The organism is Flavivirga algicola, from assembly GCF_012910715.1.
GTDB classification, from domain to species: Bacteria; Bacteroidota; Bacteroidia; order Flavobacteriales; family Flavobacteriaceae; genus Flavivirga; species Flavivirga algicola.
On record NZ_JABBHF010000015.1, the window covers coordinates 57,672 to 100,000 of the forward strand.

The 42,329-nt window shown below is 32.9% G+C and carries 33 protein-coding genes (1 of these 33 only partly in view); 19 read left to right on the plus strand and 14 right to left on the minus strand.

The window, feature by feature from the left end; genetic code table 11:
• Positions 1-1,276: the 5' portion of a hypothetical protein gene (locus HHX25_RS19700; protein ID WP_169676998.1), read on the minus strand. Its footprint begins 176 nt before the window's first position; the window shows 1,276 of its 1,452 coding nt (coding positions 1-1,276); the start codon lies at positions 1,274-1,276; the stop codon falls past the left edge of the window.
• A gap of 225 nt (positions 1,277-1,501) precedes the next feature.
• Here HHX25_RS19700 and HHX25_RS19705 point away from each other — a divergent pair, with 225 nt between their 5' ends.
• Genes HHX25_RS19705 through hemL form a run of 3 tightly spaced genes read left to right on the plus strand, consistent with a single transcriptional unit; the run spans position 1,502 to position 4,523 of the window.
• Positions 1,502-2,413 (plus strand): 1-aminocyclopropane-1-carboxylate deaminase/D-cysteine desulfhydrase, encoded by a 912-nt coding sequence (locus tag HHX25_RS19705; protein WP_169677000.1) that lies wholly within the window; start codon positions 1,502-1,504, stop codon positions 2,411-2,413.
• Positions 2,406-3,212, plus strand: a complete 807-nt coding sequence (locus HHX25_RS19710; protein ID WP_205958076.1) for a glucosaminidase domain-containing protein — start codon at positions 2,406-2,408, stop codon at positions 3,210-3,212. Before HHX25_RS19705 ends, HHX25_RS19710 begins: the two co-directional genes overlap by 8 nt.
• A gap of 18 nt (positions 3,213-3,230) precedes the next feature.
• Positions 3,231-4,523 carry a glutamate-1-semialdehyde 2,1-aminomutase gene (gene hemL, locus HHX25_RS19715; protein ID WP_169677002.1) on the plus strand — a complete coding sequence of 431 codons (1,293 nt, stop codon included), beginning with the start codon at positions 3,231-3,233 and terminating at the stop codon, positions 4,521-4,523.
• Between the two features lie 55 nt (positions 4,524-4,578).
• On the opposite strand, the gene HHX25_RS19720 is transcribed toward hemL, so the two are convergent.
• Entirely contained in the window at positions 4,579-5,511 is a 933-nt protein-coding gene (locus tag HHX25_RS19720) for a ThuA domain-containing protein (protein ID WP_169677004.1), read from the minus strand.
• A gap of 3 nt (positions 5,512-5,514) precedes the next feature.
• A complete protein-coding gene (locus tag HHX25_RS19725) occupies positions 5,515-6,531 on the minus strand; it encodes a LacI family DNA-binding transcriptional regulator (RefSeq protein ID WP_169677006.1) in 1,017 nt (338 codons plus the stop codon).
• Positions 6,532-6,851: 320 nt separating this feature from the next.
• On the opposite strand from HHX25_RS19725, the gene HHX25_RS19730 reads away from it, so the two are divergent.
• On the plus strand, positions 6,852-8,228 hold the full coding sequence (locus HHX25_RS19730) for a Gfo/Idh/MocA family protein (protein WP_169677008.1): 1,377 nt from the start codon (positions 6,852-6,854) through the stop codon (positions 8,226-8,228).
• Between the two features lie 8 nt (positions 8,229-8,236).
• On the plus strand, positions 8,237-9,643 hold the full coding sequence (locus tag HHX25_RS19735; RefSeq protein ID WP_240964586.1) for a putative oxidoreductase C-terminal domain-containing protein: 1,407 nt from the start codon (positions 8,237-8,239) through the stop codon (positions 9,641-9,643).
• Between the two features lie 129 nt (positions 9,644-9,772).
• On the opposite strand, the gene HHX25_RS19740 is transcribed toward HHX25_RS19735, so the two are convergent.
• From HHX25_RS19740 to HHX25_RS19750, 3 genes are all read right to left on the minus strand, one after another.
• The gene (locus HHX25_RS19740; RefSeq protein ID WP_169677010.1) at positions 9,773-10,222 is read right to left on the minus strand and encodes a hypothetical protein; all 450 of its coding nucleotides are present in this window, start codon (positions 10,220-10,222) and stop codon (positions 9,773-9,775) included.
• Positions 10,223-10,398: 176 nt separating this feature from the next.
• Positions 10,399-11,616, minus strand: coding sequence for a DUF1471 domain-containing protein (locus HHX25_RS19745; RefSeq protein WP_169677012.1), 1,218 nt, complete (start codon positions 11,614-11,616; stop codon positions 10,399-10,401).
• A gap of 35 nt (positions 11,617-11,651) precedes the next feature.
• Entirely contained in the window at positions 11,652-13,172 is a 1,521-nt protein-coding gene (locus HHX25_RS19750) for a hypothetical protein (RefSeq protein ID WP_169677014.1), read from the minus strand.
• 155 nt (positions 13,173-13,327) lie between these two features.
• Here HHX25_RS19750 and yiaA point away from each other — a divergent pair, with 155 nt between their 5' ends.
• Both yiaA and HHX25_RS19760 read left to right on the plus strand, forming a co-directional pair.
• Positions 13,328-13,810: an inner membrane protein YiaA gene (gene yiaA, locus HHX25_RS19755; protein WP_169677016.1), complete on the plus strand. Its 483-nt coding sequence runs from the start codon at positions 13,328-13,330 to the stop codon at positions 13,808-13,810.
• A gap of 154 nt (positions 13,811-13,964) precedes the next feature.
• Complete coding sequence (locus HHX25_RS19760) at positions 13,965-14,651, plus strand: CPBP family intramembrane glutamic endopeptidase (protein ID WP_169677018.1); 687 nt, start codon at positions 13,965-13,967, stop codon at positions 14,649-14,651.
• A gap of 102 nt (positions 14,652-14,753) precedes the next feature.
• On the opposite strand, the gene HHX25_RS19765 is transcribed toward HHX25_RS19760, so the two are convergent.
• Positions 14,754-17,219, minus strand: coding sequence for a TonB-dependent receptor plug domain-containing protein (locus tag HHX25_RS19765; RefSeq protein ID WP_169677020.1), 2,466 nt, complete (start codon positions 17,217-17,219; stop codon positions 14,754-14,756).
• A gap of 156 nt (positions 17,220-17,375) precedes the next feature.
• Between HHX25_RS19765 and HHX25_RS19770 the strand changes: the two genes are divergently transcribed.
• Together HHX25_RS19770 and HHX25_RS19775 are read left to right on the plus strand one after the other, a co-directional pair.
• Positions 17,376-18,254 (plus strand): alpha/beta hydrolase, encoded by an 879-nt coding sequence (locus tag HHX25_RS19770; RefSeq protein WP_169677023.1) that lies wholly within the window; start codon positions 17,376-17,378, stop codon positions 18,252-18,254.
• Positions 18,214-19,035, plus strand: a complete 822-nt coding sequence (locus HHX25_RS19775) for an alpha/beta hydrolase (RefSeq protein ID WP_169677025.1) — start codon at positions 18,214-18,216, stop codon at positions 19,033-19,035. Before HHX25_RS19770 ends, HHX25_RS19775 begins: the two co-directional genes overlap by 41 nt.
• A 468-nt stretch (positions 19,036-19,503) precedes the next feature.
• Here the strand turns inward: HHX25_RS19775 and lysS are convergent, their stop codons facing one another.
• Positions 19,504-21,195: a lysine--tRNA ligase gene (gene lysS, locus HHX25_RS19780; protein ID WP_169677064.1), complete on the minus strand. Its 1,692-nt coding sequence runs from the start codon at positions 21,193-21,195 to the stop codon at positions 19,504-19,506.
• 276 nt (positions 21,196-21,471) lie between these two features.
• Here lysS and HHX25_RS19785 point away from each other — a divergent pair, with 276 nt between their 5' ends.
• Genes HHX25_RS19785 through lipB form a run of 3 tightly spaced genes read left to right on the plus strand, consistent with a single transcriptional unit; the run spans position 21,472 to position 23,141 of the window.
• Complete coding sequence (locus tag HHX25_RS19785; protein ID WP_135878136.1) at positions 21,472-21,630, plus strand: YqaE/Pmp3 family membrane protein; 159 nt, start codon at positions 21,472-21,474, stop codon at positions 21,628-21,630.
• 43 nt (positions 21,631-21,673) lie between these two features.
• Positions 21,674-22,435: a hypothetical protein gene (locus tag HHX25_RS19790; RefSeq protein WP_169677027.1), complete on the plus strand. Its 762-nt coding sequence runs from the start codon at positions 21,674-21,676 to the stop codon at positions 22,433-22,435.
• A 4-nt stretch (positions 22,436-22,439) separates the two neighbouring features.
• On the plus strand, positions 22,440-23,141 hold the full coding sequence (gene lipB / locus HHX25_RS19795; protein WP_169677029.1) for a lipoyl(octanoyl) transferase LipB: 702 nt from the start codon (positions 22,440-22,442) through the stop codon (positions 23,139-23,141).
• A gap of 9 nt (positions 23,142-23,150) precedes the next feature.
• Here the strand turns inward: lipB and HHX25_RS19800 are convergent, their stop codons facing one another.
• The 6 genes from HHX25_RS19800 to HHX25_RS19825 all read right to left on the minus strand — a co-directional run bounded on the left by HHX25_RS19800 (position 23,151) and on the right by HHX25_RS19825 (position 29,959).
• A complete protein-coding gene (locus tag HHX25_RS19800) occupies positions 23,151-23,534 on the minus strand; it encodes a hypothetical protein (RefSeq protein ID WP_169677031.1) in 384 nt (127 codons plus the stop codon).
• A 94-nt stretch (positions 23,535-23,628) separates the two neighbouring features.
• Positions 23,629-24,558 (minus strand): M43 family zinc metalloprotease, encoded by a 930-nt coding sequence (locus tag HHX25_RS19805; protein ID WP_169677033.1) that lies wholly within the window; start codon positions 24,556-24,558, stop codon positions 23,629-23,631.
• A gap of 159 nt (positions 24,559-24,717) precedes the next feature.
• The gene (locus HHX25_RS19810) at positions 24,718-25,185 is read right to left on the minus strand and encodes a hypothetical protein (protein ID WP_169677035.1); all 468 of its coding nucleotides are present in this window, start codon (positions 25,183-25,185) and stop codon (positions 24,718-24,720) included.
• Between the two features lie 135 nt (positions 25,186-25,320).
• Positions 25,321-26,370 carry a nucleoid-associated protein gene (locus HHX25_RS19815; protein ID WP_169677037.1) on the minus strand — a complete coding sequence of 350 codons (1,050 nt, stop codon included), beginning with the start codon at positions 26,368-26,370 and terminating at the stop codon, positions 25,321-25,323.
• Between the two features lie 396 nt (positions 26,371-26,766).
• Entirely contained in the window at positions 26,767-29,094 is a 2,328-nt protein-coding gene (locus HHX25_RS19820) for a ribonuclease HII (RefSeq protein WP_240964587.1), read from the minus strand.
• Between the two features lie 265 nt (positions 29,095-29,359).
• Positions 29,360-29,959: a ribonuclease HII gene (locus HHX25_RS19825; protein ID WP_169677042.1), complete on the minus strand. Its 600-nt coding sequence runs from the start codon at positions 29,957-29,959 to the stop codon at positions 29,360-29,362.
• 590 nt (positions 29,960-30,549) lie between these two features.
• Here HHX25_RS19825 and HHX25_RS19830 point away from each other — a divergent pair.
• The 7 genes from HHX25_RS19830 (at position 30,550) to HHX25_RS19860 (ending at position 42,306) form a co-directional block, all read left to right on the plus strand.
• Positions 30,550-31,158 carry an RNA polymerase sigma factor gene (locus HHX25_RS19830; RefSeq protein WP_169677044.1) on the plus strand — a complete coding sequence of 203 codons (609 nt, stop codon included), beginning with the start codon at positions 30,550-30,552 and terminating at the stop codon, positions 31,156-31,158.
• Between the two features lie 259 nt (positions 31,159-31,417).
• Positions 31,418-32,626 (plus strand): FecR family protein, encoded by a 1,209-nt coding sequence (locus tag HHX25_RS19835; RefSeq protein ID WP_169677046.1) that lies wholly within the window; start codon positions 31,418-31,420, stop codon positions 32,624-32,626.
• A 151-nt stretch (positions 32,627-32,777) separates the two neighbouring features.
• Positions 32,778-36,407, plus strand: a complete 3,630-nt coding sequence (locus HHX25_RS19840) for a SusC/RagA family TonB-linked outer membrane protein (RefSeq protein WP_169677048.1) — start codon at positions 32,778-32,780, stop codon at positions 36,405-36,407.
• Between the two features lie 10 nt (positions 36,408-36,417).
• The gene (locus HHX25_RS19845) at positions 36,418-37,917 is read left to right on the plus strand and encodes a RagB/SusD family nutrient uptake outer membrane protein (protein WP_169677050.1); all 1,500 of its coding nucleotides are present in this window, start codon (positions 36,418-36,420) and stop codon (positions 37,915-37,917) included.
• A gap of 18 nt (positions 37,918-37,935) precedes the next feature.
• On the plus strand, positions 37,936-38,790 hold the full coding sequence (locus tag HHX25_RS19850; RefSeq protein WP_169677052.1) for a zinc-binding metallopeptidase: 855 nt from the start codon (positions 37,936-37,938) through the stop codon (positions 38,788-38,790).
• Between the two features lie 5 nt (positions 38,791-38,795).
• The gene (locus HHX25_RS19855; protein ID WP_169677054.1) at positions 38,796-40,136 is read left to right on the plus strand and encodes a DUF4302 domain-containing protein; all 1,341 of its coding nucleotides are present in this window, start codon (positions 38,796-38,798) and stop codon (positions 40,134-40,136) included.
• 166 nt (positions 40,137-40,302) lie between these two features.
• Complete coding sequence (locus HHX25_RS19860) at positions 40,303-42,306, plus strand: putative porin (RefSeq protein WP_169677056.1); 2,004 nt, start codon at positions 40,303-40,305, stop codon at positions 42,304-42,306.
• The last annotated feature ends 23 nt before the right edge of the window (positions 42,307-42,329 follow it).

The window sequence follows — 42,329 nt, forward strand, 5'->3', positions numbered from 1 at the left end:
TTTGGAGATTTGTTACATTGATATCCGAAATGTTTTTTTGAGAGGTTTGTGTGAACGTTTCCATGGTGACATTTGCACAATTTAAAGATCCACGAGCACTAGACCCTGGCGTTGCTGCACCTATTTTTCCTCCTAAACTCACAATTTTTTGAGCTTGTTGCTCTTGCGTTAAGCCGTCGGTATCAATCCATATAGAACCGTTATAAAAATAGTTCTTCCAAACATCTTTGAGGTTTTTTGCTACACTGGCATTTATTTCTTCTATATTATTAAAATTTTCGGGTTCTTTTTGGCTTGTTTGCATGTAGCCTGATGTGGTAACTGGAACACCGTATTGAAATAAGTCAAAAGCCTTACTTGCCAACACGGGCTTGTCGTCTTTAATAAATGTAATGCCATCTAAACCTGTTGTACTGCCTTCTGCAAATAATAATTTTTCGCTAGTTGAACTTGCTGAGTTTACTTTCCAATCGTAGTTTGGAGCCATATCGTTATGTTCAAAAGTAGCCCAGATAAATTCGGGGTGGTTTTCCACGACGCCCACTACATGCATGCCTAACAAGGCAACCTCGGTATTTGTATATGTTTTGCCATCTTTATTAATGATAGCAGCAGTGGTTGTGTAGTAATTTTCTGTCTTGTCACTTGGTGTCGCTTTAGCATCTACCCAAGCCACTTTTAATTCTAAAGACCCTACTGGGAAAGCTTGTAAATTGTCTGCGGGTAATTCCCCTGATGCTAAAGCGGCTTTAAACGCTTCGGCCGATTTCTGCATAATCAAACTTGTGTGTATCGAATAGTGAACCGTAAAAGCTTTGTTTACAGTGCTATTATAGGTTGGATTTACTTTTAGTACGCCGTGTTCAAAGCCTGCCTGTATTGTGTCTGTTAATACGACACTGGTACCTTGTTGCTGTGTAACAGGTTGCATGGCATCGGTAACCTGAATGATTTCTTTTTGGTTAAGAAATAATGGTAAGCTTCCTTCAGGTTTTGTTACCCATAAAAACTTTTGCCATGACCACTGATGAAAAATACAGTTCGTTGTTGAACTTACATCAAACGGACTGCCTTTTCCTTCTGCAGGAGGTGGTGTTTGGCTGTGGGGAAACCAACTTGCTTCCGATAAACATAGGGAGTCATCATTTTTTTCGGTGTATGTTGCTCGAACTTCTGTTTTAACTTCTTCTTTCTTTTCTTTTTTACAAGACAAAAAGCATAAGGCTAAGATAGTAGCCAGTACTGTAGTGTTTAGTGCGGTAATTGGTTTTTTCATTTTGAAAGTAGTTTATAGTTTGGTTAATGTAAGTAAGTATGATTTTCTCTATTTATTTAGACACTAATTTAAACAAATATCTTAAATGTAGGTTATTTTTTACTTTAATATTGTTTTTTCTTTCATTTAATTAATAATAGTTTAGATGTAAAGGCAATTTTTTTTGCTCAATAAGGAGCTGTGATAATATTCATTTTAGGAATTTTTTAAAGTATCTTCGTGCTAATGGATTTTAAATTAAAACACAGTATTAATCAGCAGGTTTCTTTGGTAAAAGAAATGGATGTAGAATTGTTTATAAAACGCGAAGATAAAATCCACCCATTTGTTTCTGGGAATAAATATAGAAAGCTCAAATATAACTTGATTGAAGCTAGAGAAAAAGGTTTTGAAACCTTGCTTACTTTTGGAGGTGCATTTTCTAACCATATAGCAGCTGTAGCTTCAGCAGGAAACCTATTAGGCTTTAAAACAATTGGTGTTATTAGGGGGGAGGAACTGGAAGATAAGATTTTAGAGAACGAAACCTTAAATTTTGCAAAACAGAATGGCATGCAATTTAAATTTGTTTCTAGAGAAGATTATAGAAATAAAACGTCGGAGGCTTTTTTTAGTGCATTAAAAAAAGAATTTGGTGGTTTTTACCTAATTCCTGAAGGAGGCACCAATGCCCTAGCAATTAAAGGTTGTGAAGAAATATTAACAGTAACAGATAGAGCATTCGATTACATATGTTGTGCTGTTGGAACGGGTGGCACAATTTCTGGATTGATAAATTGTTCAAAACTTAGTCAACAAGTTTTAGGTTTTCCTGCTTTAAAAGGTGATTTTTTACAACAAGATATTAGTAAATTTGTAACCAGTGCTAATTGGGATTTAATAAACAATTATCATTTTGGCGGGTATGCAAAAATAAATGAAGAGCTGGTGACGTTTATCAATCAGTTTAAAAAATCGAATAATATTCCTTTGGATCCTGTATACACAGGTAAAATGATGTTTGGCATTTTTGATTTGATTCATAAGGGTTATTTTAAAAAAGGCTCAAGAATTTTAGCAATTCATACGGGAGGTTTGCAGGGTATTAAAGGGATGAATTCAGTGTTAAAAAATAAAAATTTATCAATAATTGAATAGAATAATAGGAAAAATAACGTTAGTATTATGTTTAGGGTGTTTTCTTTTTAGTTGCCGTTCTAAAAAAGGAATCGTTACAAAAAGACCTAATAATACGCCCACAGTAGTTATAGGTGGGGAAAGCAAAGAAGAAACAAAGCATGCACCTAAGACTTCATCTAAAGTCTATGCGAATGCCACAGAGAAATATATTGATGTTTACAAAGAAATTGCTCAGCAGGAAATGGACTTGTATGGCATCCCTGCTAGTATCACCTTGGCTCAAGGGATTCTTGAGTCGGGGTCTGGCAAAGGACGTCTTTCTGTAAAGGCTAATAATCATTTTGGTATTAAATGCCATGGTTGGAAAGGAGGAAAGATTTATCATGATGATGACAAGGCGCAAGAATGTTTTAGAAAATATAAAGATGCCAAATATTCATTTAGAGATCATTCACTTTTCTTAAAAGATAGAAAGCGTTATGCGAAACTTTTCAAACTAAAAAAGAGTGATTATAAAGGCTGGGCCAGAGAATTAAGGTTAGCAGGATATGCTACCGATAAAAAATATCCTCAAAAATTAATTAGTATCATTGAACGTTACGAATTGTATAAGCTGGATAAAGGGGATGTAGGCAATTCAAGTGCAGAATTTAAGATGCCCGTAGTAGAGGAACAAATTACCTATACAGTCGCAAAAGGGGATACGTTATATTCTATTTCAAGAAAACATGGTATCACAGTTGAAGAACTTCAAAAATTAAATGGATTGAACAGCACAGCCCTAAATATAGGGCAAGTATTAGTTGTAAAACCGTAAGTAACCAATTATAAGTTTATGAATTATAAAAGAAGCAGCGCACTATTTGTAGAAGCAGAAAAGGTTATTCCTGGAGGTGTGAATTCGCCAGTAAGAGCGTTTAAAGGAGTAGGGGGGACGCCTATTTTTGTTAAAGAAGCAAAAGGAGCTTATTTATATGATGAAGATGATAATCGATTAATAGATTATATCAATTCTTGGGGTCCCATGATCTTAGGGCATGCCTATAAACCTGTTGTTGATGCTGTAGTAGAAAAAGCAAAAAAAGGAACTTCGTTTGGAATGCCAACCGAGATTGAAACTAAAATTGCCGAGTTGGCAGTCTCTATGGTGCCAAATATTGATAAAATACGATTTGTAAACTCAGGAACCGAAGCATGTATGAGTGCAGTGCGTCTGGCGCGTGGTTTTTCTGGAAAAGATAAAATTATAAAATTTGCTGGCTGCTATCATGGGCACAGTGATTCGTTTTTAATCCAAGCAGGTAGTGGGGCTAGTACTTTTGGAACACCTAATAGTCCAGGGGTTACAAAAGGAACAGCTAAAGATACTTTATTGGCTCGCTATAATGATATTGAAAATGTAACACAATTAATTGAGGCAAATAAGGGTGAAGTGGCCTGTATTATAATAGAGCCTGTTGCTGGAAATATGGGCTGTATTCCTCCTAAAGAAGGTTTTTTGGAAGCCTTAAGGGCTTTGTGCGATACTCATAACATCTTATTGATTTTTGATGAGGTTATGACAGGGTTTCGTTTGGCTAAAGGCGGGGCTCAAGAGCTATTGGGTATTGACGCAGATATAGTTTGCTTCGGAAAAGTTATAGGTGGTGGTTTACCTGTTGGGGCATTTGCTGCTAGGGATGAAATTATGAATCATTTGGCGCCTTTAGGACCTGTGTATCAAGCAGGAACTTTAAGCGGAAACCCATTAGCTATGGCAGCTGGCTTGGCGATGTTAAATGAGCTGAATAAAGACACTGAGGTTTTTAGTCGTTTGGCTCAAAAAACCGAGTACTTGCACAAGGGTATTGCTAAAGTTTTAAATGATAATAATATTGTTCATACTATCAATCGAGTTGGTTCTATGATTTCGGTTCATTTTGATAGCTCTGAAGTCGTAGATTTTGAAACCTCTGCGAAAGGAAATAACGATACGTTTAAAAAGTTCTTCCATGGGATGTTGGATGAAGGTGTTTATATAGCGCCAAGTGCTTTTGAAACCTGGTTTATTACTGATGCTTTGACGTATGAAGATTTAGATTTTACTATTACTGCTGTTGATAAGGTTACTAACAAAGAAACCTTTTGAAAAATCAAAAGGTTTCTTTGTTAGTATATATAAGGATTTGATGGGGTAGTAAGTCCTAAGGATATCTTTCCATATTTGGAGAATCATCACATAAAAGATCTCCAGTAATATACTGCATGCCATCCAGAAGATATTGTAATAGCTTAGGGTTTTCATAACTCTGGGCATTATGTGAAGGCGAGCAATAGAAAACGTTTCCTTTACCGTGTTTTTTTATCCAAGAAATGTATTTGATATGATCTTTGGGCTTGCTCCTAAGACCATCCAGCTTTTCCGTATTCATGTAAAGTAATGGGTGAAAATTATAATTAAAATAGGCATTTTTAAAGAAATAAGGCTCGTCTATATGTGTAAATCCTTGGCCATTAAAAGCTTGAACCAAAGGATGTTTAGGATCAACCAGATTAACTTCTATTTCCTGTTGTTTTGGATGGTAATCAAAACTGCCACCTACCATGTTTCCAAAACTTTCCGATTTATTTTGCATGACAATGGCGCCATGCAAAACCATTAAACCGTGGCCTTTTTTTACATATTGCAAGAGGTTATTTTCTAATTCTTCTGCTTTTTTTAGCCTTTTTTTGTCAGATAAAGAAGCATTAGCAAGTGCATCCCAAAATAGATTGCGCTTAGCTCTGTCAGAACAGTTATTATTTAATACAATAGCGTCATATTTTTTTAGATTTTTTTTCTCGAAAGATGAAATAGAATACGATATGGTAACCTCAAAGGCGTTCGATTTGTCTCCTAAAAGTTTAATGATGGCTTCCGTATGTGGTATGGTCCAGTGCTCGAAACCAGTATGCAATGAAAATACTAAAATCTGTTTTTTGAAGTTCGTTTGGATCCTAGGTTTAGAAGGAGCTAGCTTTTCTATTTTAGCTAGCCAATCTTCTGTGAGATCTAATTCACTAAGATTTTGTGCTTTAATAAAGTTATTGCTTAGAGTAAATATTGCTAAGCATACAAGTACGATGTTTTTTTTCATAATTTATTTAGATGTTGATTCTCTTTTAATTAATTTGTGTCTTAGCGTAATAGCATTTATAGATTCTAGATTTATGTTTCCGTTCAAATGTGCAATTATGCTTTCTCCAGCTAACATGCCCATTTTAAAACCAGGGTAGTCTATCGTGCTTAAGTTGGGACTCACGATTTCGGAAACAAAGTCATTATTAAAGCCAATAACTTTTATGTCTTCAGGAATACGATACCCTTCCTTTGTCAATTCTTTAATGCAACTAGCAGCAAAGTTATCGCTAGAAACAAATATGCCGTCAATTTTATTTGTGCTATTTTTAATGTGTTTCATTACTCTATCAATTTTTTTAGGATTCAAATCTGTTTCCAAAAAATTGGCTTCTTGAAAACTAATATTATTTGCTTGAAGCGCATTCTTATACCCTTCAAACCTTTCAGAGTATACATTTCTTTTTAAATGACCACTTATATGCAATATGTTCGTGCATCCTTGATGAATAAGATGTTCGGTAGCTTCGTATCCCGCAGCTTTGTTGTCTATAAGAACGGTATAGCATTCAGGTAAGTTCAGTACCCTATCGAAAAACAGCAAAGGAATATTTCGGCTGGTGTAGTCTATAAAATGGTCGTAATTTGAAGTCTCATAAGATAAGGAAACCAATAGAGCATCTACGCCACTATTGAGCAGCGTCTTGGCATTTATTTTCTCTTTTTCTTCAGATTCTAGTGATTGACTGATAATAAGGTTGTAACCGACCTTATTGATTACTTGTTCCATGCCCGCAAGCACTGTAGACATAAAATATGAATTTAATCTGGGTACGATAACGCCTATAGTGTTAGACTTTTGTTTGGTAAGGTTTACGGCAAATTTGTTGGTTATATAGCCATGCTTTTTAGCTGCTAATGCTATACGTTTCTTGGTTTTTGCGCTTATCGAAGGGTGGTCGTTGAGTCCTCTGCTCACTGTAGCAGGAGACACATTCAGTATTTTTGATAAATCGTAAATGGTAACTTTTTTTTGCATAAAAAATTAAAAATTACGCAATAATATTACGTAACTAATTTGATTTATTACTCAATAATTAAGTTTTTTTTTATGTTTTTTTTATTTTTAGCTCTTTTTGTAGATATTAATAAAGGTTTTGTTTGTTTGTCAATTTAAGTTTAATGCAATCGGTTGCGTAATTAATTTAATTCGTATATATTTGTCAATATGGCAACTAAAATATTTTTTGACACTTTCCTTAATATTGTTTGTGTTTGGTATTTCAGAAAACTTTTAGCATCATGCCTGATATTAGAAAATTATTAATAGAGAAGCATAAAATCAATTTTATTCAAATTATGAAAAGAAGACATTTTATTAATAAAACAGCTATGGGAACTGCAGCAATAGTAGGCTTTCCTTCAATTGTTCCTGCTCATGTATTGGGAAAAGATGCGCCTAGTAATAAAATTAATATTGGTCAAATTGGCTGTGGAAGAATCGCATTAAGTCATGATATTAATGATACCATGCGTTTTAACGAGGCTCGAATTATAGCAGTATGTGATGTCGACTCTAAGCGAGTTGCTAAAGCCAAGGCGTTTGTGGATGAAACTTACCAGAAAAAAACAGGTAAGGCTAAATATATGGATACAAAAATCTATGAGAACTACCAAGAAATGCTTTTAAATAAGGATATTGATGCGGTCATGATAAGTACTCCAGATCATTGGCATTCGCAACCCGCTATAGAAGCCGCTATGGCTGGTAAGGATATTTACCTTCAAAAACCGACTTCACTTACGGTAAAAGAAGGTCAGCAATTAAGAGAAGCAGTGAAAAAGAATAATGTCATACTTCAAATAGGTACGCAACAACGGGCCATGCCGCAGTTTAGAATTGCAGCAGAATTGGTTAGAAATGGGCGTATTGGTAAAATCCATACAGTAAAAATTGGCTTGCCAGGAGATCCTTCTGGACCAGAAGCTCCAGAAATGCCTATTCCTAGTAACCTTAATTTTGATATGTGGTTGGGGTCGACTCCAGCTGTGCCATATACAGAAATAGGCGTGCATCCTCAGAATGATTACAGTAGACCAGGCTGGTTAAGACAAAGAGCCTACGGGGCAGGCATGATTACGGGTTGGGGACAACATCATTACGACTCTGCTGCTTGGGGGCTGAATACAGAATTATCAGGTCCGATTTCTGTGGAAGCACTTGCGGAATTCCCTAAATCTGGTTTATGGAATGTGCACGGTGATTTTTTTGTAAAGCACCAATATGAGAATGATATAACAGTATATACTAGTGGAGGGTATAAAAATGGTATAAGGTATATTGGTGATGATGGTTGGATTTTCGTATCCCGTGGTTCCTATACGGCATCAGCTTCAGATCCTGTAGATCAGAAAAAAAGCAATGCGGCTTTAAACGCTTCAGATCCAAAAATACTCAAATCTATTATTGCGGATAATGAAATTCACCTTGAAAGGATAAATGATCAACACGGTAATTGGTTAGACTGTATAAAGAGTAGAAAAAAACCAATTTCAGATATTGAAAAGGGGCATAAGGCATGTGTGGTTTGCTTAATTAGTGACATTGCTATGCAATTGGATAGAAAATTGGAATGGGATCCGGAAAAGGAGGTATTTGTTAATGATGTTGAGGCAAACGCAATGTTGACTCGTGAACAACGTAAGCCTTACGGAACTAATTATATAAAGTCTTAAATTCCTATATGAAAAAAAATAATCAGATGAAGTTAGGGCTGTTCCTATTTATTGTAAGTCTTTGTATGTCTTGCGGACAAAAAAAGCAAGAAGAAAAACAGCAAAAAAGAAAACATGAGCAAGCCAAAGTAAAGTTAATGACATTAGATCCTGGCCACTTTCATGCAGCTTTGGTGCATAAAGTGATGTATCCTCAGGTAGATTCTACTATTTATTTGTTTGCGCCCAAAGGTGCAGAGGTAAAGGATTTTTTGAGCAAAATAGAATCTTACAATAGCAGAGAACAGAATCCATCCCAGTGGAAAATTGAGTCTAAATTAGGAGAAAACTATTTGGGGGAAATGATTTCTCAGAAGCCTGGTAATGTTATGATTGTTGCTGGGAAAAACTCGAAGAAGATCGATTATATTTTGGAAGCTGTAAAGGCAGGTTTAAATGTTTATGCCGATAAGCCTTTGGTGATAACACCCAAAGGTTTTAAGAAATTAAAGTTGGCATTTGAGATAGCTGAGAAAAATGACGTGTTGATTTATGATATTATGACGGAGCGTTTTGAATCAACGACTAAAATTCAAAAAATGTTATCGAGAATCCCTGAAGTTTTTGGGGAAATTGTTAATGGTACAGAGGAAAACCCTGCTATTAGTAAAGAAAGTGTCCATCACTTTTTTAAATATGTAAGTGGTCAGCCTCTAGTACGTCCTGCTTGGTTTTTTGATGTTGACGAAGAGGGAGAGGGCATAGTTGATGTGACCACACATTTAGTTGATTTAGTGCAATGGGAAGTTTTTCCCGATCAAGTTATAAATACAGGTGATATTGAAATCCTTTCAGCTAAAAGATGGCCCACTATTATGACTTTGACCGAGTTTCAAAAAGTGACTGGCCTTGCGGCATTTCCCGATTATTTGCATAAAGATATTAAAGATGGTAAATTATACGTGTATTCAAATGGCGAAATAAATTATACAATTCGTGGAAAACATGCCAAAGTTTCTGTAGTCTGGAATTATCAAGCTCCAGAAGCTACAGGGGATACGCATTATAGCATTATGCGAGGTACGAGAAGCAATTTAATCATAAGACAAGGCAGTGATGAAAACTATAAGGCAACTTTATATGTAGAATCAAATTTAGGGTCTAGCTATGGGGAAATGTTAAAAGAGGCTGTAATAAATAAGATTGGGAGCCAATTTAGAGGGGTTTCAGCAGAAAAAGTTAACGACACCTTGTGGAAAATTAATATTCCTGATAAGTTTAAAATAGGACATGAAGCTCATTTTGCCCAGGTAACGGAAAACTATTTGAAATACCTTTTAGAAGGGGCGTTACCAGAATGGGAGAAGCCAAATATGATTTCAAAATATTACACAACTATCAAGGCATACGAAATGTCTAAGAATATCCAGGAATAGTCAAATATTGTATATGGCTTATTTAGCATCAAAAGAAGATTGAATAAATAAAAAAGAGCATTTTCAAATTTTTGAAATGCTCTTTTAATCATTAAACTGACTAGTCCTAAATCAATCAACAAACTAAATTTATTTCTTTTTATTCATGCCTTTCTTTTTGCCATTTTTCTTGGATACCTTTCTAAGCTGTGCTTTTTCCCATCTAGCATACTGATCTTTATCCAGTATCTTTTTCATTTTAGCTTTCATAGCTATTTTATGATCTAATCTGGCATTTTCCATTTTAAGACGTTCCTCTTTAGTTGGTCTTTGGGAAGTCCCATTGGCTCTTCTGGCTTTACGTTCTTCCATCATTTTTTTACGTAAAGTAGCATTTTCTAGATTTATTTTTTGAACCTCAATTTGTTGTGATTCATTCAAATCTAAAAACAAAGTCATTTTTTTTGTTTTTAAAGTAGCCATTTCTTCGGCAGAAAGATTATTCATTTTTTGAGCTCTTTCTGGTCGGTCTCTTCTTTCTGTTTGGGCTATAGCTTGAATGGATATTAATGCTATAACAATTACTGTTAGTTTTCTCATTTTGATGCCTTTTAAATTATTTGTCAGTAGGACTCGGTTATTTTTAAAAGGTTTAAATTACTTTTTGATTTTAACCAAATATTAACAGTGTTGTTGTATTTGGGTAAATAGGAACTTAATATAAGTTAAAGCGGATTTTTTTACTTTGTTTACGCCCAGTAGTGGTCGTACCAGGATTATTTTAATATAGGAATTTTTAAGGAGATGCCCGTTTGGAAATCGGGCGCGTTGTTAACTAAAAAATCTTCCTTGAAATATAAAGAAAACTTGTATTTAGGACGTCCATAAGTGTAGGTAAAAGACCAATTGGATTGTGCTTTATATAGCGTGGTAACACCGTGTTGCCAACCGCCGTTTATTTCTTCCCAGTTACCCAATAACCTAAAATAATCGGCTTCTTTTCTTTTGTTATAACGGGATTGAATCTGATAGTTTATACTTAGTGAATTATAATTTCCTCTTTTGGTGTGTCTGGCTATTTCGAGATTGCCTTCAATGGTTGCTAAAAATGGATTATTACCTAAATCGATAACTTCTTTAAAATCGATAAGATTTTTGTGTAGAATATTCATTCCAGTTCCAAAGTTAAATTCGTAGTTGTTTTTTAACGGTATTTTTTTAATAGCATTTACGGAAAGGCCAAAGTCTAGAGAGGAATTAAATCTGGAAGTGTTAATGCCTAAATGGCCTCCAAAATTGATAAATATTTTTTGGGTTTTATTTATTGAAAACGTTGGGTAGTAAAAATAATTGAATTCGATACCTCCTATAAAAAAATCATTGTTATTTAATTCAAGTGTGTTGCCGTTTCTATCCAGATATTTAAAATTAACTTGATTTAACCCATAGTAGCGCCTTCCAAAAGGGTCTTCTCCGCCAGATATATTACTGTGAAACCATTCAATACTTTCGTCGCTAGTAAAAAAAGAAAAAGGATGCTTCCCTTTGCCTATTAAATAAGAGCGTAGTGTGATCCCTAGCTCATTTTTTTTATTTAGTGGAATGTTGATGCCTAGTCTGAATTCTTTTATAACTGCATCAATAACAATGTTTAAATAATCGGCAGGAGTTATTAGTTGATCTATAAAAGTAAAATCTCTCTCATACCAAATAAGTTTACTTTGCGCTTCTCTTGCCACTGGGTCTTTCGGAAAGTAAGCCTCGACGAAAGGGTGAAAGTTGTTGCCGCTAGTAGAGTTTATAGAAAGTGTTGGTTTTTTCGGAGGTCTGAGCTTGAAGTTCGAGTTGATTCTAGAGCTAAAAATCCCAAAATGGTGTGTGGTTAAAAGACTGGGGTTTTCAATGCCGTTTTTTATTGATAGGCTATCTTTTTGTTGAGAAAAAACAAAAAGATTGCAGATAGCAAAAACAATAAAAAGCCTTTTTTTTAGCATCAAATAAAAATAATTAAAGTTTAAATAATGAATTGTTATGTATTTGTTAATTCTTGTTGTGCCTGTGCTATTAAATTTAAAGTGGTTGTGTATAAGTCTTGATTATTCATCTTACCTTTCAGCCAACTGTAGAAACTGATTACGAAAATGTCTTTTTTATGGATGTCAACCCAATTGAAAGATTGCTCCACGGTATTTTTAAATTCGTTTGAAGTTATTGCTTCTGGAGTTTTGTAATAAGATTCGATAAAGTTTAAATAGGTGATAACACGTTGTTGGTCAATGCTTTTTAGATAATCGTAATAATTTCTTTTAAAACTAAGCAGTCGAGACTCTACCAAATCAATATTATTAAGCTCAATATGAAGAAGGATTTCTATTAAACTCTTTTTTATGACCCATTCTTTTCCAGCTTTTTCAGTATACCATTGGTCTGTGTGATAAAATTTAGAAAAAAGTGTATGTGCTTTTTTTAAATCACCTTTTTGAAAATAAAACATAATAAGGCTTAAGTGGATGTCTAATAACGATTCAGTGTCAGGGTGTTTATTGGTTATGAGGGGCTCTAGTATTTCTATAGCTGTTTTTTGTCTGTTGGAATAGTTATGATTGAGAGCAGTTAGTAAGTGGTATTTTAGCTTATAAGTGTTGTAGTGTTTCTTTTGCTTTAAAAGCATGTGCTTGTGCATAAGTTTCAAATAACGGAAAGACTCATTAAATTTTTTATTCCTGAATAACGTATTAGCTATTAAGTATATGATTTGTATGTGGTAAAAGAGTTGTTTTTCCTTGTTTTTATGTGTGTTTATAACATGGTAAGTGTTTATTAAAAAAGGTTCTATTTTTAAATAATCTTTAGTTACAAAAGCTGAAATACTAACAATGGTTGCTAATTGGTATAAGGATTTAAAAGACATAGAGTCGTTAAAACTAATATTATGCTCTTGCAAGGTTTGGTTTAGTACCGTTTGAAAATCGACAATATCGCCTTTATAACTGATATTGTTTAAGATGTGTTTGATTTTTGCATAAACAATATTGAGTTGGTCTTCTAGTTGATGATTCTTTTGGTTCTCCTTAAATTTTATGGTAAGCTCATCAATTGAAATGGAAGGGGCTGTATGCGCATATTGAATTTTAGTATGATAAATTTCATTGAGAAGAGGAAACAGGTAGTGTTCAGAAGCTAATAACTCGGCTTTGTCCAAAATTTTATAGGCAACTTGGTATTGTTTGTGTTGGAGGAACGATCTTGATGCTAGTATGTACTTAATAATTTGCATGTCTATCGAATTTTCTTCCTGGATGCTGTTATTTGCAATGAAGTCAATGATAGATTGGTACAAGCGTTTTCTTAAGGCGTGGTATGCATCTTTTTTTAGACTTCCATAGAGTTTGAGGCAGATCTCGTTAGAATTTAACTTGTTATTTAATAGGTAGTTGAATAACTGAATATTCTTAGTGTCGTTGCGTTTGTTTTTTTTGTCTAAATATGAGATAAATCGCTGTCGGTCTTCAGAAGAAAAAGTAGAAATTATATCATTTAAATTAGTCATTAAATCGTCAGTTTATTTTTATTTAATACTGTTAAATATATATGTTTTCATATGATTGATCATATTATATCGTCAGTTTTATTGAAATATTGTGTTTCGTATACTAGTTAAGTATTGCAATTTTGCCTTGTAATCAAATCATTAAAACAATAATTATGAATTATCAAACATCTGTTTCAGTAGAAGAAAAATCGAAAGAAACAAAAATTAAAAAGGAAAAGAAAGTTTACAATCAAAAACCAACAGCAGCTTTTATTGGTGCTTCTTGGTCTGCACTACTCGTAGGAATTACATCTTACTGTATTGGTTTATGGAATGCCGAAATGTTATTAAATGAGAAAGGGTACTATTTTACAATTCTTCTTTTTGGGTTATTCTCTGTAATATCTGTTCAAAAAGCAGTACGAGATAAATTGGAAGATATTCCTGTTACCGATATTTATTATAGCATTAGTTGGTTCACTACAATAACTTCTATTGTGCTGCTAATAATCGGTCTTTGGAATGCCGATTTACTTTTAAGTGAAAAAGGATTCTATAGTATGTCATTTCTATTAAGCCTGTTTGCAGCCATAGCAGTGCAGAAGAATACCAGGGATGTACAGTATATAGATAGGACTATAGGTGACGAAAAATAAGAAATAATAAATAAATTTAGATATGTTAGTCAAAACAAAAATCAAAGGGTTGTTTTGATGGTTGGTTAATTTAGATAACCCCAAGCCCCGTAGTTAAATGCTACGGGGTTTTAACATAATGATAGGGTTAGACTCATATAAATTAATTTTAAAAATGAAACAGAATCTTACTAAGGATTTAATAGAGTTTTCTGAAACTAAATTAAAAAGACCCATTTCAAATAAAACAAGACTCATAGAAATATTGGGCGTTGTTTTAACAGCTATTGGGAAGTTTATTTTTATGGACTACCTTGATTGGAGATTACTCTATGTTACTTTTGCAATCTTATTATGGGGTTTGTATGTATATGTTAGATATAAAAGAGAAAAAGATGTTATTAAGTATTGGGGGTTTAGAACCGATAATTTTAAAAGAGCTTTAAAATTAATGTTGCCTTTTGGGATTATTTCAATCTTGTTGTTTCTTGGAATAGGTTATTATCAAAATACTATAAATCTAACATGGCATATTTTACCACTTTTAATTACATACCCTATTTGGGGCAGTGTACAACAATTTTTGATTATTGGTTTAATTGCTGGAAATTTAAATGATAAAAAACTAGGAAAAGGCTTTATAATCTTTATAACGGCTATCTTATTTTCGATAGTTCATTTTCCGTCTATATGGTTAATGATCGGGACTTTTATCCTAGCATTATTTTATGGGTATATATATTTAAAAGTGAAAAACATATATGCGATGGGATTATTTCATGGGTGGTTAGGTGCTTTGTTTTATTACACTGTGGTTAATAGAGATCCTTTTCAAGAAATTTTTTTAACGCTCATAAATTAAAAGAAAATCAATTCAAAAAACGCAAAAAGCCTATTTAATAACGCAGGTTATATTATTGTACTCAGCAAACAAAGGACTGTATTTGTCAATTAGAGTCATTTATCAGTCTACTTGAAATGTAGATAAATGATATACCGGATCACCAGTATTTGTTATACCTTCTATCTTGATAGCATAGTTGCTTTTGGAATCACTTGTAAAAAATGAGATTTCAGCTTTATTGGCATCGTCTGTAAGCATTATTTTGGGTTCCCAATGTAAAGTTGTTCTAATATCTTGTTTTAAGGCTTCCCCAGAACTATTTATATGATCGGGGGCATAAAATTCTCTGGCAGTATAAAAACCAATAGCTGTAAAATCTATAATTCCTGGTTTGCGTTTTATATTTCTTGATCTAAAGTTGGCACCAGTTCGAGAATAAATAGCTATAACACCATTGGCACTATTGCTATAAAATGCCGCGTTGGCACCTTTTAATACATCTATAAACTCAACATCAATACCTCTTAAATAGAGAATGTCTTCTAGCTGTACTCTAAAACCATCTAAAAAAATGCTTGGGGTGCCTTGGTTTCTTATTGAGATAGAATTATTAAAGGCATTGACACCTGGAAGAGTATTAAGCAAATCTAAAACAGTTAAAAATTCAACATTTTCAAAATCTTTCATATCTATTCTGTTAGAAGGAAAACCATAATCGGTCCTTGCATTCAAAGTCTCTCTTCTTTTTTCTGCTTCAGATTTTTTTTGAGCAGTAATAACGACCTCATCAAGAATTCGTCTTGATTCTATAAACTCTGTATTAATCTCGGAAATACGTTGTGCTTGCTCAATAAAGCTTGCTATTTTTATGGTATCAATTGAGGTAGGCTTAAAAAAAGTATTTCTGGTAACTTTTGGACTTTCATAAAAATTATCATCTAAATGAATGGAAACAAATCTATTTTTTCTTTCATCATCAGATTTAAAGTCTTTCACCCGAGCTTCAATAATGGTACTTAATGTGTCATTAAAAACATAAGGTCCGTATTTAAATATGCCATTTTTGTTTGTTTGCTTTTTTTCCTGATAAGTAGTGCTCATAAATGTAAGTCGCGTCGCAGTAGGTATCTGTTGTTTGTCTCCTTTTAAGGCAGTTGTATGTCCAGTAATAAAAATTCCTTTTTCAGGGGAAAATGTTTTTGTTTTTTTTGTACCATATAAAATACCATTCCAGGTAAAACGTCTCCAACCATGAGTCATCATAAGCAAATCCAGTAAATAACGTCTTTTGATATCGTTTTCTTTTTCGAAGAAATAATTAGGGTTATCAATATGCCCTCTTAAATCTGAGTTCAATAAAAAATAAGTTTTTATATTTTTATTTTCAGTATTTTGACCAATAGCACCAATATCTGTTATAGACATAGATAAGTTGCCTGAGACATTGTTTCCTGATTTATCCCTTAAATCTAATAGTATCGAAATTTTATCTCTGGTTTTAGGAGTTTTGTTATCTATACTAACATTGGCCACAACACCATTATCTGGATTATCTATATAGACTAAGCGTTCGCAAACAGGTTTGCCATTACTGTCAAATAATGTAAAATTAGCGACACCGTCAGTTAAAGTAGTGGTTTTTAATCTAATTAAAGATGAATTGGTGTTTTTTGTTTCCAGTCTTTCAAAAATTAAACGCCCTCTTTGGTGTGCAATTAAAAAAGAGTTTTTTAAACCAATAGTATTGTTTGACGATACTTTTAAAACAATTTCATTGCCATGATTTGCGACGTTTAAATTATAGCCGTTAGGCAAGGCTTTTGGTAAAGGGTATTTAACTTCTTCGTTGTTAATAATGATACTTGCATGGTACGTTTTATTAGCTTCTGGTAGCAGTGTTATAACGCCCAAACCAAATTTTAAGGTTTTAAATTTACTAACTATATGATTGTTGGAATCTTTAATGTACCCTTGAACAAGGATATTTTTTTTGTGTTTATCTATAACTTTTATACCTACTTTAGAAGCTATTCCGTTAATTAAATAACCACCTTCAGGGTAAAAATTAATTTCAGGAAGCGAAGTTGTTTTAATTTTTTTTGCGGGCGTTATACTTGAATTTTTTTGTGAAATACCTAAGCTATCATTTTTATTTATATTCCAAATAGGAATTTGCTTCTGAAAAAAGTAATCTGGATTTTCATTTCTCATATAGTTGGTATAGGCTCTAAGCATATAGTTTCCCGGAACCATCCCTTTCTTTAATTTAAAATCTCCAGCAACACTTACATCGTTGGTGTAAAGTTGTTTTTTTATTAGTATACTGTCTTTATCATTAATTAGTTCGACATAAATAACTCGACTTTTATCAGATCTTTTATGTGTAATTCCATTGACCAAATAAGCTGTATACCAAATATCATCATCTGTAGCATAAAAAGGTTTATCTGTTTGAACATATACTTTTTCGGGATAATCATTCGTTCTAGCTTCAAGTTTTTCCAGTACCAATTTTCTGAAGTTGTTAAAACCAGTAAAAGAGAGAAGCGCAATGAGTACAATGGATAGGGCAAGTTTTTTAATCATTGATGTGTGTTAATGAGGGTTTCGGGTTATTAAATATAACGACAAATTAAATAATATAGTGTTAAAATTATTTTAAGATTAGACTTGTAAAGGGGTGAACGGTTTAATTAGAATGTATTTCATTTATTGTATCTTAGTATTCTAACGCTTTTTAAAATGCCTAATTGGTTAAATATTGCGATACTTGTTTTGGTTGCTTATGTTACCATTAGCATTGTTTTGTATTACCTACAGGATTATATGCTGTTTAAACCAGAAAGGCTTCCTGAGGATTTTCAATTTAATTATGAAAACCAAGAATTTAAAGAATATAATTTAGAAACAAGAGATGGTGCGATTATTAATGGTGTTCGGTTTTTTCCTAAAGGGGAAAGTAAAGGAGTGGTCTTGTACCTAAAAGGAAACTCTAAAAGTATCAAAGGTTGGGGCAAATTTGCAGTCGATTTTACCCGACATGGTTATAATGTCTTAATGGTAGACTACCGTGGTTTTGGAAAAAGTACGGGAAGGCGTTCGCAAAAAGCTATTAAACGGGATTTGCAGGTAGTTTATAATAAGATAAAAGAACTTACAACCGAGAATAGAATCATTCTTTATGGGAGATCCTTAGGGTCTGGCTTTGCTGCCAAACTAGCCTCGATGAATCACCCTAAAATGCTTATTCTGGATGCTCCTTATTATAGTTTGACTAGAGTAACAGCGCGTTATGCGCCATTTATGCCCTTATCGGTTTTGTTAAAATATCCATTGCCAACTTATAAATGGCTAAAATATGTGCAATGCCCAATACATATTATACATGGTACAAACGATAAGCTTATTCCTTATAAAACAAGTGTTAGATTATCCAGGGTAAACCCTAAGCTTACTAGGCTGCATACTGTAATTGGTGGCGGACATAAGAACTTAAATAATTTCGAATCATACCATGAAATGATTCATGAAATTTTAAACAAAGCTCCAGAGAACATAGATTTATCAACTACCAGTATCCATGTTAAACACACATCGAAAAAAAGTAAGACTAAGGCTTAGAAAAGCTGGTGTTGTTTTAATAAGCTTATATGTTATGATTGGTGCATTACTGTATTTTTTGCAAGAAAAAATGTTATTCCACCCTACGGTTTTACCTCAGGATTTCAAGTTCGAGTTTTCATACCCTTTTGAAGAGTTGTATTTAGAGACAGAAGAGAATACCATTGTCAATGCCATTCATTTTAAAGCCGAAAACCCTAAAGGAGTTATATTATATTTTCATGGAAATGCTGGCGACCTTTCACGCTGGGGGCTTATTACGGAGTTTTTTGTTAAGAAGCAATATGATGTTTTGGTGATGGATTATAGAACGTTTGGAAAAAGTACTGGTAAGTTAAGTGAGAAGGCTTTGTATAAAGATGCTGAATATTGTTATAATTATTTAAAACAGTACTATTCAGAAAATGATATAATAATTTACGGAAGATCTCTAGGCACTGGAATAGCAACTTATGTTGCTTCAAGAAATAGACCGAAACAACTAATATTGGAAACACCGTATCATAGTATGACCGATATAGCAAAATCCAGATTTCCTGTCTTTCCCGTAAAATATATTTTAAAATATAAATTGCCTAGTTATCAATTTATAACTAAGGTAGGTTGTCCAATATCAATATTACATGGAACAAACGATCAAGTAGTGCCTTATAAATCTGGAAGAAGCTTATACGAAGCAGCCCCCGCGTCTCTAACCACTTTTATAACTGTAGAAGGCGGAACTCATAACGATTTAATACACCACGAAGCTTTTTTAAAAAGCATGAACCAGATTTTATAAAATTTAAGGCGTTTAAATCGCTTCGAATTTCATTTTTTATTGATTCTCAAATAGGGATATCCTGCTTTTATTGAGCGTAAAGAATCTTAAAAAATTAACATTTCTATCTTGGTTTCTTAAATAAAACATAAAAGATGAATTTACTGTGTTAAAAGTTTCTAAACCCGTATAAATACTTCGAAAAAACGTGCCAGTTTTGCAGGGTCAATTTAATTATTGTAATAAAATTAGTTTTTATTCTGAGTCTGTTTTAGTGTAAAATTCAATGAATATTCTCAATAGAGGAGCTAATTAGTAATAAAGAAGTTTGTGGAATTGAAGAAACCGCGGCACATTTTGATACAAAAAAATCTTACCCAGTAAGTCAATGGGTTGAATCATATTTAGTTAATTGTTTAAGTTAGTTTAGTTAGTAAAAAAGCCAGTAATATAAAATTACTGGCCTTTTTTATACATTTAATTTATCTGTTAACTTGTCTCAACAAATAAGCCTTCATCGGTCTTCTCAACTTTAGCTAAACTGTTTTTTGTCAGTTCTTTAATGGTTTTGTCCCATTTTTTATTTGATAAGCCGGATTGTGACTTAAGGTCGTTAAGAAGGATGCGTTCAGCTTTTTTCAATAAATCTAAAAGCGCTTTGCCTTCTTCGCTTATGGCTGGTGCTTTCTTCTCAGGTCGCATTTGTGGGAAGAATAAAACCTCTTGTATTGATTGGTTGTTGGTTAAAAACATAATCAGTCGATCCATACCAATACCCATTCCAGAAGTTGGAGGCATACCATATTCTAAAGCACGTAAAAAATCATGGTCAATAAATTCGGTAGCTTCATCATCTCCTTTGGCAGCCAATTTAAGTTGATGTTCAAAACGTTCACGTTGATCAATAGGATCATTGAGTTCAGAATAAGCATTAGCAATTTCTTTACCGCAAACCATTAACTCAAAGCGTTCTGTTAAATCAGGATTTTCTCGATGCTCTTTACATAACGGACTCATTTCTTTTGGATAGTCTGTTATATAGGTAGGCTGTATATAGTTGCCCTCACATTTCTCTCCAAAAATTTCATCTATCAATTTCCCTTTGCCCATAGTGTCGTCTACTTCAACGCCTAAGTCTTTTGCAGCTTGCCTAATGGCATCTTCTGTTTTTCCGGTAATATCGAATCCTGTGAAGTGTTTGATGGAATCGGCCATAGTAACACGTGCATAAGGTGCTTTGAAATCTATTTCATGTTCGCCAAAAGTCACTTTAGTCGTTCCGTTTACGGCAATAGCACAATGTTCCAATAAACGCTCGCAAAAGTCCATCATCCAATTATAATCCTTGTAAGCCACATAAATTTCCATGGCAGTGAACTCAGGATTATGTGTTCTGTCCATACCTTCGTTTCTAAAGTTTTTAGAAAACTCGTATACGCCATCAAAACCACCAACAATCAATCGCTTTAAATATAGCTCATTAGCAATTCGCATATACAACGGAATATCTAAAGCATTGTGGTGTGTTATAAAAGGACGCGCAGCTGCACCACCAGGAATTGGTTGCAATACAGGTGTTTCAACTTCAAAATAACCAGAGTCATTAAAAAACTGACGCATGGCATTAAACAATTTGGTACGCTTCACAAATACATCTTTTACTTGTGGGTTCACGACCAAATCCGCATAACGTTGTCTGTAACGTTGCTCGGGGTCTGTAAAAGCATCATACACCACACCATCTTTTTCTTTAGGTAATGGTAGTGGTTTTAAGGCTTTGCTTAGCAAAGTGAAATCTTTGACTTTCACCGTTTTTTCACCTACTTGTGTTGTGAATAGTTCACCTTCTATACCAACAAAATCACCAAAATCGATAAGTTTCTTAAAAACCTCATTGTATTTTTCTTTGTCATCTCCAGGACAAATCTCATCACGGTTAAAATAGACTTGTATTTTGCCTTCCGCATCTTGTAATTGTGCAAAACTAGCTTTTCCTTGTACCTTTATCATCATTAACCTGCCAGCAATAATAACCTGCTTGCCAGTTTCAAATTTATCTTTAACCTGTTTTGAGGTATGGTTTACTGGGTATAAATCTGCTGGATACGGATTAATACCTAATGCACGTAATTTTGTTAGTTTTTCTCTTCTTACAAGCTCTTGCTCTGATAATTGCGACATGTCTAAATACTGTGTGAATTTTAAAGGCACAAAGATAATCATTTGATTTACGATTTACGATTATTGATTTATGATTTTTTTACCGTAATTACTAGAGAAAGACTATCTGAAGCAATTTGTGTTTGTGATGTAAAGGCAAACGGATTTCTTTGCTATAGAGAAAATAAACTGTAACAAAATAAAAACTATGACGTCAAATAATTAATCATCAATCTTTGCTGTATTTTTATATGGCGAACTTGTTTCAGTATATCAGCATTAAAATTAAATCAACTTATGAGTTTTTGGAGAGTTTTACTGTCTATTATTTGTCCGCCTTTAGCAGTTATCGATAAAGGTTGTGGCTCTATTTTTATTGTCTTTTTGTTATGGCTTTGTGGTTGGGTGCCAGGTGTTATCGCTGCACTTGTTATCATTAATAACCCTAACAGATAAAAACGTATCTTTGCTTTTTAAATAAAACCCAAAATTTAATTACATGAACAGATTTTACACCCTAATCGTATTAGTTATTTCTATAAGTTTTACTAGTTGTCAGTTTTCTGAAAATATCTATATAAATGACGATGGTTCTGGTAGGATGGAATTTTCTTTTGATGGGACACAACTTATGCAAATGGCTGGGGATAAAATGACAGAAACAAAAGAGGAAGCCATCGATTCAACTTTTAGTTTTAAAGAAATATTTGATGCAAAACGCGATAGTATTTCTCAATTGTCTGAAGAAGAACAATTGAAATTAAAGAATTTAGAGCCATTTAGTATGCATATGGTAATGAATCCGAAAACTTCTGAAATGAAGTTTGATATGTTTACAGATTTTAAAGAAGTGAGCGAACTCCAAGATATGTTTAAAGCCATGAACAGTTTTGGGGATATGGAAAAAGGAAAGAGTGGAGCCCAGTCTACGAATAGCCCTGCAAATCCATTTTCTGCTTTAGGACAACAAGGAACTACTGAGCTCGATTATAATTATGATGGAAAAATATTTAAACGTGTTGCTAAAGTAATTGATAAAGAGGCTTATAAAAAAGTGACAGATAGTTTAGGAGAGATGGCAGTAATGTTTGGGTCTTCAATGTATAAGTTAAACTACCATTTTCCTAAACCAATTAAATCAGTATCAAACGAAAAGGCCATGTTTAGTAGTGATAGAAAAAGCTTTACAGTGGAATTCGGTTTTATGGAATATATATCGAATCCTGAAGCTTTAAATGTAGAGGTTGTATTAGAGGATTAGTATTTTGAATAAACAAATTGCGCTGCAAGATTTAGGTTTTAAGGATTACAAAGAAACCTGGGATTATCAGGAAACTTTGTTTAAAGCCATTGTAGATACCAAGATTAAGAATAGGCGAGAGGAAGCTGGTTTACAAACCAAGAATCATTTTTTGTTTGTAGAGCATCCACATGTGTATACTTTGGGGAAAAGTGGCGATTTGTCTAATCTGCTTTTAAATGAAGAACAGCTTACCAAAAAAGGCGCAACTTTTTATAAAATTAACCGTGGCGGTGATATTACATATCACGGGCCAGGGCAAGTAGTGGGCTATCCTATTTTAGACTTGGAAAACTTTTTTACAGACATTCATAAATACCTTCGGTTTTTGGAGGAAATGATTATTTTAACCTTGGCAGAATATGGCTTAAAAGCCGAACGCAGCAAAGGAGAAACAGGTGTTTGGTTAGATGTGGATACGCCTTTTGCCCGCAAGATTTGTGCCATGGGTGTTCGGGCAAGCCGTTGGGTAACCATGCATGGTTTTGCGTTAAATGTCAATGCCGATTTGGGGTATTTTGATAATATTATTCCTTGTGGTATTCGTGGAAAAGCGGTAACCTCTTTAAACGTAGAGCTTGGTAAAAAAGAAGTGTCTGCGGAAGAAGTAAAAGAAAAATTACTAAAACATTTTGAAATTCTCTTTGAAGCTGAATTCTTTTCTTAACCAAAGGTATCAATTATTGCAGACAAAATTAGGAGAAGACCATATTAAATGACCTTCATAAGATGCTAGGAAGTTATTATAGGCATCCTTATCGTTTTTGTTATCTAAATTAAATACAAAATCTCCATTGCAATAAGCTACGAGCGTTAAGCTGTTACATGTTGCACAGCAGTTACCTATTATGAATACAGTTTTTCCCTCATATGTAGCTTTGTAAACGTAAGATTCATCGACTAGGGTTGATTGTTTAAAATCTTCAATAATTTCCTTTAACCAAGTCAAATCTTCAACAGGGTTAGAAACGTTGCATGTGGTGTTGGAATTATCATCGTCATTTTTGCATGATGAAATTATAAGTAACAAAAGAAGTACTGGTAAAAATATCTTTTTCATGGGAGCTTTTGTTTGAGTGTAAACTATTTTATAGATACAAAATTATCCAATAAGTTGCGTTCAGTATTAGGTGTTTTGAGTTAAAGCATTCAAGCTAGTCCTTGCTATTGAGATATAATTTTCTTCTTAAACCCCCAGGATTAAAAAGGTCGCGCATTCTTCTTTTTTGGCCTATTGTGAATATATGCATAGATTCATCATTGACCCTGTCCATAAAGTTCATAAACATATCGTTACTATTACAAGAATTTTGAGGATAGGTTGGATTTCCTAGATATTGAGATTTTTGATCAGGGGTATCATCGATCAAATCGCCATTTTCACAATGTCCGTTTTCGCCATAAATATGCAATAAGTTTAACCAATGTCCAATTTCATGGGTAGCTGTTCTGCCTAATTGGTGTTTAGGTATTAATGGGGGTAAGGTTCCAAATACTCTCGGGTCAATTATTACGCCATCCATTCTTGGGTCAACATCTGGGAATTGAGCATAACCGCCCAATGTTACATTGCCATTACGATCGCTCAAATCGGCAATCCAGATATTTAAATATTTATCTCTGGGCCATGCATCTTGTCCGCCTTTATCGGTAAAAAATAATTTAAGGTCTTCTATTGGTGTGTTTTCTATTTGATTAATACCATCGAAACCTGTTACATGACTCTTTGTTCTTATTATTCCTGTTGTTGGGTTGCCTTCTGGATCGATAGTTGCCAAAGAAAACTCAATACCTACATCGGCTACAAGATTAATAAACTCATCGGGCGTTTTTACATAATCGGGATTCTTCTTTCTAAAATCTTGATTTAGTACATCAATTTGCGATTGGATTTTTTCATCACTAATAGTGAACGGGTCTGGTATATAATTAACAACATGTACAACTACTGGTATGGTAATTATTTCATTAAAAGGAATTGAAGTCTCTGGATTTTCTTTATTAGAATTTTCATCTTTGCTACAGGCAGAAGTTAATAAGGTTAAAATGATTGTACTTAAAAAAGGCAAGTGTTTAAGTGTCATATATATTGTGTGTTCTTTTGAGATTTGATTTACTTTGAATTAAAGGAATTATGCATTTTTTACCTTCTTTATAAACCAGTATACAATGATTTATCATCGATATATGTTGACTTTCTTTATTCGGTTAGTAAATGGCCTTTTTTCAAAATAGCTGCTTAACTATGGCATGGCAACAAGTGGCTCTTCTTCACCTTCACTAAGTGAATTTGTTTGTACAGTATGATTAGATTTGTTTAATATCTTAGCTGGTATACTATTTACATTAGCAAAGCACCTTAAGGATACAGGAAAAGTATGTAGGTTATGTTCATCGCTCATATATTTTACATGAAAGGAGAAAGTGTCACTATCTTCTAATTTCAGTTTCTTATAAGTTGTCAACAGATCAATGGTTCCTGTTTGGGGATCTATTGATATTTTCTCTGATGAAGAAATAAATTTTCCCTCTATCGTTCCTTCTAAAATTGGTGTAATAGGGTACTTGTCAAGATCACTTAATTTAATTACGTGTGTTTGGTATTCAAATGACGTGGTAGGATTCGCAGTAATGTCTTCATGTGTGCATGAAGCAAAAATGCCAAAAACAGTAATAATTATAAATTGGGTAAGTAATGATTTTGGGGGCATGATTTTGTTTTTTAGGCGCATCTGAATTAACAGACAAACATTTAAAATTTCATATCATACTTAAGATGGGAAAATATATAAAGGGTTGCGTTAAGTCTTACTAAATAATTGTAAAAGAATAAGTAAACTTAAAGTTTAATCCTCAGCATTAAAAAACACCTTGTAATAGTGCATTTTTTTCTCATCATCATAACCGCGTTCTAAATATTCTGCCGAGGCATCGGGAGCATCAATATCCAGTTTTATCTGTATGTTGGTATCCAGTTTAATATCAGTTTTGATTTTTTTCTTTTCTTTGTTTACAACACGTTCCGCAACATCAAATTGGTTTCTGATAACGAGATTTTGTTCACCCTCATATTCTTTTTTATAATCTTCAAATTGCCTTATTAGTTTCTCTTCTTCAAAAATATCCTCTTTAAAATGTTCTACATTTACGACCTCGTTTTCTTTAAAAAAATCGATGGTTTTAGCTAAAAAAGTATTTTGTTCTTGTGCACCATAATTGGTTTTTAAAATTTCGGTTGAGAATTCTTTGCAAAGCTCAATATATTGTTGTGTGTGGTTGTTGGCATCATCAGCATATTTGATGTTTAAAAACTGGTTTGTCCAGTAAAGCGCATCATAGCTGTTGTTATCTACACTTAAAATAATATGGCCCTCGGTATCACTTTGATTCAAAATTAAACAGCCCTTGTCTACTTTTTTAGAACTAATTCCGTTTTGCACCAGCACATCATAACTTTTATTCTCTAAATAAGTTTGAAAGAAATTAACCTTGCTTTCTATTTTGAAAATACCAATAGCATTGGTGGTCATGTCTCGATATTCAATACCTTCGAACATAACCACTAGAACATCCCCCGTTTTTATATTGGATGAAGTAGATTGCTCGAATAAATGGGTTACAATATGTTTAGAAACATCTATGAAAGCATCTTCATCATTAAATAATTGTGTGCAATAACTATTAATCTCGTTTAAAGAAATATTGGCATGGTGGTTAAAACGATAACTTTGCACCACACTACCAAAGGGGCGAAGTAAAAAAGGAAGCATTAAGTCGTAACTGGCTTCGTCAAAATCGACCGTATTCTCAGAAAAAGCATTTTTAGTATCGTTAAACTTATTTCCAACTTTATGGATAATGAATTTTGAAATTGAGGCGTTTTTTCTTGAGATCATGCATTGCGTATTAAGTATGCAATACTATTAAAATAATTAGAATTATACCATGCTTTGTTTTTAAAATTATTAGTAAAATAAAACGCTTTTTGCTGTATATTAAATGGTATGATGTATAAAAAAGAACGCCAAAGCAAAGCTTTGACGTTCAAGACCTGGGGACTTCAGATTTGGTTATCATTATATTTTAAATATATCAAATAGGATGTAACCTATTGATTAAATTTTCATCATCAATAAATTATTATTTTAAGAAAAATCATAAAATAGATTGAATTTTTTATTGTAAATAATTGATTAATAGCAGCCTTAAAGATAGAAATTAGTTTTTCATATACAAAAAAATTATGAGATTTATATGTATATATTTAAATGGTTTAGGAATTTGGCTACGGATTAATTAATTTGATATAAAATGATAGAATTATTTTCTCCTTTGCTCACAAATTCAAGGTTCTTATCTTTGTCAATATTGTCTAATATTATGGGTGAATTTCCATACACTGGAAAGTTAGGCAACAATTTTGTCTGACTATCGTAAAGGTAAATTTTCTGGGACTGCATATCTGTGATTGCGACATAAATTTTATCATTAATATAGAATAGATGTGGCATAGAGTAATCGCCATAATCAATTTCTACAGTCTTGTTTTTGATAGACAATTTATTTTCATCCAATACCACAAGTGTTTTACTTGAAGTTTCTAAATAATGCTTTTCCGATAGGTTTAAATTTTTAATAGATGTATGCCCTTTGGAATCAATAGTTATTAAATTTCCATCAGAAGTTGTAGTGGTAAAAAGATTATTATATAGAAAGATAGGCTGATTGGAGTATGAGCTTGAAGTCTTTGGTTTGACTCTGGTTTTGCCAGTTCTATCTAAAATATAAAGCTTGTTTTGCGTTTTAAATACAATATAATCTTTACTGCCAATTCTAAAGTGCCTTGGCTGGCATATAATTGTGTTATTTGCAGATTTGAAGGTAAATCCGCTTACAGTTTGTGCTTTTACATTGTACATCGAAACATTTTTGCTCTGTGTAATTAATAATCTGTAATTTTTGTTTTTATCATAATCATAAACAGCTAAAGGTTGGGTGATTGCAGAGTTGAATTTAATAGGAAAAGGCCCGACATTATTTCCATTTCTGTCAATAACATAGACTCTGTTAGGCGTAGCGAAAGTTAATTGTAATCGTCCGTTTTTATAAATGTCAATTTGCTCAATAGTACCGATTATAGGGCCTTGTACTTGTTTTTTCCAAAGAATTTTTCCTTTATTGGAAATTAAATATAAATGGTTGTTTATGTCTTGAACAACAATTTCTTTTTGTTTGGTAATATGGTTTTTTACAAATTGAGGATTGGTTAATAAGTCGGTATCCAATTTAATATTTAGTTCTTCGGACACCGAATTTTGTAAGGCTCTCGATTTGCTCTTTTTTATAATACCATTTACATGTGCAAAATTAGTCTCATAAATAAATTGTAATGCAGATGCGTTGTAGCCTTTTATATTATAGTCAGAGTTGTCTTTAAGATTTTTGTTTATAACAGCTTTTAAAGATACCGGATCGATCACATGCATTAACGATGAAGCATCGCTTAGATGTTTTTTTATATCTTGAAAATAGGTTTTTTCGTTTAGTGTCGTTTTATTTTGGTAGTTGGCAATAATATTTTGAAGTATTTCAGTATTACCAGCAAATACGAAAAAATCATCTAAAATACAGTATCTATTGGCATTGTTAAACGATATAAGTGGTGCAAATGTTTTAGTGAATAGTTGAGGGCGACTAAAACTAAAAATATCAATACCTCTATATAACCCCAATTTGTTTTGTTCGCTTAAAAGAGCATCTTTGGTAGCAATAATATCGGTAGAATTTAATGCAATAGCATGATCTTTTCCTTGATAAATAACCCCAATCTCAACAATATCATTAAAAAGTATAGTTGAGTGGGCTATGGAATCTTTACTATTGAATTTGGCCAAATTGATTTCGAATGTTTTATAGTCATTGAAAGTAAAGCTCATATAGCCGTCACTATTAGAAGGTGTGATATGGTGCGTTTGATTTTCTTGAGGGGTGGTATTTTTAAAGATATTAATGAAGCTTTCCGAAGAATCTACTGCTTTAGTGATGCCATTAAAAAGAATTTCATCTTGATTGATGCTTATATCGGTACCTATATAATTAGTAAATGTTTTGAAAGAAATGGAATCTTCAATAAAAAATGACTTTAAAAATGTATTATCAGGTGCTATAATAGCCGAGAAAGTTTTATCGTCACCAGTTATATTATAGATTTTTTCTAGTTCTGGATCTTTAGTTTTGCTAGTAAAGAAGTCATCAACAGCGCTTTTTGACGAAGAGGCGAAAAAGATACTATCTGCAATGGCACTATAAAATGTATTGTTGTTTAATGTAGATCTTGTGATTTTTTTGTTTTTATAAGAAAGGGTTTCTTCTACATAGTTTGGTAGAGAATCGGTTTCAAATAATTGTTGATGATATTTTGTTATGATCGAATATTGTAAACTGTCTTTCGAATTTTTCGAAAAACAAATTAATATATCATTAACAGGTTTTAAATATGCTAAGTGGTCTAAAGTGTTTTCTAAGTTTTTGTACGAATGGGTTTTAGAAAATTTCTGTAAAAAATCGCTATTGTTGATGCTACTTTTTAAACTCTCAAGATTTGAGGTCTTCAAAACCATAGACGTGTTATTTGGTACAAAATCGATAAGTTTTGAGGGGCTTTTTTGGGTGTTTGAGCAGTTAAATAACAGTATAAGAAGTAGGGAAGAACAAATGACTCTCATAAAACGAATTAATTTTTACAAACCTACATATTTTTAATAGAAATCATCTCGACTTTTTTTTATTTAAGTGAAAAGTTATGCCTATGTTTCCAGATAAAGTTTTTGCTTATCATAACACTATAAGAAGCAATAAAATTGTATAGTATATAGTAAAATGTTACTAAATATCTAGTACTAATTGTTCTGGTAGTAACCTAAAAGACTTTCTGTGATACTTAGTTATGCCGTATTTTTTAATGGCGGCTCGATGTTCTTTAGTAGGGTAGCCTTTATTTTGTTTCCAATTATACATAGGGTATTCCTCATGAATGGTATTCATGTAAATATCGCGATGCGTTTTTGCTAAAATGGATGCTGCAGCAATACTTAAATATTTCCCGTCACCTTTAACAATGGTTTCAAAAGGGACATTGTTATAAGGTTTAAATTTATTACCATCAACTATTATGAATTGTGGCTTTTTTTTCAATAGGTCTATAGATTTGTGCATCGCCAAAATCGAAGCATTCAAAATATTAATACGATCAATTTCTTCTTGAAATATGTGAGCGACGCCAAAAGTTAGAGCTTCTGCCTCAATAATTGACTTTAAAATATCTCTTTTTTTTTCACTAAGTTGTTTGGAATCGGTGAGTATCGAATTTTCAAATTTCTTAGGAAGGATAACTGCCGCAGCAGTAACCGGACCCGCCAAACAACCGCGTCCAGCTTCATCTGTGCCGCATTCTAAAGAATAATTGGAATGATTTATTAATAGCATTTAAATAAGAATATTGCCAAATTTATAATTTTGTATACAAATTATTATGCATGCTTAGTAAATTTATTCGTTTTTATATGAATTTAATAGTTGACATTGTTGAATGATCTTTTTTAGTATTTGATTTGTGATAATAATTTAAAAAAATGGACGCTATTATGAGTATTTAATAATTTTAAAAAGATGAATTAATGGTGAATAGGTGCTTTTTTTGTGTGTTTTTTTGTTTTTTTAAGATAATATTAAGATGTTTGCAGCCGACTAACTCAAAATAAATATTCAAAGTTCATCTTTGTAAATAGATGACTAAATATTTAAAAGAAAGCCAGCAGTTGTTGCTGGCTTTCTTTATTTAAATATTTTTCACTAAATTGTTTAAAGTTGGGTGTTAGAATCTTTAGATAAAAAAGCTTAGGTAAATTAATTAAACTTGTAAATGTTTTTTAAGAAAAATGTTTAAACAATGATGATTAATTAACAATATCTGAACTTAAATATTCGTACCCACTTAATTAAATGAAAAGGAAAAGATTTTGCTAACAAATATGTGGATTTGACTAACATATTATGTGTCCACATTATTATAATTAATGAGTATTATAAAGGAAGCAATACAAGAAGAACCTGAAACAGTTTGGATTAAATTTGTAGATGGAGACAAAGGGGCCTTTACATCCATTTATAATTCAAATGTAGATTCGTTGTTTTCATATGGTATGAAATTGAATTCTAATAAGAATTTTGTAAAAGACTGTATTCAAGATGTTTTTTTAGATATATACGAGCACAGAAAACGTATTTCCGCACCCAGAAATATTAAGTTTTATTTATTTAAAGCACTTAAACGTACAATGTTTCGGGAATTAAAGAAGGAGAGAAAGAAAAGTAGCTTACCAGAACAAGGAAACTTGTCTTTTTTTACAGAATATAACATAGAAACAAAAACCATCGATAGAGAAGTTGAGAAGTACCAAAAAAAACTTGTTGCAAAAATAGTTAAAGAACTTACCCCCAAGCAGCAAGAAATACTTTATTTAAGGTTTACCAAAGGCTTTAATTATGCTGAAATTTCAGAAATCATCGACATTAATCATAATTCTGTACGCAAACAGGTCTATAGGGCTATAAAAAAACTGCGTAAAGATCTAGCTTTGAATGATATTAATTCAGGTGTTTATTTGCTTCTATTTGCAGTTTAATTATTTCTATTTCTATCAATACTCGTTTAGGAATTAAGTCCAAAGCAAAGGGTGCTTTAGAGAGGTTTTAATATCATTTTATAAATTACCAGGCCTCATTAATATAGACTTTTTTTAGCATTGTCGTGTAAACCTTATTTTGAATGAAACCCATATGATAGCTATGTTGTTAAGTATTTTTTAAATTTTTTTTAAAAAAACTTAAAAAAAGTGTCCACAAAAATAGAATGAGTTACCCTATAAGAAATAAAAGTAAGATATGGAGCTTTATTCTAAATATATAGAAAATGATTCTTTCCTAAGTTGGATTTATAATCCTACTGCAGAAACAACCAAATTTTGGGAAGATTATATCCTTAAACATCCACAAGAAAAAGAATTGATTGAAGTCTTAAAAGAGATTTTAAGAAACCTAAAGCCTGAAGATGTTAAGCTTTCAGATAAAGAAAAGGAAGCAATATTTACAAAGCTTTTAACTAAAATAGATAGTGAAAAGAAGCCAAACAAAGTATTCTTTTTGGTGAAAAAAACCTATAAATATGCAGCTATATTGCTATTGGCGTTAATAATTGGATCTGTCTTTGTCAATAACAATTTTCAAAAGAACGACAGTTTCATTATAAATGAAATAAGTAAAACACCTTTGGATTCTTTAGAAAAACCCAATACCCAATTAATTCTTGGATCAAGAAAACCTTTATTGATAGATGAAAGAAAATCACTTATTGAATATACCGAACAAGGCAATCTTGTTTTGAATGAAAAAGATACTATAAATGGCAATATAAAAAATGAAGGAAAAGCATTACTTTTTAATAAATTAATCGTACCTTTTGGGAAACGAAGTAAGATTATATTGTCAGATGGTTCGGTAGTGTATCTTAATGCTGGAACAAAATTTATGTTTCCTGAAAAGTTTGATTCAGACGAACGAAAAGTTTTTCTTTCTGGAGAAGCATTTTTTGAAGTAGCTAGAGATGAGGAAAAACCATTTATTGTAAAAACTATTGAAGAGAAAGTGTCAATAGAAGTATTAGGAACAAAGTTTAATGTGTCTGCTTATCCTATAGATTCAGATATTTTAACGGTTCTAACAGAAGGTAAAGTTGTAGTTGTTGAGAAAAATATATTTAAAACACAAAGAGCAATTTTAAAGCCAGGACAATTAGCATCATGGCATAAAGACACTGAAAAAGTTAATATTAAAAAGGTAAACACAGACAATTATACACTGTGGACCCAAGGGCTTTTGTATTTTGAGAGTGAGTCAATAATAAATATTGTAAGGAAAATAGAACGTTTTTATAATGTAAAAATAATTTTCGAAAACCCGCATAATGCAAAAAGTATAAACGTAAGTGGAAAGCTGGATTTAAATGATAAAATAGAACAGACGCTTGAAAATTTAACGATTACAACAGAATTTAAATTCGAAATAATAAACGATAAGAAGTATGTATTGAAATAAAAAAATCAGAGAATGCGCCAACATTCCCTGAATAAAATAAACTGCTATAGGGGCAGCTTAATGTTTAATTAAAAACTAATTCAAATTTATGAAAAATAACCACATTTTCTATGATTCCCTCTTGGATTTTAGAAACAAAACTCTATTTGTAATGAAGAGTCTTACAGTCTTTTTAGTCTTATTCTCATTGTATTCTTTTTCAAATTCGTATTCTCAAAACAAAAAATTGAGAATAGAGATAAAGGAGGCTACTTTAATGAATATGATAGAATCCATAGAAAACCAAAGTGAATTCGTATTCATTTATAACGATGAGGTACTACCCGAATTGAAGAAAGTTCTTGGTAACATTCAAATTAAAAACAAATCCATTTATAAAATTTTGGATAGAGTTATCAATAAAGAAAAGCTTATCTACTCTGTAAATGAGCGTCAAGTCATTTTAAATAAAAAAGAAGAGGTTCTCAAACCTAATTTCCAACAGCAAATTTCAGGGAAAATTACTGATGAGACAGATGGCTTGCCTTTGCCAGGAGTTAACATTGTAATTGAAGGGACATCAAGAGGTGCCCAGACAGACTTCAATGGAATTTATTCCATCAATGCAAGTCCAGGGGAGGTTCTAAAAATTAGCTTTGTTGGTATGCAGACACAATTTGTAACAGTCGGTGATTCGACTACGATCAATATTGTTATGAAGGAAGGTCTAGAAGATTTGGATGCGGTTGTAATAACGGGTTACCAAAATGTAAGTAGAGAATTGTTTACAGGAGCATCACAAACTATTAAAGCTAAAGATATTAAGCTGGATGGTGTGGCAGATATATCGAGAGCCCTAGAAGGGAGAGCTGCTGGTGTGAGTGTTCAAAATGTAACAGGAACCTTTGGTGCTGCCCCTAGAATTACTATTAGAGGGTCTTCATCTATTTTAGGGGACACAAAACCAATATGGATCATAGATGGCGTTATTCAGGAAGAAATTGTAAACCTATCGGTATCAGATTTAGTTTCTGGTGACCCGAATACCTTATTGAGTTCGGCGGTAGCTGGTTTAAATGCTTCCGATATCCAGAGTTTTGAAATTTTGAGAGATGCATCAGCTTCAGCCCTATACGGAGCACGTGCACTTAACGGTGTTATCGTTATTACAACAAAATCTGGTAGAAAAAATCAAAAACCAACATTTAATTATCAATCAGAGTATGCAGTAAGAGATATTCCTAGATATACCAATTACGATCTATTAAACTCGCAAGAAACGGTTTCAGTATATAGAGAAATGGAATCCAAAGGGTTTTTAGATTTGCCTAGCTCGTTTCAAGGAAGATATGGAGGGATATACAATATTATGTATAGAGCTATCGACAATTTTGACGAAACCACGGGGCAATATGAGTTAGCAAATACGCCTGAAGCCAGAGCTAATTTTTTAAGACAATTTGAATTGGCAAATACAGATTGGTTCAAAACTCTATTTAGAGCAACGCCTACGCAAACACATACTATAAGTTTTTCAAGTGGTTCCGAAACCTCGACAACTTATGCTTCTTTAGGGTATTATACCGATTCTGGTTGGACCGTAGCCGATAGAGTAAGAAGAATTACTGGTAACTTGAGAAATACGTTCTTTTTAAATGATAATAAGTTAAAAATAACCACGCAACTTCAAGCTTCCATTAGAAATCAACTGGCGCCTGGTACTTTTGCGAGACAGGAGGATGTTGTTAGTGGATCATTTACTAGAGATTTTGATATTAACCCATTTAGTTACTCGCTTAATACAAGTAGAGCTTTAAGACCAAGAGATAATAATGGTAACCTGGAGTTTTCTAGATACAACTGGGCACCATTCAATATTCTGAACGAACTTGATAATAATAATATAGAGTTGAATGTGTCGGATATAAAATTTCAGGGTCAAGCGGAATACCAACTTAATGATAATTTAACTTATAACTTCTTAGGTTCTGCACGTTATGTTACGTCTAACAGTGAGCATGCTATTACCGAAGACTCGAATGTTGCTGCTGCTTACCGTTCGGATGAAACTTCAATTGTTAGGAATGAGAATACATTTTTATTTTCAGACCCAGACAATCCAAATGCATTGCCAAGAGTTGTATTACCAGTTGGAGGTATTTTAATAACAGGAAAAAATACGCTAACAACGTATACATTTAGAAATACATTAGATTGGACCAAACGCTTTAAAGATGACTTACACGGATTAAGGGTTTATGGAGGGCAGGAATATAGATATACAGATCGTTCTTCAAGTTCGAATACTGGTTATGGTTATCAATTTAGTCGTGGAGGTACAGTATTTACCGATCCTGATATTTTAAGAAAGGTTATTTTAGAGGGTAATCCGTATTTCTCTTCTCAAGAAACACGGCAACGTGAAGTGTCTTTCTTTGCTAACGTTACATACGATTTTGATAAAAAATATGTGTTAAACGTTACAGGTAATTACGAAGGTTCTAACAGAGCTGGTAAATCTTCTGAGTCGAGATGGTTACCAACATACACTATTGGAGGAAAATGGAATATAGATAAAGAAGATTTTATTCAAGACTCCGATGTTATTTCAAGTATGGCATTTCGCCCAAGCTATGGATTAGTAGCTTTATTGGCAGATAATGCAACTAATAACCTGGCCGTATTTAGAAACCAAATAACAGATAGGTTTAACAATAATGATAGAGAAAACTTCATCGATATTGAAGATTTACAAAATAGTGAATTAACATGGGAAAAGACTTTAGAATTAAATTTAGGTCTTGACGTTGGGTTTCTTAATAATCGTATCATGTTAAATTTTGATGCTTATTTCAGAAAAGGTAAAGATTTAATTGATTTAATTAGAACCACAGGAATAGGAGGGGAGTCCCTTAAATTAGGTAATAATTCGGAGATGGAAACGAATGGTATCGAGTTTCAGTTAAATACGGTTAATATTGATAAAGATGACTTTCAATGGCGAACAGGATTTAATATTTCTCATTTTAATCAAGAAGTTACCTCGCTTAAGCAGGAATCTAATGTATTTGATTTAGTAACTGGAACAGGTAGAGGTAATGCTATTGGTTTTCCAAAAGGCTCTTTATTTTCTTTTAATTTTGAAGGGCTCAATGAATTTGGATTACCAGCATTCTTGACTCAAGACCCAGATTTTGATCCCAGTAAACCGTTTGACTTAATTGATTTTCAAGATACTGATAACGTATTAGATTATTTGGTGTACGAAGGACCAACAGAACCAAATTTATCTGGTGGTTTAGCAAATAATTTTAAATATAAGAATTGGGATCTTAGCTTTTTTATATCATTTTCAGCAGGTAATAAAATAAGGCTGGCGCCTACTTACGATTCGGAGTATGATGATTTAGATGTATTTCCTAGAGAATTTGTAAACCGTTGGTTATTTCCAGGAGATGAAAATATTACAGATGTGCCAACAATTCCATCGCAAAGTGTTTTGCAGTCTTATGGAGAAAATGAAGTAGAACGGGTTTATAATGCATATAATTATTCTACAGCAAGAGTTGCAGATGGCGATTTTATAAGAATGAAGAATATAACATTAGGATATACCTTTGATAAACAAACCACAGATAAATTAGGTATTTCAAATTTTAGATTGAGCTTACAAACGACCAATCCATTTTTGATTTACTCTGACTCTGATTTAGGTGGACAAGATCCTGAGTTTTTTAGATCAGGAGGTGTAGCATACCCTATATCAAGATTATTTACATTCTCTCTTAATGTTGGTTTTTAAAAAATATACTATGAAAAATATAAAGTTTAATTTAATAAAAGGTTTGGTATTTGTTTTCTTAGTATCTTCTTGTAACGATATTTTAGATGAAACACCAGATAATAGAACGACAATAGATTCACCCGAAAAAATTGCAGAACTACTAGTAGGTGCCTATCCAGATGCAGCATACGTCTCCTTTTTAGAGCCTATGTCTGATAATGCTGGTGATAAAAGTCCGAGTGCAGATACTGGGATTGATTTCGCAACCACGCTTAACCAAAGAATGTTTTTTTGGGAAGATATTAATGATACAGATGAAGATTCTCCAACAAATTACTGGAATAGAGCCTATAAAGCCATCGCGCAAGCCAATCAGGCATTAGCATCCATTGAAGAACTGGGTATGGAGTTAGATCACCTAAAAGGAGAAGCACTCATGTGTCGTGCTTATGCTCATTTTATGTTAGTTAGCATATTCTCAAAGGCATATAACCCTTCTACAGCGGCTTCAGATATGGGAATACCATACGTTCTAGAGCCAGAAACAGTTTTGCTTGGAGATTACGAAAGAGGCACGGTACAAAATGTATATGATAATATCAGGGCAGATATAGAAGCTGGGCTGCCTTTAGTAAGTGATGATTATAATGTGCCAGCATTTCACTTTACAAGAAGTGCTGCAAATGCATTTGCGTCTCGGTTTTATTTAAACACTGGCGAATGGCAAAAAGTGATTGATCACAGTACAGCTGCATTAGGAGTTGGAGGCCCAGGAGTTTTAAGAGATTGGGAGGGTAGTTATAGGCCAGCAACGTATTCAGAGCAAGCAACGCGATTTACTTCTTCTACTACCGAACCAGCAAATTTATTGCTTGTATCTGGAGAATCTATTTATAACCGATACCATTTTGCAGCTAGATACCAATTAAATAATGATAAAAATGATGAGATTTTTCCAGCAGCAAATGGTACGGGGCAACCCTGGTCTTATACTGTTTTTGGTAGTAGTGATTTGTTTTTTAACGTACCAAAATTTCGAGAGTTCTTTAAAGTAACCAATCAAGCAGCTGGAACAGGAAATCCTTTCGTTGCTTTTGTGCTTTTAAGTACCGATGAAGCCCTGTTAAACAGAGCAGAAGCATACGCTATGCTAGGGCAGTACGATAGTGCCGTTGCCGATATTAATTTATCATATTCTGTAAAAACAATGAATTATGATCCTGCTTTTGATACCCTAGAGGTAAGCGATGTTCAAACGCGTTTTGCAGTTGCCGATAATACATTGTATACGCCGTTCTATACAATTCCGCAAGATGCTCTGGCATTTGTTAATGCGGTATTGACAATCAAAAGAACTATTTTTTACAATGAGGGATTGAGATGGTTTGATAATAAAAGGCATAATATGGAAATTATACATCGTGATATTTTTGGCAATGTCTTCACCTTAGCAAAGGATGATAACAGACGTCAAGTGCAAATTCCAGAGGCAGCTCAATCATTTGGAATACAAGAAAATCCAAGGTAATATTAAAAAACAAGTAAGATGAAAAAATATACATACATAGTTTTTGCATTCATGATTTTAGCATTTGCAATGGCATGCGATGATGGATCTGATGCAGTAGGTGAAAGCCAAATAGACACAACACCACCAATCTTAAACGATTTAGATGTTTGGTTAAGAGGCAATTTTGTATCGCCATATAATATTGAAATACTTTATAAGTGGGACATCAATGATACCGATATTGATAGGTTTTTACATCCGCCCTTCGAGTCAAGTGTGAGGCCTGTCGCAGAAGCCTTGCAGAAAGCATGGATTGAACCTTATACTCAGGTTGGAGGAGAGAATTTTATTAAAAAAATTGCTCCAAGACAATTTACGCTAGTGGGGAGTTTTAATTTTAATCCAAATAGTCCGACCATTACTTTGGGCTTAGCAGAAGCAGGAACAAAAATTACATTGTTTAATATTGATTTTCTGGACTTCACTAATATCAATGACATTAAAAGACCTCTTAAAACAGTTCATCATGAATATGGACATATTTTGAATCAAAATATTCCATTTGATGTGACTTATGGAGAAATCAATCCAGCAGATTATACAGCACAATGGTTTAATAGATCAGATGCCGAAGCTAGAGAGTTGGGCTATATAACAGCTTATGGTTCTAGTCAGGCTGGTGAAGATTTCGTAGAAATGGTTTCTGAAATGCTAACAAATTCTAAAGAAGATTTTGATGCTATTGTAGAAAGTATTTCAGATGAAGAATCTAAGGGAATAATAAGACAAAAAGAAGCCATGGTTGTGGATTATTATAAGACTAACTTTGGTATAGACTTATATGAGCTTCAGGCTTTAACAGAAGCAGCAACACAAGAATTAGTAAATTAAAAGATATGAAAAAGATAAATATAAAATTTTGGTTTGTCGGTTTAATATTAGTTTCGTTTTTATCATGTAGTGATAATGAAACAGAAACTCTATTTCCCGATGCTCCAGCCAATAGAGCAGCCCAAAGAAACGCAGAGCTTTTAGATTTGTTACTTTCACAACCCAATGGTTTTAAAGGTGTTTACTTTACCAAGAATGATGAGTTTGGAGGTTTTACTTATTACCTAAGGTTTAATGCTGATGGCACAGTAGATATGACTTCCGATTTCGATACTGAAACGGCTGTAGAATCATCGTCTTATGAAGTAAGACTTGGAACAACTACAGAATTAGTATTTACAACACGTAACCACATTCAAAAAGTGAGCGACCCTAGTTACCAGCCCTTAATAGGTACAGGTTTTAAAGGAACATCCGTATTTCAGTATTTTACAAATGATAATGGCACGATTACCTTAAGAGATATTAGAAATAGAGATTCTGGTACTTTAGTACTCACACCGGCAAATTTTTCAAACTTTGAGACAGAGAGTGTGGCTAGCGTAGAAACATCTTTGGCAAATAGAGATGCTTTCATTAATTCTACCGCAGTCACAGCATTTCCTTTTTTAAGTGTTGAAGCAGGAGGAAATTTAACAGAGTTTGCATTGAATTATGATGGTGTAAGACTGTTTGCAAACCCTACAAAGTTTAATGATGATGGATCGATAGCCGATGAAGAATTTGGTATTGCTTTTACTGAAGATGGATTGATTATTAGCCCTGCTTTAGATGTAGATGGTGTATTAATAAACGAGTTCACATTTGATGGATCCTCAGGTTTTGAGTATGTAGCAACAAAAGAAGGTGTTACTGCTAAAATAGGTTACGGGAATGCCCCAGTAACACCATTAGATGCTTATGCATTTGGGGTTAGGGCAACAGCAGGTGTATTTAATATGGATGAAAGATTCAAGAGCAGTACAGCATTTAATAATTTTTATGATGCCTTTGCAGAGTTTTTGCTAAATACTTATAGCGTTGTAGTCGGTAATGTGGTTTTTTGGGATTTAAATAACGGCGGTCAACCATATATTGAATTTATTACCAATGCAGGTCGTTTTTGGTGGGATCTGGATTTTGAAGTTACCAACGGTATTGTTGTTTTTACGCCTACAGGTAATACCAATGCTAGTGCAGGGGTAACAGCAATTTTTCAACCGCTTTTAGATGCTTTTATAGGAGCGCCATCAGGTTATTATTTGTTAAATACAGGTACTTATTTAAATTTCTCGAATAGAACATATTCGATGATTAATGTAGATGACCCAACTATGACTATCAATTACTGGGACTTCTCCTATTAGGAATATTTAAAAAACGTAAAAGGTCTTGTTGTAAATCTTAAAAATTTATAGCAAGACCTTTTTAGTTATATTTTATTATAAAATTAACAGTTACGTTTAAATAATTTTTTGATATCCTAGCGTTATCATATTTTGTATTTACATTTGCACTGTTTATATATAATCTATGAAGAAAATATTTTCGGCTCTATTTTTAATGTGTTTTTTTAGTCAGTTAAACGCTCAAACCATACCAGATAAGAAGGCGCGAGCAACCGAAAAGGAAACTTTAGAGCCACAAGATACCATTGGTGCCGTTCAACAACAAGATACCATTGAAGTCATTCAAAAAAACAATAAAAGTTTAAAAAGCACAAAAGATTCTAAAGATAAAAAAGCAAATATTAAAGACTACTTAATAATCTCTCATGCTAACGATACGACGTATGTAGACACAACATTAACCATTCAAAAAGAATATAAGTTTAATTACTTAAGAAGAGATAACTTTGGTTTAATACCATTTTCAAATTTAGGGCAGACCTATAATAGTTTAACCTATAGCTTTCAAAGTACTAGTTTGATGCCAAGTTTTGGTGCTCGGGCAAGACACTTCAACTATATGGAGATTGAAGATATTAACTATTACCATGTGCCAACTCCATTAACAGAGCTGTTTTTTAAAACGGCTTTTGAGCAAGGGCAGTTGGCAGATTCGTTCTTTACAGTAAATACATCGCCACAGTTTAATTTTTCAATAGCTTATAAAGGATTGCGGTCATTGGGTAAATATCAGAATATATTAACAAGTACAGGTAATTTTAGGTTTACCACAAATTACAGAACCAAGAATAATCGTTACAATATTAGGATGCATGTAGTAACGCAAGATTTGCTCAACAATGAAAATGGCGGGTTAAAAGATGACCCAAGTGTGGAAAATTTTGAAACCGGGGCAGAAGAGTTTCTAGATCGCTCCATTCTAGAAGTGAATTTTGAAAATGCCGAAAATATATTAAAAGGCAAACGTTTTCATTTAGAGCATACCTATAAAATCATTAAGAAAAAAGATTCCTTGTCAAAAAACAAGCTTAGTTTAGGTCATGTCTTATCCTTTGAAGATAAATATTATGAGTACACGCAATCTGGAGCCACTTTTTTTGGGGAAGCCTTTAAAAATTCGATTAAAGATCGCGCAACATTAGAAAACTTTTATAATCAAGTACAATTAAATTATAGCAATAATATAATTGGTGATTTGCAATTCAATATTACCAATAATAATTACAACTATGGTTACGATAAGTTGGTGGTGCTAAACGGAAGCACAATAGTCAATAGATTAAAAGGCGATATATTTTCGGCTGGGGGCAAATACCATAAACAATATAAAGGTTTCGATTTAGAGGGCGAATTGGGGCTAAATGTATCGGGCGATTTCGATGGGAACTTCATCAAAGGAAAAGCTTCCTTCAAACTCAATGATGACATATCTGCCATAGCGTCTGTCAATCATAGTTCGAAAGCACCAAACTATAATACTTTATTGTATCAAAGTGATTACATCAACTACAATTGGCAAAATAATTTTAATAATACAAAAACAGAGCAAATAGCATTTCAATTAAAATATAAGAAACTAGCAAATATTTCAGCCGATTATTCTACAATTAGTGATTACGTTTACTTCAAAAAAGACGAAACAAGCAATCAGGTACAAGCGTTTCAGAATAATAACACGATAAATTATTTAAGGGTTAAGTTAAACAATGAAATTAAAGTAGGTAAGTTTGCCTTAAATAATACCATATTATATCAAAATGTAAAAGACAAGGATAGTACATTAAATGTGCCTGAGTTTACAGTTCGTAATACCCTTTATTTTTCCAGTCATTTATTTAAAAAGGCTATGTTTTTACAAACGGGAGTTACCTTCAATTACTTTACAAAGTATTATATGAATGCTTACAATCCTTTGTTAGCAGAATTTTATGTCCAGACAGAAAGAGAATATGGAGAGTTTCCTCGTTTAGATTTCTTTATAAACGCAAAAGTTCGTCAAACGAGAATCTATTTAAAAGCGGAACACTTTAACTCATCCTTTACGGGATACGATTTTTATTCTGCACCAAACAATCCATACCGAGATTTTACGGTGCGTTTTGGTATCGTTTGGAATTTCTTTCTGTAATTTTTTTAATGTTTCCTTGCCTT

What these genes read in the sequence shown, in the direction of transcription:
- HHX25_RS19705 (WP_169677000.1), top strand. Translation starts at nt 1,502, where the DNA reads ATGGATTTTAAATTAAAACACAGTATTAATCAGCAGGTTTCTTTGGTA.
- hemL (WP_169677002.1), top strand. Translation starts at nt 3,231, where the DNA reads ATGAATTATAAAAGAAGCAGCGCACTATTTGTAGAAGCAGAAAAGGTT.
- HHX25_RS19720 (WP_169677004.1), bottom strand. Translation starts at nt 5,511, where the DNA reads ATGAAAAAAAACATCGTACTTGTATGCTTAGCAATATTTACTCTAAGC.
- HHX25_RS19725 (WP_169677006.1), bottom strand. Translation starts at nt 6,531, where the DNA reads ATGCAAAAAAAAGTTACCATTTACGATTTATCAAAAATACTGAATGTG.
- HHX25_RS19730 (WP_169677008.1), top strand. Translation starts at nt 6,852, where the DNA reads ATGAAAAGAAGACATTTTATTAATAAAACAGCTATGGGAACTGCAGCA.
- HHX25_RS19735 (WP_240964586.1), top strand. Translation starts at nt 8,237, where the DNA reads ATGAAAAAAAATAATCAGATGAAGTTAGGGCTGTTCCTATTTATTGTA.
- HHX25_RS19740 (WP_169677010.1), bottom strand. Translation starts at nt 10,222, where the DNA reads ATGAGAAAACTAACAGTAATTGTTATAGCATTAATATCCATTCAAGCT.
- HHX25_RS19745 (WP_169677012.1), bottom strand. Translation starts at nt 11,616, where the DNA reads ATGCTAAAAAAAAGGCTTTTTATTGTTTTTGCTATCTGCAATCTTTTT.
- HHX25_RS19750 (WP_169677014.1), bottom strand. Translation starts at nt 13,172, where the DNA reads ATGACTAATTTAAATGATATAATTTCTACTTTTTCTTCTGAAGACCGA.
- yiaA (WP_169677016.1), top strand. Translation starts at nt 13,328, where the DNA reads ATGAATTATCAAACATCTGTTTCAGTAGAAGAAAAATCGAAAGAAACA.
- HHX25_RS19760 (WP_169677018.1), top strand. Translation starts at nt 13,965, where the DNA reads ATGAAACAGAATCTTACTAAGGATTTAATAGAGTTTTCTGAAACTAAA.
- HHX25_RS19765 (WP_169677020.1), bottom strand. Translation starts at nt 17,219, where the DNA reads ATGATTAAAAAACTTGCCCTATCCATTGTACTCATTGCGCTTCTCTCT.
- HHX25_RS19770 (WP_169677023.1), top strand. Translation starts at nt 17,376, where the DNA reads ATGCCTAATTGGTTAAATATTGCGATACTTGTTTTGGTTGCTTATGTT.
- HHX25_RS19775 (WP_169677025.1), top strand. Translation starts at nt 18,214, where the DNA reads ATGTTAAACACACATCGAAAAAAAGTAAGACTAAGGCTTAGAAAAGCT.
- lysS (WP_169677064.1), bottom strand. Translation starts at nt 21,195, where the DNA reads ATGTCGCAATTATCAGAGCAAGAGCTTGTAAGAAGAGAAAAACTAACA.
- HHX25_RS19785 (WP_135878136.1), top strand. Translation starts at nt 21,472, where the DNA reads ATGAGTTTTTGGAGAGTTTTACTGTCTATTATTTGTCCGCCTTTAGCA.
- HHX25_RS19790 (WP_169677027.1), top strand. Translation starts at nt 21,674, where the DNA reads ATGAACAGATTTTACACCCTAATCGTATTAGTTATTTCTATAAGTTTT.
- HHX25_RS19800 (WP_169677031.1), bottom strand. Translation starts at nt 23,534, where the DNA reads ATGAAAAAGATATTTTTACCAGTACTTCTTTTGTTACTTATAATTTCA.
- HHX25_RS19805 (WP_169677033.1), bottom strand. Translation starts at nt 24,558, where the DNA reads ATGACACTTAAACACTTGCCTTTTTTAAGTACAATCATTTTAACCTTA.
- HHX25_RS19810 (WP_169677035.1), bottom strand. Translation starts at nt 25,185, where the DNA reads ATGCCCCCAAAATCATTACTTACCCAATTTATAATTATTACTGTTTTT.
- HHX25_RS19815 (WP_169677037.1), bottom strand. Translation starts at nt 26,370, where the DNA reads ATGATCTCAAGAAAAAACGCCTCAATTTCAAAATTCATTATCCATAAA.
- HHX25_RS19820 (WP_240964587.1), bottom strand. Translation starts at nt 29,094, where the DNA reads ATGGTTTTGAAGACCTCAAATCTTGAGAGTTTAAAAAGTAGCATCAAC.
- HHX25_RS19825 (WP_169677042.1), bottom strand. Translation starts at nt 29,959, where the DNA reads ATGCTATTAATAAATCATTCCAATTATTCTTTAGAATGCGGCACAGAT.
- HHX25_RS19830 (WP_169677044.1), top strand. Translation starts at nt 30,550, where the DNA reads ATGAGTATTATAAAGGAAGCAATACAAGAAGAACCTGAAACAGTTTGG.
- HHX25_RS19835 (WP_169677046.1), top strand. Translation starts at nt 31,418, where the DNA reads ATGGAGCTTTATTCTAAATATATAGAAAATGATTCTTTCCTAAGTTGG.
- HHX25_RS19840 (WP_169677048.1), top strand. Translation starts at nt 32,778, where the DNA reads ATGAAGAGTCTTACAGTCTTTTTAGTCTTATTCTCATTGTATTCTTTT.
- HHX25_RS19845 (WP_169677050.1), top strand. Translation starts at nt 36,418, where the DNA reads ATGAAAAATATAAAGTTTAATTTAATAAAAGGTTTGGTATTTGTTTTC.
- HHX25_RS19850 (WP_169677052.1), top strand. Translation starts at nt 37,936, where the DNA reads ATGAAAAAATATACATACATAGTTTTTGCATTCATGATTTTAGCATTT.
- HHX25_RS19855 (WP_169677054.1), top strand. Translation starts at nt 38,796, where the DNA reads ATGAAAAAGATAAATATAAAATTTTGGTTTGTCGGTTTAATATTAGTT.
- HHX25_RS19860 (WP_169677056.1), top strand. Translation starts at nt 40,303, where the DNA reads ATGAAGAAAATATTTTCGGCTCTATTTTTAATGTGTTTTTTTAGTCAG.